General features: G+C 31.9%; 61 protein-coding genes and 3 tRNA genes (2 of these 64 only partly in view). 26 read left to right on the top strand and 38 right to left on the bottom strand.

From position 1 onward, the window contains the following. The 15 genes from CPIN17260_RS01775 to rpsU form a co-directional block, all read right to left on the bottom strand. A protein-coding gene (locus CPIN17260_RS01775) for a nitrate reductase cytochrome c-type subunit (protein ID WP_069636897.1) crosses the window boundary here: on the bottom strand, window positions 1-104 show its beginning. Its footprint begins 418 nt before the window's first position; only the first 104 of its 522 coding nucleotides appear in the window; it begins with the start codon at window positions 102-104; the stop codon falls past the left edge of the window. Beyond that, window positions 94-894: a quinol dehydrogenase ferredoxin subunit NapH gene (gene napH / locus CPIN17260_RS01770; RefSeq protein ID WP_078415154.1), complete on the bottom strand. Its 801-nt coding sequence runs from the start codon at window positions 892-894 to the stop codon at window positions 94-96. Before napH ends, CPIN17260_RS01775 begins: the two co-directional genes overlap by 11 nt. Beyond that, entirely contained in the window at window positions 894-1,646 is a 753-nt protein-coding gene (gene napG, locus CPIN17260_RS01765; RefSeq protein ID WP_078440466.1) for a ferredoxin-type protein NapG, read from the bottom strand. Before napG ends, napH begins: the two co-directional genes overlap by 1 nt. A gap of 2 nt (window positions 1,647-1,648) precedes the next feature. Continuing rightward, a complete protein-coding gene (napA, locus tag CPIN17260_RS01760) occupies window positions 1,649-4,426 on the bottom strand; it encodes a nitrate reductase catalytic subunit NapA (protein ID WP_069636894.1) in 2,778 nt (925 codons plus the stop codon). 176 nt (window positions 4,427-4,602) lie between these two features. Further along, window positions 4,603-5,046: a DUF411 domain-containing protein gene (locus CPIN17260_RS01755; RefSeq protein WP_078387416.1), complete on the bottom strand. Its 444-nt coding sequence runs from the start codon at window positions 5,044-5,046 to the stop codon at window positions 4,603-4,605. 111 nt (window positions 5,047-5,157) lie between these two features. Continuing rightward, window positions 5,158-5,245, bottom strand: a tRNA-Ser gene (locus tag CPIN17260_RS01750). A gap of 49 nt (window positions 5,246-5,294) precedes the next feature. After that, complete coding sequence (locus tag CPIN17260_RS09280; protein ID WP_167562270.1) at window positions 5,295-5,450, bottom strand: hypothetical protein; 156 nt, start codon at window positions 5,448-5,450, stop codon at window positions 5,295-5,297. A gap of 22 nt (window positions 5,451-5,472) precedes the next feature. Beyond that, a tRNA-Cys gene (locus tag CPIN17260_RS01745) sits at window positions 5,473-5,546 on the bottom strand. A gap of 98 nt (window positions 5,547-5,644) precedes the next feature. Continuing rightward, complete coding sequence (locus CPIN17260_RS01740) at window positions 5,645-6,982, bottom strand: coproporphyrinogen III oxidase family protein (RefSeq protein ID WP_078387415.1); 1,338 nt, start codon at window positions 6,980-6,982, stop codon at window positions 5,645-5,647. Window positions 6,983-7,085: 103 nt separating this feature from the next. After that, a complete protein-coding gene (locus tag CPIN17260_RS01735) occupies window positions 7,086-7,583 on the bottom strand; it encodes a YajQ family cyclic di-GMP-binding protein (RefSeq protein WP_078440465.1) in 498 nt (165 codons plus the stop codon). Then, window positions 7,573-8,502, bottom strand: a complete 930-nt coding sequence (locus CPIN17260_RS01730) for a D-2-hydroxyacid dehydrogenase (RefSeq protein ID WP_078440464.1) — start codon at window positions 8,500-8,502, stop codon at window positions 7,573-7,575. The genes CPIN17260_RS01735 and CPIN17260_RS01730 overlap by 11 nt, the downstream gene beginning before the upstream one ends. A 2-nt stretch (window positions 8,503-8,504) precedes the next feature. Next, complete coding sequence (locus tag CPIN17260_RS01725; RefSeq protein WP_069636889.1) at window positions 8,505-9,686, bottom strand: glutathionylspermidine synthase family protein; 1,182 nt, start codon at window positions 9,684-9,686, stop codon at window positions 8,505-8,507. 5 nt (window positions 9,687-9,691) lie between these two features. Continuing rightward, window positions 9,692-10,294: a UPF0323 family lipoprotein gene (locus CPIN17260_RS01720; protein ID WP_078440463.1), complete on the bottom strand. Its 603-nt coding sequence runs from the start codon at window positions 10,292-10,294 to the stop codon at window positions 9,692-9,694. Next, the gene (locus CPIN17260_RS01715) at window positions 10,291-10,962 is read right to left on the bottom strand and encodes a transcriptional regulator (protein ID WP_069636887.1); all 672 of its coding nucleotides are present in this window, start codon (window positions 10,960-10,962) and stop codon (window positions 10,291-10,293) included. Before CPIN17260_RS01715 ends, CPIN17260_RS01720 begins: the two co-directional genes overlap by 4 nt. 68 nt (window positions 10,963-11,030) lie before the next feature. After that, on the bottom strand, window positions 11,031-11,243 hold the full coding sequence (gene rpsU, locus CPIN17260_RS01710; RefSeq protein ID WP_069633181.1) for a 30S ribosomal protein S21: 213 nt from the start codon (window positions 11,241-11,243) through the stop codon (window positions 11,031-11,033). A gap of 157 nt (window positions 11,244-11,400) precedes the next feature. Here rpsU and ccoG point away from each other — a divergent pair, with 157 nt between their 5' ends. The 9 genes from ccoG to CPIN17260_RS01665 all read left to right on the top strand — a co-directional run bounded on the left by ccoG (window position 11,401) and on the right by CPIN17260_RS01665 (window position 19,926). Next, window positions 11,401-12,717, top strand: coding sequence for a cytochrome c oxidase accessory protein CcoG (gene ccoG, locus CPIN17260_RS01705; RefSeq protein ID WP_069633182.1), 1,317 nt, complete (start codon window positions 11,401-11,403; stop codon window positions 12,715-12,717). A gap of 40 nt (window positions 12,718-12,757) precedes the next feature. Next, entirely contained in the window at window positions 12,758-13,420 is a 663-nt protein-coding gene (locus tag CPIN17260_RS01700; RefSeq protein WP_069633183.1) for a TetR/AcrR family transcriptional regulator, read from the top strand. Between the two features lie 335 nt (window positions 13,421-13,755). Next, entirely contained in the window at window positions 13,756-14,139 is a 384-nt protein-coding gene (gene rpsL / locus CPIN17260_RS01695) for a 30S ribosomal protein S12 (RefSeq protein ID WP_069633184.1), read from the top strand. Between the two features lie 72 nt (window positions 14,140-14,211). After that, window positions 14,212-14,682 carry a 30S ribosomal protein S7 gene (gene rpsG, locus CPIN17260_RS01690; protein ID WP_069633185.1) on the top strand — a complete coding sequence of 157 codons (471 nt, stop codon included), beginning with the start codon at window positions 14,212-14,214 and terminating at the stop codon, window positions 14,680-14,682. 18 nt (window positions 14,683-14,700) lie between these two features. Beyond that, a complete protein-coding gene (fusA, locus tag CPIN17260_RS01685) occupies window positions 14,701-16,779 on the top strand; it encodes an elongation factor G (RefSeq protein WP_078387411.1) in 2,079 nt (692 codons plus the stop codon). A gap of 50 nt (window positions 16,780-16,829) precedes the next feature. Continuing rightward, entirely contained in the window at window positions 16,830-17,261 is a 432-nt protein-coding gene (locus CPIN17260_RS01680) for a GyrI-like domain-containing protein (protein ID WP_078440462.1), read from the top strand. Window position 17,262: 1 nt separating this feature from the next. Further along, window positions 17,263-17,339, top strand: a tRNA-Arg gene (locus tag CPIN17260_RS01675). A gap of 1,107 nt (window positions 17,340-18,446) precedes the next feature. Then, on the top strand, window positions 18,447-19,364 hold the full coding sequence (locus CPIN17260_RS01670) for an aminodeoxychorismate synthase component I (protein ID WP_078415157.1): 918 nt from the start codon (window positions 18,447-18,449) through the stop codon (window positions 19,362-19,364). Continuing rightward, window positions 19,330-19,926 carry an aminotransferase class IV gene (locus tag CPIN17260_RS01665; RefSeq protein WP_078405851.1) on the top strand — a complete coding sequence of 199 codons (597 nt, stop codon included), beginning with the start codon at window positions 19,330-19,332 and terminating at the stop codon, window positions 19,924-19,926. Before CPIN17260_RS01670 ends, CPIN17260_RS01665 begins: the two co-directional genes overlap by 35 nt. Window positions 19,927-19,982: 56 nt before the next feature. Here the strand turns inward: CPIN17260_RS01665 and CPIN17260_RS01660 are convergent, their stop codons facing one another. The 12 genes from CPIN17260_RS01660 to CPIN17260_RS01605 form a co-directional block, all read right to left on the bottom strand. Then, window positions 19,983-21,911, bottom strand: a complete 1,929-nt coding sequence (locus CPIN17260_RS01660; RefSeq protein WP_069633189.1) for a transglycosylase domain-containing protein — start codon at window positions 21,909-21,911, stop codon at window positions 19,983-19,985. After that, window positions 21,908-22,453 (bottom strand): septum formation inhibitor Maf, encoded by a 546-nt coding sequence (gene maf / locus CPIN17260_RS01655; protein ID WP_069633190.1) that lies wholly within the window; start codon window positions 22,451-22,453, stop codon window positions 21,908-21,910. The genes CPIN17260_RS01660 and maf overlap by 4 nt, the downstream gene beginning before the upstream one ends. Next, a complete protein-coding gene (locus CPIN17260_RS01650) occupies window positions 22,453-22,944 on the bottom strand; it encodes a hypothetical protein (RefSeq protein WP_078387409.1) in 492 nt (163 codons plus the stop codon). Before CPIN17260_RS01650 ends, maf begins: the two co-directional genes overlap by 1 nt. Continuing rightward, entirely contained in the window at window positions 22,944-25,487 is a 2,544-nt protein-coding gene (alaS, locus tag CPIN17260_RS01645) for an alanine--tRNA ligase (RefSeq protein ID WP_193431674.1), read from the bottom strand. The genes CPIN17260_RS01650 and alaS overlap by 1 nt, the downstream gene beginning before the upstream one ends. A gap of 343 nt (window positions 25,488-25,830) precedes the next feature. Beyond that, window positions 25,831-26,763, bottom strand: a complete 933-nt coding sequence (gene hemH, locus CPIN17260_RS01640) for a ferrochelatase (protein ID WP_078440460.1) — start codon at window positions 26,761-26,763, stop codon at window positions 25,831-25,833. Next, window positions 26,760-27,632 (bottom strand): Gfo/Idh/MocA family oxidoreductase, encoded by an 873-nt coding sequence (locus CPIN17260_RS01635; protein WP_078398105.1) that lies wholly within the window; start codon window positions 27,630-27,632, stop codon window positions 26,760-26,762. Before CPIN17260_RS01635 ends, hemH begins: the two co-directional genes overlap by 4 nt. A gap of 132 nt (window positions 27,633-27,764) precedes the next feature. Beyond that, entirely contained in the window at window positions 27,765-28,772 is a 1,008-nt protein-coding gene (locus tag CPIN17260_RS01630; RefSeq protein WP_078440459.1) for a beta-ketoacyl-ACP synthase III, read from the bottom strand. Beyond that, complete coding sequence (gene plsX, locus CPIN17260_RS01625; protein WP_069633195.1) at window positions 28,765-29,766, bottom strand: phosphate acyltransferase PlsX; 1,002 nt, start codon at window positions 29,764-29,766, stop codon at window positions 28,765-28,767. Before plsX ends, CPIN17260_RS01630 begins: the two co-directional genes overlap by 8 nt. Before the next feature lies 1 nt (window position 29,767). After that, window positions 29,768-29,914, bottom strand: coding sequence for a 50S ribosomal protein L32 (gene rpmF / locus CPIN17260_RS01620; RefSeq protein WP_069633196.1), 147 nt, complete (start codon window positions 29,912-29,914; stop codon window positions 29,768-29,770). 12 nt (window positions 29,915-29,926) lie between these two features. Beyond that, window positions 29,927-30,283, bottom strand: coding sequence for a DUF177 domain-containing protein (locus CPIN17260_RS01615; protein ID WP_069633197.1), 357 nt, complete (start codon window positions 30,281-30,283; stop codon window positions 29,927-29,929). A 12-nt stretch (window positions 30,284-30,295) separates the two neighbouring features. Beyond that, entirely contained in the window at window positions 30,296-30,709 is a 414-nt protein-coding gene (gene ndk, locus CPIN17260_RS01610) for a nucleoside-diphosphate kinase (RefSeq protein ID WP_069633198.1), read from the bottom strand. A 104-nt stretch (window positions 30,710-30,813) separates the two neighbouring features. Then, on the bottom strand, window positions 30,814-31,098 hold the full coding sequence (locus CPIN17260_RS01605) for a DUF362 domain-containing protein (RefSeq protein WP_069633199.1): 285 nt from the start codon (window positions 31,096-31,098) through the stop codon (window positions 30,814-30,816). A 193-nt stretch (window positions 31,099-31,291) separates the two neighbouring features. Between CPIN17260_RS01605 and dba the strand changes: the two genes are divergently transcribed. The 4 genes from dba to CPIN17260_RS01585 all read left to right on the top strand — a co-directional run bounded on the left by dba (window position 31,292) and on the right by CPIN17260_RS01585 (window position 36,362). Continuing rightward, a complete protein-coding gene (gene dba, locus CPIN17260_RS01600) occupies window positions 31,292-31,459 on the top strand; it encodes a disulfide bond formation protein Dba (protein WP_069633200.1) in 168 nt (55 codons plus the stop codon). Window positions 31,460-31,471: 12 nt separating this feature from the next. Beyond that, window positions 31,472-32,986, top strand: coding sequence for a disulfide bond formation protein DsbI (gene dsbI, locus CPIN17260_RS01595; protein ID WP_078440458.1), 1,515 nt, complete (start codon window positions 31,472-31,474; stop codon window positions 32,984-32,986). Between the two features lie 98 nt (window positions 32,987-33,084). Further along, on the top strand, window positions 33,085-35,916 hold the full coding sequence (uvrA, locus tag CPIN17260_RS01590) for an excinuclease ABC subunit UvrA (RefSeq protein ID WP_078440457.1): 2,832 nt from the start codon (window positions 33,085-33,087) through the stop codon (window positions 35,914-35,916). A gap of 200 nt (window positions 35,917-36,116) precedes the next feature. Beyond that, on the top strand, window positions 36,117-36,362 hold the full coding sequence (locus CPIN17260_RS01585) for a hypothetical protein (RefSeq protein ID WP_069633203.1): 246 nt from the start codon (window positions 36,117-36,119) through the stop codon (window positions 36,360-36,362). 153 nt (window positions 36,363-36,515) lie between these two features. Here CPIN17260_RS01585 and CPIN17260_RS01580 read toward each other — a convergent pair whose 3' ends face one another. The 11 genes from CPIN17260_RS01580 to CPIN17260_RS01535 form a co-directional block, all read right to left on the bottom strand. After that, window positions 36,516-37,961: an autotransporter domain-containing protein gene (locus tag CPIN17260_RS01580; protein ID WP_078440456.1), complete on the bottom strand. Its 1,446-nt coding sequence runs from the start codon at window positions 37,959-37,961 to the stop codon at window positions 36,516-36,518. Further along, window positions 37,906-38,166, bottom strand: a complete 261-nt coding sequence (locus CPIN17260_RS09090; RefSeq protein WP_157887320.1) for a hypothetical protein — start codon at window positions 38,164-38,166, stop codon at window positions 37,906-37,908. The genes CPIN17260_RS01580 and CPIN17260_RS09090 overlap by 56 nt, the downstream gene beginning before the upstream one ends. A 51-nt stretch (window positions 38,167-38,217) precedes the next feature. Further along, entirely contained in the window at window positions 38,218-38,460 is a 243-nt protein-coding gene (locus tag CPIN17260_RS01575) for a hypothetical protein (protein ID WP_069637030.1), read from the bottom strand. Window positions 38,461-38,499: 39 nt separating this feature from the next. Then, window positions 38,500-38,787, bottom strand: a complete 288-nt coding sequence (locus tag CPIN17260_RS01570; protein ID WP_141071372.1) for a hypothetical protein — start codon at window positions 38,785-38,787, stop codon at window positions 38,500-38,502. 534 nt (window positions 38,788-39,321) lie between these two features. Next, the gene (locus CPIN17260_RS01565; RefSeq protein WP_157887319.1) at window positions 39,322-39,471 is read right to left on the bottom strand and encodes a hypothetical protein; all 150 of its coding nucleotides are present in this window, start codon (window positions 39,469-39,471) and stop codon (window positions 39,322-39,324) included. Between the two features lie 517 nt (window positions 39,472-39,988). Continuing rightward, window positions 39,989-40,345, bottom strand: coding sequence for a hypothetical protein (locus CPIN17260_RS01560; RefSeq protein ID WP_069637032.1), 357 nt, complete (start codon window positions 40,343-40,345; stop codon window positions 39,989-39,991). 42 nt (window positions 40,346-40,387) lie between these two features. Beyond that, a complete protein-coding gene (locus tag CPIN17260_RS01555; protein ID WP_078440455.1) occupies window positions 40,388-41,065 on the bottom strand; it encodes a response regulator transcription factor in 678 nt (225 codons plus the stop codon). Next, window positions 41,058-42,275: a PAS domain-containing sensor histidine kinase gene (locus CPIN17260_RS01550; protein WP_078440454.1), complete on the bottom strand. Its 1,218-nt coding sequence runs from the start codon at window positions 42,273-42,275 to the stop codon at window positions 41,058-41,060. The genes CPIN17260_RS01555 and CPIN17260_RS01550 overlap by 8 nt, the downstream gene beginning before the upstream one ends. Then, on the bottom strand, window positions 42,268-42,930 hold the full coding sequence (locus CPIN17260_RS01545) for a sulfite exporter TauE/SafE family protein (protein WP_078440453.1): 663 nt from the start codon (window positions 42,928-42,930) through the stop codon (window positions 42,268-42,270). Before CPIN17260_RS01545 ends, CPIN17260_RS01550 begins: the two co-directional genes overlap by 8 nt. A gap of 1 nt (window position 42,931) precedes the next feature. Beyond that, on the bottom strand, window positions 42,932-44,050 hold the full coding sequence (gene carA, locus CPIN17260_RS01540) for a glutamine-hydrolyzing carbamoyl-phosphate synthase small subunit (RefSeq protein WP_069633326.1): 1,119 nt from the start codon (window positions 44,048-44,050) through the stop codon (window positions 42,932-42,934). Then, window positions 44,050-44,601 carry a DUF507 family protein gene (locus CPIN17260_RS01535; RefSeq protein WP_069633325.1) on the bottom strand — a complete coding sequence of 184 codons (552 nt, stop codon included), beginning with the start codon at window positions 44,599-44,601 and terminating at the stop codon, window positions 44,050-44,052. Before CPIN17260_RS01535 ends, carA begins: the two co-directional genes overlap by 1 nt. A 252-nt stretch (window positions 44,602-44,853) precedes the next feature. Between CPIN17260_RS01535 and ccoN the strand changes: the two genes are divergently transcribed. The 13 genes from ccoN to CPIN17260_RS01470 all read left to right on the top strand — a co-directional run. Next, the gene (gene ccoN, locus CPIN17260_RS01530) at window positions 44,854-46,341 is read left to right on the top strand and encodes a cytochrome-c oxidase, cbb3-type subunit I (RefSeq protein ID WP_069633324.1); all 1,488 of its coding nucleotides are present in this window, start codon (window positions 44,854-44,856) and stop codon (window positions 46,339-46,341) included. Then, window positions 46,334-46,999 carry a cytochrome-c oxidase, cbb3-type subunit II gene (ccoO, locus tag CPIN17260_RS01525; RefSeq protein WP_069633323.1) on the top strand — a complete coding sequence of 222 codons (666 nt, stop codon included), beginning with the start codon at window positions 46,334-46,336 and terminating at the stop codon, window positions 46,997-46,999. Before ccoN ends, ccoO begins: the two co-directional genes overlap by 8 nt. Window positions 47,000-47,008: 9 nt before the next feature. Next, window positions 47,009-47,218 (top strand): cytochrome c oxidase, cbb3-type, CcoQ subunit, encoded by a 210-nt coding sequence (locus CPIN17260_RS01520; protein ID WP_069633322.1) that lies wholly within the window; start codon window positions 47,009-47,011, stop codon window positions 47,216-47,218. Window position 47,219: 1 nt separating this feature from the next. Then, complete coding sequence (locus CPIN17260_RS01515) at window positions 47,220-48,095, top strand: c-type cytochrome (RefSeq protein WP_069637036.1); 876 nt, start codon at window positions 47,220-47,222, stop codon at window positions 48,093-48,095. Further along, entirely contained in the window at window positions 48,095-48,307 is a 213-nt protein-coding gene (locus CPIN17260_RS01510) for a DUF4006 family protein (protein WP_069637037.1), read from the top strand. Before CPIN17260_RS01515 ends, CPIN17260_RS01510 begins: the two co-directional genes overlap by 1 nt. Window positions 48,308-48,408: 101 nt before the next feature. Continuing rightward, entirely contained in the window at window positions 48,409-49,002 is a 594-nt protein-coding gene (locus tag CPIN17260_RS01505; RefSeq protein WP_078405838.1) for a hypothetical protein, read from the top strand. Next, entirely contained in the window at window positions 48,995-49,480 is a 486-nt protein-coding gene (locus CPIN17260_RS01500) for a FixH family protein (protein ID WP_069633318.1), read from the top strand. Before CPIN17260_RS01505 ends, CPIN17260_RS01500 begins: the two co-directional genes overlap by 8 nt. After that, window positions 49,461-51,800 (top strand): PD-(D/E)XK nuclease family protein, encoded by a 2,340-nt coding sequence (locus CPIN17260_RS01495; protein WP_078440452.1) that lies wholly within the window; start codon window positions 49,461-49,463, stop codon window positions 51,798-51,800. Before CPIN17260_RS01500 ends, CPIN17260_RS01495 begins: the two co-directional genes overlap by 20 nt. Continuing rightward, window positions 51,797-54,559, top strand: coding sequence for a RecB-like helicase (locus tag CPIN17260_RS01490; protein ID WP_157887318.1), 2,763 nt, complete (start codon window positions 51,797-51,799; stop codon window positions 54,557-54,559). Before CPIN17260_RS01495 ends, CPIN17260_RS01490 begins: the two co-directional genes overlap by 4 nt. 80 nt (window positions 54,560-54,639) lie before the next feature. Then, complete coding sequence (gene rplM / locus CPIN17260_RS01485; protein ID WP_069633316.1) at window positions 54,640-55,065, top strand: 50S ribosomal protein L13; 426 nt, start codon at window positions 54,640-54,642, stop codon at window positions 55,063-55,065. A gap of 2 nt (window positions 55,066-55,067) precedes the next feature. After that, window positions 55,068-55,457, top strand: coding sequence for a 30S ribosomal protein S9 (gene rpsI / locus CPIN17260_RS01480; protein WP_069633315.1), 390 nt, complete (start codon window positions 55,068-55,070; stop codon window positions 55,455-55,457). A 130-nt stretch (window positions 55,458-55,587) separates the two neighbouring features. Then, window positions 55,588-57,261, top strand: coding sequence for a 4Fe-4S dicluster domain-containing protein (locus CPIN17260_RS01475; RefSeq protein WP_078440927.1), 1,674 nt, complete (start codon window positions 55,588-55,590; stop codon window positions 57,259-57,261). 188 nt (window positions 57,262-57,449) lie between these two features. After that, window positions 57,450-57,671 carry the 5' portion of a molybdopterin oxidoreductase family protein gene (locus CPIN17260_RS01470; protein WP_078405835.1) on the top strand. It continues 2,046 nt past the right edge of the window, so the window shows 222 of its 2,268 coding nt (coding positions 1-222); its start codon is at window positions 57,450-57,452; its stop codon lies beyond the right edge, outside the window.

The following is a 57,671-nucleotide window of genomic DNA, read 5'->3' as shown; positions in this document are numbered from 1 at the left end:
ACCTTTCTAATGCCTATTTCTGTATCGCTAACAGTTTTTGAAGGCATATCACAAGCAGCCATCAAAAAAACTAAAATAGCTGATGATATTATTTTAATTTTCATTTTTTCTCCTTAAATTTCTAATACTAAATTTCAAAGCGTTGTCATCACAAACATCTATACAACGCCCACAGCTTATACACTCTGTGTTTTTAACAAAATCGCTACGTCTACCTATCATATCTAAAACCTGAACTTCAGGACATACTATCTTGCATTTATTGCATTTTGTGCAATGGTCTAAGTCATGAGCAACACGAATAAAAGAAAATCTAGAGATAATTGCATAAAATGCTCCAAGAGGGCATAAGTGCGAACAAATTCCTCTTTGCATTATAAACATCTCAAAAACAATAATGCATAAAATAATGCCAAAAACAGAAGAGTTTAAAAATATAATAGCTCTAGCTAATAAACCTATATAACTCACACTTTCAAAAGCAGCAAAAGATAGCATAAAAGAAAAGATAAGAGTAAATAAAAGCAGAAAATATCTAGTTTTTTTGCTTAAATTTAATAACTTTTTTTCTTTTTCAAAGCCAAGTTTTTGCCTAAGTTTAAAAGCTATATCAACAAATAAATTTACAGGACAAACCCACGAGCAAAAAGCCCTTGGTGCTATCAAAGCATAAAATATAAATACAATAAAAGCCCCAAAAATAGCACTAAGTCCTACACTAAAACCAGCCAAACTTAGCTGCAAAACAGCAAAAGGATCGCTTAAAGGTATTGTGTTTAAAATCAAAGATGAACTAAAATCGCCTTTTAAAAGACTTAGCCCATAGTAGTTGCTAGATATAAACAAGACAAGTAAGGAAATTTGAATAAATCTTCTAAAAAATAAAACTTTCATCAAAATTCCTCATCATTTAAATAATCAATTGCTTTTTTACTGTCAAGTTTTATATCTGTGTTTGTATCATTAAGTCTATTTTCATCTTTGCTATCCCAACCTTTTATATAATTATCGCCTACTTTACCAACGACTTTATCTCGTGGCATTACTACGATAGCTGGGTCTTGTGTGATACAAACCCTTTCACAAAGCCCACATCCAGTGCAAATATCGCTATCAACAACAGGAAGTAAAAATGCATGTTTTTGAGTTCTATCATTTCTTTTGTATTCAAGATATAAGGCCTTATCTATATACGGACAGGCTCTATAACAGGCATCACACTGAATACCCCAGTAAGCAACACAATGCTTCATATCAACAACAGCTACGCCTATCCTTGACTTACTTGCATCTAATTTATCATTAGTGCTAACTAAGCTTGTATCTAAGGCACTTGTAGGACAGGCTGCAACACAAGGCAAAGAAGGACACATATAACAAGGTGTCTTTCTTGGTTCAAAAAATGGAGTGCCTACCGCAATGCCATCTTTTACATCTGCTAGTTTTAATGTATCAAATGGGCATTCAACAACACAAAGCCCACAACGAATACAGCTTTTTAAAAACTCGCTTTCTTGCTTTGCTCCTGGTGGGCGAAGAAGAGTAGTGCTTTTGGCACTAGCTACTTGCTTAAATATAAATCCACCAGCAACACCAAGCGCTATGCCTTTTGCTGTAAATTTTAAAACTTCTCGTCTATCTAGCAAGATTAAGCCTTGTAAATTTTAACTGCACATTTTTTATAATCAGTTTCTTTTGAAAGTGGACAAGTTGAATCTAATGTAACTTTATTTATAAATACATTTTCATCAAACCAAGGCACATAAACAAGCCCCATAGGTGGCTTATTTCTACCATTTAGCTCAACCTTAGCTTTTACCTTACCTCTTCTTGATTCTACCCAAACTATATCATTTTTCTCTACACCAAGCTTGCTAGCATCTTCTTCGCTCATATAGCAAAGCGCCTCAGGAACAGCACGGTAAAGCTCAGGAACACGCATAGTCATAGTACCTGAATGCCAATGCTCTAGCACACGGCCGGTACATAGCCAGAACGGATACTCTTCGCTTGGCATTTCGCAAGGCTCCATATAAGGTCTAAAGAAAATTTTAGCCTTGTTTGCAAGTGATTTTTTCTCTTTGTCTGTTACACCTGTTAAATTTCCGCTAGGAAGTGCGGCTGCTTTATTTCCATAAAATGCAAATTTTTCATCTGGGGCTGCTTTTTTAGCATAAGGGTCAAATTTAGTATTAAATCTCCATTGGGTCTCTTTACCATCAACAACAGGCCATCTAAGACCTCTAACCCTATGATAAGTATCAAAATCAGCCAAGTCGTGTCCGTGGCCTAAGCCGAATTTTCTATACTCTTCCCAAAGGTATTTTTGAATGAAAAATCCATAGCCTTTGAATTCTTTACCATCTGAACCGATAACTTTTCTACTATCTCCAAATACTTCTGTATTATCAAAGCCTTGCATAATATCATCATCAGCACTAAAGCTTTTTGCCTCTTCGTTTGCAAACAATACATCAAACAATGTATCATCTTCGCTATAACCCATACTTTTTGCTTCATTTAAAACATCAGGTAAAGTTACTTTATCATTTAGTTTTGTCTCTTTCCAGAAATCTTTTATCTTAAATCTCTTTGAAAACTCAAGTATTTGCCAAATATCAGGCATAGCCTCACCCACAGGCAACACTTGCTGTCTCCAATGCTGTGTTCTACGTTCAGCATTGCCGTAAGCACCCCATTTTTCATATATCATCGCAGTAGGTAAGATAAGGTCAGCAACCTTAGCAGATATACCAGGATAAGGGTCAGAAACAACGATAAAGTTATCCATCTCTCTAGCTGCTTTTATCCAGTGGTTAGCATTTGCTGTATTTTGCCAAGGGTTGTTTACCTGAACCCACACAAACTTAACCTTGTTATCTTCTAAATCTCTCATTAATTTAACATAGTGAGAACCAACAACACCGTTTATAGTGCCTTTTGGAAGTTTCCATATCTTCTCAGCGATCTCTCTATGCTTAGGATTTCCTACGACCATATCGGCAGGAAGTCTATGAACAAAGGTTCCAACCTCACGAGCTGTTCCACAAGCACTTGGTTGGCCTGTAAGAGAGAATGCTCCAGAGCCAGGAAGAGCTTGTTTACCAAGTAAGAAATGCACCATATATGCTTGTTCATTTACCCAAGTTCCTCTTTGGTGTTGGTTAAATCCCATAGTCCAAAAGCTTACAACTTTGCGATTTTGTTCTATATACAAATCGGCTAAAGTTTTTAGTTTTTCTTTAAATTCTTCAATGCTTTCATTTGGATTTCCTTTTGCAAGCTTAGCTACAAAATCAAGTGTATAAGGCTCGAGCGCCTTTTTAAACTCATCAAATGTTATATGCCAGTGGCTACCAGCTTTTTTAGTATTTTTGTTTTCAAGTGTATCTCCGGCTTTTAAACCAAGATAAGATAGGGTAACACCCTCTGCTTCACTTACGATTTTTGATTTTTCTTTTGAAGCTGTATCTAGTTCACTTTCAGAGTATTTTTTGTGTTTTATATCATCTCTTAAACCATAACCTATATCAGCAGGACCTGTTGTAAATACACAGTGTTTTTTTACAAAGTCCATATCTATCATCTCAGGGTGGTTATAAACTATCTCTCTTGCTATATAGTTCCAAATAGCTAGGTCGGTAGATGGAGAGAAAACTATCTCAATATCTGCTAAATTTGATGTTCTTGTAGAGTAAGTTGTTAAGTTTACAACCTTTACTTTTTCAGGATCGCTAAGCTTTCTATCACTAACCCTAGACCAAAGTATAGGGTGCATTTCTGCCATATTTGCTCCCCAAGTAACTATAGTATCTGTAAGTTCTATATCATCAAAACAGCCAGATGGCTCATCAACACCAAAAACTTGCATAAAAGCCACAACAGCGGAAGCCATACAGTGACGTGCATTTGGATCTATGTTATTGCTTCTAAAACCAGCTTTCATAAGCTTAGCCGCAGCATATCCTTCTTGGATAGTGTATTGACCTGAGCCAAATATACCTATGCCGTGAGGTCCAAGCTCATCGTATGCTTTTTTAAACTGAGTTTGCATAACATCAAAAGCTTGTTGCCAACTAATTTGTTTAAACTTCCCTTTTTTATCAAACTCACCTTTTTCATTCACTCTTAAAAGCGGATGAGTTATACGATCTTCGCCATACATAATTTTTGCATTAAAATAACCTTTAATACAATTTAAACCACGATTAACAGGTGCTTCTGGATCACCTTTAACAGCAACTATCTTACCACCTTTTGTAGCAACCATAATGCCACAGCCGGTTCCACAAAAACGACAAGCAGCCTTGTCCCATCGCCAACCTTTTTCACCCTCGTTTGCCGATAAACCACTAGGCACAGCTATGCCTGCACTAGCACAGGCAGCAGAAGCAGCAGCTGATTTTATAAAATCTCTTCTGTTCATATTTTCTCCTTTAAGACTAAAATCCATTTTAATATAATATTTAATTTTTATTTAAAATACCTTGATATTAATCAATTAATTTAAACTATGGAATTAAAAAGCATTAAAATATATAAGTATATTTACGCTAGAGGTCAGAATTCAGGGTATAAATCACTCACACCCTGAATAAAAATTTATTTGATTTTTTTACTTCCTATATATGTAGCTATGACTTCTTGTGAGCCATCTGTTTTAAAAGCAACAACATCATACAACTCAGGTGTGCTTCCTTGCTCCATTCCAGGACTTTCAAGAGGCATACCAGGAACACTAATTCCTATAACATCTTTTGGTTTTTTCGCTAAAAGAGATTTTATCTCATCAGCAGGAACATGTCCTTCAACAACATAACCATCAACAATAGCAGTATGGCAAGATGATAATTCTAATGGAACTTTGTATTTAGATTTTATAGATATCATTTCATCTGTTTTTATATCTTTTGTTTCAAAACCATTTTGATTCATATTTTTTCCCCAATTACCGCAGCAACCACAACTAGGAGATTTATAAATTTCAATCATTTGAGCTTGCAATAAGCCAACAAGAAATAAACTAGACAAAACAATCTTTTTCATTTAAATCCTTTATTAGTAAAAAATTATATAAATTTTAAACATTTTACCAAAAAAATAATTTAATTACAAAGATAAGAATTGAGAGATAACAAATAAAAAAGTAAATTAAAATGGCCGGGAGATAGGGATTCGAACCCCAGGAGGTGTTACCCTCAACGGTTTTCAAGACCGCCGCTTTCGACCGCTCAGCCATCTCCCGACTAATAAAGAAATTGAATTATATCAGAAAAATCTTAAATTTTCCTAATTTATTCAGTTTTTTCTTTAATATATGTTGCGCCTTTATTTACCTTCTCTTTTGTCCACTCTTTAGCACCTTTGGCATCATCTTTAACACCATTCCATGTACTAGAACATGCAACAAAAAACAAAGAAACAAAGAATACAAATAAAGCATTTTTCATATAAAAACCTTTTAAAATTTTATGGAGGCGACACCCGGATTCGAACCGGGGATCAAAGCTTTGCAGGCTCATGCCTTACCGCTTGGCCATGTCGCCAAAATTTTAAAGACAACATCTTACAATAAAATAAGAAATAAGTCAATAGAAAAATAAATTTTATACAAATAAAACAATAAATAAATTAAATAAAACTTTTAATTATCTTGATTTACAACATCATGCTCTTTACTCATAATTCTAAGCATTTTTGAGCTTTTAATCTTTGCATCATCTTTAAAGATAGCACGAACTCTATCCATTCCAGCATAAAAATCACGCATAAGAGTAAGACATATATATCTTCCAAAATCACTAGGATAAATAACTCCGTTTTCTTCTCGTATAGCACCTATAAGCTTTAGCATATTAACCTCAAATGCCAAATCTTTATGTAAATTTGCATTATTTTGAGTGTTGTAAGATTTTATATCCAGCATGCCATCAAAAAGTTTTATCAAAAATCTATATTTTAATGTCTCTTTTTTATCAAATCCGCACTTTGCTATAACAGCACTATCCCCGTTTTTAACTTTTCTTCCATAATCAAGCAAATTAAACGCATTAATCACTAGCTCGCCATTTAAAAAGCTAAAAGCACCACTTCCTATGCCGACATATTCATCGTTTGAACCAACATATTCATCTCTTAAATTCATCTTTTCTTTAGAAAATGCCCAAGCATTACTTTGGTGATAGTCTTTGAAATTTTCACATATAATATCATAAAACTCACGTTCATTATCAATATCTGAAACACCAAGAGATTTAGCTATAGCATCTCTTGTTAAGTTTGACTTCATAAGAGGGTAAAGAGTGATCTGCTCTGGAGCTATCTGCTTTGCTATATTTATGTCATTTAATAATTGCTCGGTTGTTTGATTTGGAAGATTAAAAATCAGATCCAGACTTAAAGCTGGGAAAATTCCCAAAGCTTTTTTTAATTTTTCCTGAACATCTTTTGAGCTTCCAAATTTTTCATATCTTCCAACTTTTTTTAAAATATCATCATCAAAGCTTTGAACACCAACACTTAATCTATCAATCAATCCTTTAAACCTTGTCAAGCTTTCAGGAGATATGTGATTTGGGTCGCTTTCAGCTGAAATATCTTCTATATCAAAAAGGTCTTTGGCTAAAATAAGTGTTTTTTCTAGCTCTTCTTCGTTTATTAAAGTAGTTCCGCCACCAACATACAAAGAGTTAAAATTAAATCCAACATCTTTCATTTGTCTCATCTCAAGACGTAAATTTTCAAAATATATTTTTGCTAAGTCTTTTTCATATTGATACTTATGAAAAGAACAGTATGGACAGAATGTATGGCAAAATGGCACATGAGCATATAGCATATAGCTCTTGCCTTCTTGTGGTTTTTTGCTGTATTGGTTATCCTGATTCAATATTTTTATATTAAATTCGCTATAAAGAGACTTTTGTATAGAATTATGAGCATAACGAACGGCCAAGCTTTCAACTACTTTTTTAAGACCCATTTATAAAACCTTTTTTAAATTTTGATAAAAATAATTTGATAGGATAACCAAAAACAACTAATATAAAACTTACAATGGAATAAAAAAAATAAAATAAAGTAAATTATTTTAAATTTTTAAAGCTAATAGGTAATTCTAAATTTAATGCCTTTATAGCCTTTATACACTCTTGTAAATCATCTATACTTTTTCCGACTATCCTTACCTCTTCTCCTCTAATTGTTGCATTAACTTTAAGCTTTAATTCCTTGATAGCTTTTGTGATTTTTTTTGCATTATCACCATCTAAGGTATCGTTTAATTTAAGCAAAGCTCTCATATTTGCACCACTTGCCGGCTCTCTTTTTTGTTCACTAAGAGCTACCGGTGGTATGTTTCGCTTTATAAGTTTTGAAACAACTATATCTTTTAAAGCATCTAGCTTGTTATCGCTTGTAGAAGTTAATGTTATGATTTTATCTTTTTCATTTAGATCTATTTCTGCTGTAATACCTTTAAAATCATATCTGCTTGCAAGCTCTTTTTTAGCTATCTCAATAGCATTTTTTACTTCCATTAAATTTACTTCTGCACTCACATCAAAACTATGTTCACTTGCCATCTAAAAAATCCTCTATATTTTTAACCATCAAGCTTATTAGTTTTTTTCTAGCTTCAAAACTAGCCCAAGCCACATGAGGTGTTATTATTAAATTTGATTTATTTTTTACTTCTAAAAGCTTATTTCCTGATTCCATAGGTTCATTTACTAAAACATCAATGCAAGCTTTTATGTTTTTACTATCTATAACTTTTGCCAAAGCACTCTCATCAACGATACCACCTCTACCAAAATTTGCTATGATAGCACCATCTTTCATAAGTTCAAGCTCTTTTTCACCTATCAAACCCTTTGTTTTTTCATTCAAAGGAGCATGAATACTTACAATATCGCAAGTTTTTAGAAGCTCTTCTAGGCTAAGCTTGGTATATTCTTGATTTGAGTTTTTACCACTTGTTGAATAATAACTCACATTGGCACAAAAAGCCGAAGCAACCTTTGCAACATTTCTACCGATTTCTCCAAGACCTATAATTCCAAAATTTTTACCGGCTAATTCAAATATGCTTTTGTCTAAATGTGTAAAAATATCACTTTTTACCCACTTGCCATCTTTAACATAATCATCATAATATCTTACTTCGTTTAATACGTATAAAATTGAAGCAAATGTTTGTTGAACAACGCTATTTGTAGAATATCCAGCAACATTTTTAACAGGAATTTGCTTTTGCTTTGCATACTCCATATCTACGTTATTTGTGCCTGTAGCACTAACACAAATAAGTTTTAAATCGCAAGCATCAATAACCTCTTTTGTTATTAAAACCTTATTAGTTATAACAACATCTGCTCCTTGCAATCTCTGTATTGTTTCAGAAGCATCGGTTTTTTCATAAGTTACAAACTCACCAAAACGATTAAATACACTTAAATCAACATCACCCAAAGTAAGTGTATCAAGACAAACTATTTTCATGATTAATCCTTTATGAAATGTCCTACAAACTTAGAGGTATTATTTAAAATATCTCCACCTTTTCTATATCCCAAAGCACAACCCTCATAGGCAAAAAATACTCCAGCTTGATAGTTGTTACCTTTTTCATCTTTATTAAACTCATAAAATTCTTGGTATATGGCTTTGCTTTCATCATATTCGCCACCATTTTTACTGCTTATCTCGCCATTTGCTTCTATGATAGAAACATTAGCGCCTTCTCTACCAAAGATAGGTTTTTTTACACATTTTTTACCTTCCAATGGCTTATCGCTTGTCTGAAGCAACAAAGGATGATTTGGATATAAATCCCATAAAATTTTAAGTATTCCCTTGCTTTGAAATAATAAAGTATAAGCCGGATTTAAAACAATAGCTTTTTGATTTTGTAAAATATTTTTTAGTATCAAAGCAAGCTCACCCTCTTGTATGGCTATATCTTCCCAAGGAATTAATTTAAACCAATACTCATAACTTTCATCATCTTTAAAAATACCATCTTCATCACTAAACTCAACCTCATCTACATAGGCAAATTCTGTCTGAAAGCCAGCCTCTGTTGCTGCATTTTTAAGAAGCTTAGTCGTATTTTCATCTTCAATACTTCCAGCTATACTACTAAAAAGTATCTTCCAGCCCTCATAAAATTTATCAAACTCGCTCGTATCTTCGCTCAAAGTAACCAATCTTTTGAAGTTTTCAACCAACCCGGCATACAAATCATTAAATTGTAAATCCTCATCCATTTTATTAAACTTAAGCATAGCCCATTGGATAATGGCTGTCTCAAAAACAGCAGTTGGAGTATCTGCATTAAACTCAATAAGCTTAATCGGCTTACCATCAAGCCCACCAGCTAAATCAAATCTACCGTATAAATGCCAATGAACATCATTTTCCCAACTTTGTTTTACAAGCTCAACAAGATTAAACGGGATACCAACCTCATGAAATAAATTATTTTCAATTATATACTCAGCCGCACTCACAAACATATCATAAAGCTCATTAGATGCTTGATAATAAGCTTCTGCTTCATATTTTTCAACCTGAATAATTTCATCACTTACATAAGATGTATTATCCTCATCTGTATGCCACGTGAAGCCTATCTGTTCTAAAAATTCATTATTTAGCGGTTGTATTTTTTTTAATTTTATCATTTATATCAGCCCCCAAAACTCTGTCTAGAGCTACTTGATTTGCTTCCACCACCAAAAAATCCACTCTTTGAACTACCAGCTTTTGAAGATGTAGTTTTTGCATTTTTAAAGCTATCAGCACTTCTTGAATAAGCACTAGGAGTTTTATATGCTGTTTGTCTTTGGTTTTGAAAATTTTGATTTCCAAAAAGCTTATTTCCTATCCAACTACCAATAATAGCACCAGCTGCCGAACTAAGCAATATCTCACCAAGACCTGCACCGCCGTTTGAAATCTGCGCATTTGGGTTTGTCAAATTTGAAGTTCCATTATCAATTTTTGCATTTTCTTTTGCTATAAGTTCATCCATCTCTTCTTTTGTAAGGACTCTTTCACTACCATCAAGAGATTTTAAAACAACCCTTGTTTCGCTACTAGGATACTCTTCTCTTACTTTATATTTTCCAGGAGCAGTCTCTTCTATAACCACAAAAGCACCATTTTGAACTTGGGACTTTGCTGATTGTTCAAAGCTGTTGTCGTTTCCACAACCACTAAGTCCAGCCATAACCAAAGCTCCAAAACCACCAATCGCCGCATAAGTTGCTATCTTTTTTATGTGTTTCATATTTCTCCTAATATCTGTTTGATTGTTTTATTTTTTTTAACAAGAACAAGTCCATTTTTAAACTTTACAAATTTACTCTTATTTATTTGTTTTATAATCTTTTTTTCTATTTTTTTAATTTTTACGGAACTTAAATTTAATTGATCTAAATAATCATCCAAGCTTATATATTTTTGATCATTTATCTCATCTACTTGCGCATCTATTACAGTTTCTTTATCTACACTTATATCATCATTAGTTTGTTTATGCTCTAAAAGTGGTTTTTGCATAGCATTTAAAAACTGCATAAGTTTTTCATCTCTATCTTTATATATAGAGATAAGCTCTTTTTTACCATCTATAAGCATTTGCTCTTTTTGTCTAAATAGCTCTTCTTTATCTTGTTGTAATAAGTTATTTTTCTCTTTTAATTCTGCCAGCTCATTTAATAAAAACTCTACGAAATTACTATCTTTTGCATTTTGTTTTTTTGTATTTTTGGTGGTCTTGGTAGTCTTTTTATCTTCTTTTTTATTTAAATCCAAATCATTGTCTATGTCAAATAAAACAAATTTATGCCCATTTTCCTCAATTGATTGTAAAGAGCCTCTTCGTATTCTATTATAAACTGCTTCTTTTGTGATGTTTAAAAAATCTGCAGCCTCGCTTACTAGCATTTTTTGCATTATATCTCCAAAAAAGAAAGCATAAAAAATGATAGCTGATTATCAAAAAACAATCAGCTATATTTTGGTTAGAGTTTTGACTCGTAACGTCTAAGCATATAAAGACGCTTAAGCATCTTTTTGCGAGCAGCAATTTTTTGCTTTTTACGAATTTCTGTCATAGGTTCAAAAAAACGTCTAGCTCTTACTTCTGTTACTACAAGGTTACGGTCAACTTGTTTTTTAAATTTCCTGTAAGCCTCGTCAAAAGACTCATTAGGATGTACCTTAATTCCTGGCACTCTCCTCACCACCTTTCAAAATAAGATTAGTCAATGATTATATCTTAAAAAGCTAAATTTTCCAAATTTAAAGATTAATTTAGTAGCACAGGGTTATAATCTACACAATATATTTATTTAACTTAAATAGTAATATTTTTAACATTAGGGGGCTAAAATGTATGCAAAAAAAAGGTATTTGAGTTTTTTTATCATTACCTGTATAGCCATGTTTTTACCATTTTTAAAGGTAAACGACAACCACTTATTTTTATTAAATTTTGATAAAAAAGAGCTTAATCTATTTTTTATCAAGTTTGATATGCAAGAACTATATTTAATGCCTTTTATTTTTATAATACTATTTTTATTTATATTTTTTATGACAACACTTGGTGGTAGAGTATGGTGTGGTTGGAGTTGCCCACAAACAATTTTTAGAACATTTTATAGAGATTTATTACAGACCAAACTTCTAAAAATCAGAAAAAATGTAAAAAACAAGCAACAGAATACGCAAAACGGAATCAAGAGCATTGTAGCTATTGTTATTTGGACTTGTGTTTCATTTATCATAGCCTGTAATTTTATGTTGTATTTTATACCTAGTGACTATTTTCTTGATTACTTATCAAATCCATCTGAACATAAAGTTTTAATTGGAATTTTAGCAATCATAACATCATGGCTTGTATTTGACATCGCTTTCTTGGCTGAAAAATTTTGTATTTACATATGTCCTTATGCAAGGATACAATCTGTCATGTTTGACAACGATACAATGCAAGTTATATATAATGAAAAACGTGGCGGAAAGATATTTGACGGAGCAGTAAAACTATGGAAAAAACCTCCGAACGAGCTTGATGAATGCACTGGTTGTGAATCTTGCGTAAAGATATGTCCTACACACATAGACATAAGAAGAGGTATGCAACTTGATTGTATAAACTGTTTAGAATGTGTAGATGCCTGTTCTTTGGTTATGCAAAAACTAGGAAAAACATCTTTAATAACATGGACAAGTCAAAATGCGACTCAAAATAATACAAAAGTAAAATTTGCTCGCTTTAGAACCATCGCTTACTGCGTTGTTTTAACAATAGCTTGTGTTGTTTTATTTTTAATGAGCGGAAAAAAAGAAAACATGCTTTTAAATATAAACAGGACAAGCGAACTTTATAAAATTGTAGACAATAATATCGTAGAAAATTACTATATATTTTTATTTCAAAATACAGACAAAAAAGATCATTCATATTTTTTTGACACAAACAACACAAATATCAAAATTCTATCTCCAAAAAAACCATTTGACATAAAGGCTGGTTACAAGAAAAAGATTATTGTTACGTTAGCGTCAGAGAATTTAAATCAAAATTCAACAAAAGACATTCCTACAAAGATAAAAATAAAGGCATTTGCAAATGATAGCAAAGAATTAATAAGTGTAGAGAGAGATACAATATTTGTTTATCCTAAAAAAATACGGTAAAATTATAATTTTACATTTTTAAGGAAGGTGCAATAAAAATATGGGCATTTCAAACAAGGGTCAGAAGAGGTATGATAATTTCATACAAGTAGGGCTTGAACTATTTTTACAAAACGGATATGAAAGAACTAGTTTAAACGACTTGGTTCGTAAAAGTGGTGGTTCACTTGCTAGTATATATAAATTTTTTACAAACAAAGAAGGTCTTTTTGAGGCTATACTGGAAAAAAAATTTAGTGACTTCCAAGAAAATCTTGAAAAAAGTGTAAAACTGAAAGACACTAATAATTTAGATGAATATTTATATACATTCGCTATTAGTTACATAGAAATTTTCTATAGACTAGAAGTTATAGAACTTTCTAGAATTGTCATTAGCGAAACATATAAAAATCCTGGACTTGGGAGAATTTTATATGAAAGTATTGTATCAAAGAGTGTAAATCTTTTAATTCAATACTTTGAAAGAGAAGAGATAAAATCACAATTAAAAGACCTAGAGCTTCCGGTATCAGAAGAAAAAGAACCTTATACAGAGAGCGAAACACTTGCTTATAAGTTTTGTGCATTAATAAGAGATCCTTTTTACACACACACACTTTGGCTTGGAAACAAAGAGATAAAAAGCCCTACAAAAAAAAGAAAAGAGATGATGGCTAAAAACATAGTTGAAATTTTTTTATATGGAGCATATAAAAAATAAAATAATATACACCTATTTTTATTAGGTGTATATTTTATATAATCTACAAATTAATCAAAAAAATTAAAATTATTATAAATCAAATTTCAATCAAAATGCAAGATTATTAATGTGTATTTTCTGTTTTTAAGAAATAAATAAAAACAGAAATTTATAGACATAAAAATATATTTATAGATTATAGTTTTATAATAAGAATTTTAATACAAATCCACAATATGAAAATTATCAAAAATAATTTGAAAAATTTTATTTTATATAGTGTTTTACTTATATTTAAGGAAATTTTAAATAAAATTAGGTCTTTTTTATAAATTTAGTTGAAAGGAATTACTGTGCCAACCATAAATCAATTGGTCAGAAATGAACGTAAGAAGGTGACTTACAAGTCAAAATCACCTGCACTTAAAGAGTGCCCTCAAAGAAGAGGAGTTTGCACGAGAGTTTATACAACTACTCCTAAAAAGCCAAACTCAGCTCTTAGAAAAGTTGCCAAAGTTAGATTAACTAGTGGCTTTGAAGTTATTAGCTATATAGGCGGAGAAGGCCACAACCTACAAGAACACTCAATAGTTCTAGTTCGTGGTGGTAGGGTTAAAGACTTACCGGGTGTTAAGTATCACATCGTTCGTGGTGCATTAGACACAGCTGGTGTAGCAAAAAGAACAGTTTCTCGCTCTAAATATGGTGCTAAACGCCCTAAAGAAGCTAAGAAGTAAAATAATAATATATGCAGACTAGCTCAAGTTTTAGCCTAGTTTGAGTAAAATTTTTAAATTTGAAGGAATAAAATGAGAAGAAGAAAAGCCCCTGTAAGGGAAGTTTTACCTGATCCGATTTATGCAAATAAAGTAATTACTAAATTTATCAACTCGCTTATGTATGATGGAAAAAAAAGTGTAGCTACTGAAATAATGTATGGTGCTATAAAAGCTATAGAAAAAAAAGGTGCTGATTTAAAAGGTATAGATGTATTTAATGACGCTATCGAAAATGTTAAACCTATAATGGAAGTTAAATCTCGTCGTGTTGGTGGTGCTACATACCAAGTGCCAATCGAAGTTCGTCCAGCAAGACAACAAGCACTGGCTATTCGCTGGATAATAACTTTTGCTAGAAAAAGAAGCGAAAGAACTATGATAGAAAAACTTGCTAATGAGCTATTTGATGCCGCAAATTCAAAAGGTGCTTCATTTAAGAAAAAAGAAGATACATACAAAATGGCAGAAGCTAACAAAGCATTTGCTCATTATCGTTGGTAAGATTAAGAGAGGAATTTTATGTCAAATAGAAAAACGCCATTACATATGGTTAGAAACATTGGTATTGCCGCACACATAGATGCTGGTAAAACAACAACTAGTGAGAGAATTTTATACTTTACAGGTATGAGTCATAAAATAGGTGAAGTTCATGATGGTGCTGCGACAATGGATTGGATGGAGCAAGAAAAAGAAAGAGGTATAACAATTACTTCAGCTGCTACAACTTGTTTCTGGAAAGAGCATCAAATTAACCTAATTGACACTCCGGGACACGTTGACTTCACTATTGAAGTTGAACGTTCTATGCGTGTTCTAGATGGTGCTGTTGCTGTTTTTTGTGCTGTTGGTGGGGTTCAACCTCAGTCTGAAACAGTTTGGAGACAAGCAAACAAATACCGTGTTCCAAGAATGGTTTTTGTAAACAAAATGGATAGAACTGGCGCTAACTTTTTTAATGTTGAGCAACAAATAAAAGATAGATTAAAAGCTAATCCTGTGCCTATACAAATTCCTATAGGTTCTGAAGATAACTTCAAAGGTGTAGTTGATTTAGTTACTATGAAAGCTCTTGTTTGGGAAGATGAAAATAAACCAACTACATTTGTAGAAAAAGAAATTCCAGCGGAACTAAAAGAAAAAGCAGAAGAGTATAGAGCAAAAATGGTAGAATCTATCGCTGAAACAGATGATGCTTTAATGGAAAAATTCTTTGGTGGTGAAGAGCTAACAACAGATGAAATCAAAAAAGGTTTAAAAGCTGGTTGTCTTTCTATGGCAATCATACCTATGCTTTGTGGAACAGCATTTAAAAACAAAGGTGTTCAACCACTACTTGATGCTGTTGTTGAATATCTACCTGCCCCTGATGAAGTTGCTGCAATAAAAGGCGAGTATGAAGATGGCACAGAGGTTGTAGTCGATTCTACAGATGATGGCGAGTTTGCAGGTCTTGCATTCAAAATCATGACAGATCCATTTGTTGGACAACTTACATTCGTTCGTGTATATCGTGGTAGTTTGGAGAGCGGAAGCTATGCTTACAACCCAGTAAAAGGTAAAAAAGAAAGAATTGGCCGTTTACTTAAAATGCACTCAAACAAAAGAGAAGAAATCAGTGTTTTACATGCAGGTGAAATAGGCGCTGTAGTTGGACTAAAAGATACACTAACAGGTGATACACTATCAAGCGATAAAGATCATGTTATCCTTGAAAGAATGGATTTCCCAGATCCAGTTATTAGTGTTGCTGTTGAACCTAAAACGAAAGCTGACCAAGAAAAAATGGCCATTGCTTTACAGAAACTTGCACAAGAAGATCCAAGCTTTAGAGTTGGAACAGATGAAGAAAGCGGACAGACTATTATTTCAGGTATGGGCGAGCTTCACCTTGAAATTATTGTTGATCGTATGCTTAGAGAATTTAAAGTTGATGCTGAAGTAGGACAACCACAAGTTGCTTACAGAGAGACCATAAGAAAAACAGTTGAGCAAGAATACAAATATGCAAAACAATCTGGTGGTCGTGGTCAGTATGGACACGTATTTTTACGTCTTGAGCCTTTAGAGCCAGGAAGTGGATATGAATTTGTTAATGATATCAAGGGTGGTGTTGTTCCTAAAGAATACATACCTGCAGTAGACAAAGGTTGTCAAGAAGCTTTACAAAACGGTGTTTTAGCTGGTTACCCTGTCGAAGATGTAAAAGTTACATTATTTGATGGAAGCTACCATGAAGTTGATAGTTCTGAGATGGCATTTAAACTAGCTGCATCTATGGGATTTAAAGAAGGTGCCAGAAAAGCTGGTGCTGTAATACTTGAACCTATGATGAAAGTTGAAGTTGAGACTCCGGAAGAGTACATGGGTGATGTCATAGGCGACCTTAATAAGCGCCGTGGACAAATCAACTCTATGGACGACAGAAGTGGAAACAAAATAGTAACTGCATTTTGCCCGCTAGCTGCTATGTTTGGATACTCAACAGACTTAAGAAGCCAAACTCAAGGTCGTGCAACATACTCTATGGAATTTGATCACTATGAAGAAGTTCCTAAAAATGTTAGCGATGAGATTATCAAAAAGAGAAATGGTTAATTAACTTATAGTGCAGGGTAAAAATAACCCTGCACTTTGAAGATTTAAGAATGAATGAAATTATTATAAAAGAATCTTTTAAAATAACTGGCTTTAAAGCTACCACGACCAATAAAGATGAATCTGATTTAAAAACTTCTAAAATAGATAAATTATGGGATAATTTTTTTAAAAATGATTTATGTAGTAAAAGTGCTGTTAAATATGGAGTTTATTTCAATTACGAGAATAAACATTTTGGAAAATATGATATCTTGGTTGGAACAAAACATTTTGAAAAAGAAACCTTGGATACTATTGAGATACAAAAAGGAAAATATCTAGTTTTTAAAAAAGAGGGTAGAATTCCAGAAATTGTTATAGAACTATGGCAAGAAATTTGGCATTTTTTTGAAAATAGCACTATAAAAAGAACTTATACTACTGATTTTGAAAAATACATTGATAATAATAAAGTAGAGATTTATATATCAATTTTATAACGTCCTCATAGCTCAGCTGGATAGAGCGCAAAATTCCTAATTTTGAGGCCACAGGTTCGAATCCTGTTGGGGACACCACCTTATTTAAAACCTTTTAGAAGCCACCAAAAATATAATTTTATATAATTTATTGTAAGTATTTTTTCATAACCAAACAAAGCCTTTTATAATTATATTTCATACATAATTAAAAAAAATAATAAGTTATATATAAGTTTTAATATAACTAAATCTACTTCGAGGAGTGGAAACGACACTCAAAAAAAGTCAGGGTAGATAGATAATCTATTCTGACAATAATCCTTTTATTAAAAACACTCGGGCATTATTACAATCTTTATATCATGTAATTTATAAGTTATTCGGGGATATTTATTTCTAGGTTTCAATATGTTTTCTCAGTGATAAAATCTATTTCTTATTGTTGCCATAAAAATAAAAAATTTATTACTGTCACTAAAGTTTTTAATATTTAAATTATCTAGACTTGCGAAACTAAAATCTGATCGGCATTGGTTATGTACAATATTATTATGAAATCTCTTATTTATCCTGCTTTTCTTCAATAATTTTTTGTATCTTCGAAATCAACAATCCAGCCATAGCCCTTTAATCTAATTAGATAAAAATCAAAAATATTCCTTGCCATGATACTTTTATCATAGCAATAATTCTAGTGAGTTTTGATATAAGATTAAAATTTTAGTATGTTCGTATATATTATTATAAGATTCTAATCTTTTAACTGATATCAAATTTTCTAAATTCTCTAAAAAACATTCATTTAAAATAATTCCTTAAATTATTCTATATTATCTATATTATTTCTCATATCATCCTATTTTCCATTAAAAAAATATAGTAAAATTTTGGCTTTTTCTTTTTAGAATTATTTTTATGGTTTTTTAATCTCAACGGTACTTTTAAGTTCAATCTAACACGACCATAAAATAGGCTTACCATCACAACTCTCGTGTTCTTCATAAACTTGTTATTAAAGTTCCTTTTTGAATATCTCCAATAATTTAACATTTAAAAATTAAATGTTACCACTAATTAGTTTTGGCATTGTTTAATAAAAATAGTCAAATTCTGCATTGATCCATTAAATAATATCAATATTTAAATATTAGTAACCAAATATATACTATAATTTCGCTTTTAAAATTTCAAAGGATTAAAACAATGGTAAAAAACCTAATAGACTCTTATGACAACAAGCCTTTTATAGCTATTTTAAGCTACGATGAGCCGGAAAACAATATAATCTGTGCCCCGGAAGATGCTGAAAAATTTGGAATAAAATTCAAAATAAATGCTAAAAATTATAATAAAATTAACTACACTCTTGAAAAAGAGCCAATAGAGTTTGAAAAATATCTAGAACGTTTTAATATTTTATCAAAATACCAAAAAAGCAAGCAAAATGAACTTTTAAATTTATGTTTTCCAACTAAAATCAAAACAAATTTAAGCCTAGAAGAAATATATCAATACTCAACAGCAAAGGCATTGGTATATAAAGAAAATGATTTTGTATGCTTTTCTCCAGAACCATTTATCACTATAAAAAATGGCTGTATTCACACCTTTCCAATGAAAGGAACAATAGACGCAACATTACCAAATGCCAAAGAAACACTTTTAAATAACAAAAAAGAGATAGATGAACAATATAAAATGGTAGGATTTATGAAAGATGACTTATCTTTGGTAGCAGAAGATATCAAGGTTGAAAAATTTCGATACATACAACGTGTAAAAAATTTATATCAAACAAGTTCATACCTAAAAGGTAAAATCAAAGCTAATTTAAGCCTAGGAGATATTTTTTCAGCTCTTGTCCCAGCAGCTTCAATAGCAGGTAGTCCAAGAGATAAAGCGATAGAAATAATAAAAGAGTGTGAGATTTCAAAACGAGGATTTTATACAGGTGCTTTTGTCTATTTTGATGGAAACATATGTAAAAGTTTTGTCCTGATAAGATTTGTAAAACAAAGCAAAGATGGGTTATATTTCTTTAGTGGCGGAGGTGTAACACAACAAAGCGATCCCAAAAAGGAATATGATGAACTCATCAAAAAAGTCTATTTTCCTTTTTGAAACTATAAAGTTAGTTGACCATAAGCCACAAAATTTAAAATACCATATATCAAGAGCCAAAAACTCTATAGATAAAACATTGGAATTTGATTTTGAAGATATATTAGAAAAAACTTCAAGCGAGGCTCCTCTTGGTATTGCTAGAGCTAAGATTATATATAATTTAGAAGGTGAGTTTATAAGATCTGAATTTTATCCATATAAGGCTAGAAATTTTAAGAGTTTTTATATAGTTAGTGCCAATGTTGACTACAGTAGGAAATTCCTAAATAGAAGTCTTATAGATAAAGCAAAATGCAATTATGAAGAAATTATAATTGTAAAAGATGGCTTTGTTACTGATACCAGTATAGCAAATATTGCTATATTTGATAATGGCTGGATAACTCCAAAAACACCTCTTTTAAAAGGAACATGCAGAGCTAGACTTATAGAAAATGGATTTTTAAAGCAAGAAGATATATCTATAAATAGACTTATGAATACCAAAAGATTTGCTATTATGAATGCTTTGATTGATTTTTATGAGATTGAAGATTTTGAGATTATCAAAACAATATAAAGGCGATTATATACATTAAACCGCCTTTATATTTATTAATTTGTGAGATTAAATACTTAAAATATCAATCCGCTTTCATCAACTTCTTGCATAATATTTTGCTGAGCTGAGTTATCGGGCAATGGAGATTGATTTGTATAATACTCATCATGCCCTTCATATTTACCTCTATAAACACCATCTGGTCTTACAAAGCTTCTTTGGGTATTTGGATACTGCTTAAGATATGCTTGTATAAATTTCTTAAATACAGGAGCTGCCGTGATACCACCTGTTTCAAATTTTTTCATAGGGGTATTGTCATCATTTCCATACCAAACTAAAGCCTCTATATCTGGCGTAAAGCCGCAAAACCAAGCATCTATATTGTTATTTGTTGTACCTGTTTTTCCAGCTATTTGTATGCCTTTTACTCTTGCGTTTCTTCCAGTTCCATTTTCAATAACATTTGTAAGTATTGTTGTCATCAAAAAGCTCTGTTCTGGAGAATTAACTCTTATTCTTTCTGATTCAAATTTGATAAGATTTTTGTATCTATTTTTTATGCTTTTAATAAGAGTAGTTTTTACAACCTCTCCATCATTTGGAAACATAGAATAAAGACTAGCAAAATTTATAGGAGATATACCAAAGCTACCAAGTGCTATAGATAGATTTTCGGGTATATCTCCAAAACCCATCCTTATAAGCTCTTTTTTAACAAAATTAAGTCCCAAATCATTCAATAAATTTATAGTAGCTAGGTTTCTTGATTTTGTTAAAGCTTGTTTTAAGCTAATATAGCCACTAAAGTCTCCACCATAATTTTTAGGTGTCCACTCTTTTCCATTTCCCATATCAAAACTACGAGATATGTCAGCAACTGGCGACATAGTAGAATAACCGCTATTTAAAGCTATTTGATATATAAAAGGCTTGAAGCTAGAACCAGGCTGTCTTCTACTTTGTGTAGCTCTATTGTAGCTACTTTTTGAGTAATCAACTCCACCAACAAGTGCAAGCACATCTCCAGTTTGAGGTTTTGTAACAACCATCGCACCATTTAAGATATTAGGGTCTGCTTTTTTATTTCTTCTTAGTATTTCATTGTATCCAAATTTTAAAGCCTCTTTTGCCATATTTTGAACCTCAAGATCAATCGTGCTTTGAATCTCATAACCACCAGTTTTTATATCATCATATTTTTTATTTAGCTCTTTTAGTATCTCATCAACAACATAAGGTGCTTTATTTTTACTAAGTGTATCGTTAAACACAACAGGTTCTTCAACCAAACCTTTTCTATACTCATCTTCATTTATCCACCCTATATTATACATACGCTCAAGAACCCTATTTGCACGGCTAAGAGATAGGTCAAGATGTCTTGTGGGATCATAGGAGCTAGGTGCTTTTGGAAGCCCTACAAGCATTGAGATTTCTTTTAGACTAAGTTCATTTAGCTCTTTTCTAAAGTATCCAAGAGAGGCTGTTTTTATACCATAATACCCATGTCCAAAATAAACATGATTTAGATATCTTTCTATTATTTGTTCTTTCGTAAGCTCATTTTCAAGCTTCATTGCAAGAACCATCTCTTTTATTTTTCTCTCTATCTTTTTTTCGCTTGTTAAAGCTAAGTTTTTTACAAGCTGTTGAGTAAGAGTTGATGCACCTTCTGCAAGTCTGCCTACTTTTATATCTTTTATTATAGCTCTTACTATAGCTTCAAAATTCACTCCGCCATGTTCAAAATAGCTAGTGTCTTCTATCGCAACCAAAGCCTCTATAACTCTAGCTGGTATCTCTTCATAAGACACATAAAGTCTATTTTCTTCAAATACATTTGCTATGAGTTCATTGTTTGCATCAAAAATTTGTGTTGTAAGTTTTGGCTTATAGTCAATAATATTATAAGCATTAAATCTAACCTCAGAATAAACATAAAAAAATCCAGCACAAAACACAACTATCATCAAAAACAAAAAAGTCAAAATATATTTCATAAAAAAGCCTTTAAAATACTTACATTCAAACCACGAGCATTATCAGTCGTTCCATTTTGAGTTAATATATATTTTTTATTAAACCCATCCACCATCATGGCTCCAGCTTTGTCGATATACTCTTTGCTTTTTATATATTCAAGCATATCTTGTTGATCAAATTGTTTGAATTTATATATAGTTTCGCTAGTAGATATAAGTTCAAATTTCTCACTCACATAAGCCATAGCAGTAACAACACTAACACTATTTCCACTTTGCATTTCAAGCATTTGTATAGCATTGTGCTCATCTGTAGCCTTGCCTAAAATTCTACCATTACATACAACACAACTATCGGCAAAAAGTAAATTTTTAAGCCCCTTATGTGCTGACAAAAATTGCTCTTTTTTGGTTTTTACAACATTTAAAACATAGGTATGTGGCTCTAAATCTCTACTAATCATACTTTCATCAAAATCAAATGAAATTTGTTTAAATTTGATATTGTATTCTTGTAAAATTTTAGCCCTTGTTTGCGAACTTGAAGCAAGTATAATCATCAAAAACCTCTATATGCAACGCCAAGATATGTTGCAACAAGTGATATAATAATATTTAAAGGTATAAAATATTTTATTATAACAATTATATTTTCATAACACTCTATCATCTCATCAACTAAAAATGCATTTTTTGACTTTTGATAACAATAAAACATATAAAAAACATTTAATGTCAAAAAGCCAAAAAGTGTATATTTTGTTCCAAGTATCGCATTTGCCATTGGATCTGCTGACTTCATCGCATCAGTAACTTGAACACAAGAGCCAGTTACCACTATAAGAAACAAGCCAATCAAAATCATATACCAAAATATTTTTAAAGCGTTTAATGTATTACTATAGGTTTCTTTTGACGACTCTTCTTTTAGAAAAAATTTCAAAACATACCAAAATCCTATTTGCATACCAATAAATAATATAACAGATGCGATATGAAAAAATGGTAAAAATTGACCTAGTCTTGCAAATGCGATATTTTCTGGTTGCATTATTTCAATTTCTCTTTTGCAAACTCAACTGCAACATTTTTAGCATCTGGTATTTTTGAGATATCTTTACCGCCAGCAGTAGCAAAATCATCTCTACCACCACCATTACCACCAAGTGTTTGGGCTACTTGTTTTACCCACTCTCCAGCTTTTATATTTGCATTTTTAACACCTGCTGCTATTAAAATTTTATCATCTTTTGGTTGAATAAACATAACAGCAACACTAGAATTTGCATTTTTTATATCATCTATCAAGCTTTTGATATCGCCATTTTCTACAACCTCAACACCAAATTTAACACCATTTACATCATCAAGCTTTATTGATTTTGATTTACCTGAGTTTTTAAGCTCGTCTTTTAGACTTCTTATCTCATCTTTTAATTTTTTAATATTAACGATAGGTTGATTTGTTTTTAACTCAGCTCTTATCTCTTCTAACTCAGCTCTTATCTCTTTTGCAAAATTTGTAGCAGCATTTGAACAAACAGCTTCTATCCTTCTAACACCAGCACTTACGCCACTCTCTTTTGTTATAAAAAAGCTACCTATTTCATTTATATTTTTTACGTGAGTTCCACCGCAAAGCTCTTTACTAACATCACCAAAGCTTAAAACCCTTACATCATCTTCATATTTTTCACCAAAAAGAGCTATGGCGCCACTATCTTTTGCACTTTGCAAATCCATAATCTCAACATTTGCATCAGCACCTTTTATAATAGCTTGATTTATATAATTTTCTATTTGTGTAAGTTCATCGGATGTAAGCGCCTTTGGATGAGAAAAATCAAAACGTAATTTTGTAGCCTCTACACTAGAACCAGCTTGCGTAACATGAGCACCTAAAATCTTACGCAATGCGGCATGTAAAAGGTGTGTAGCGCTATGATGTCTTGCTATTTCGTATCTATCTTCACTAACCTCCAAAACAACACTTTCATTTTGAACAAGAGTGTCATTAGTCTTAACAAGTGATAAGTTTATTCCGTGGAATTTTTGTGTATCAAGAACAATGGCTTTATCTTTTATAATACCACTATCCCCGCACTGCCCACCACTTTGTGCATAAAATGGAGTTTTGTCAAACATAACCCAGCCCTCTTGATTTGGCTGTAATTTATCTGTTATTTTAAAGTTATCATCTAAAATAGCTAAAATTTTGCTTTCAGAACTTAAAGTACTATAACCTATGAATTTATTCTGATTGTATTTTTCCAATAGCTCTTTAAAATCACCTTTTTGACTCTTATCTCCACTACCTTTCCAAGCAGCTTTTGCACGAGTTTTTTGCTCATTCATAAGCTCATCAAATCTAGCCTCATCAACAACCATTCCCTTATCTCTTAGCATATCAGCAGTTAGATCTAAAGGAAATCCGTAAGTATCATAAAGCTTAAAAGCTACATCGCCACTAAATATATCTTTTGTATTTTTAAGCTCTTCATTAAATAGTTCAAGCCCTGATGATATTGTTGAGAAAAATCTCTCTTCTTCAAGTAAAATTTGCTCTTTTACACTATCTTTTTTATCATTTAGATATGTATAGTGAGATCCCATCATCTCGCATACTTTATCAACAAGCTTATGCATAAAAGGTTGTTTGATACCAAGCAAATAACCATGTCTAACAGCACGACGCAAAATACGTCTTAAAACATAGCCCCTACCCTCTTTGTCAAATGTAGTTCCTTGTGCTAACAAAAATGTAACCGAACGGATATGATCGCTAATAACCCTATAACTAGCACCACTTTCATACTCATAAGGCTTACCGCAAAGCTTAGCAACTTCCTCAATATAGGGCATAAAAAGATCACTATCATAGTTGCTAAATTTACCTTCCATAATAGCACTTACTCTTTCAAGTCCCATTCCGGTATCTATACTAGGTTTTGGTAAAGGTGTCATTTTTCCATCACTTGATCTTTCAAACTGCATAAATACCAAGTTCCAAATTTCCAAGAAACGATCTCCGTCTCCACCCATATAGTCCTCATCTGTATTAAAATGCTCTTCACCCTGATCATAAAATATCTCAGAACAAGGTCCACAAGGTCCAGTATCACCCATAGCCCAAAAGTTATCTTTATCTCCAAATTTATAGATTCTGCTTTCTTCTATATGTTGTTTCCAGATTTCAAAAGCTTCATCATCTTTTTCATGAACTGTAACATAAAGCTTGTCTTTTGGTAATTTTAATATCTCTGTCACAAACTCCCAAGCATAGGATATAGCATTTTGTTTAAAATACTCACCAAAACTAAAGTTGCCAAGCATTTCAAAAAAAGTATGATGACGTGCAGTATACCCGACATTGTCAAGGTCATTATGCTTTCCGCCAGCCCTTATACATGTTTGACAGCTTGTTCTTATAGGTGGATTTGGTCTAGGAATTTCTCCAGTAAAAATACTCTTAAAAGGTACCATACCAGCATTTGTAAAAAGCAATGTTGCATCATTTGGAACAAGTGGTGCTGACTCTATAACCTCATGTCCTTTTGATTTGAAAAAATTAAGATAAGCACTTCTAACATCTATTTTTTGCATTATTTTTTCCTATTTAAATTTTAAATTTATCTATGATTTTATCTAAAAATGGTTTTGAATTTGATAAATTTTTATATTTTATTAGGCAAATAAATATCTTTACTTAATACTATTTTAAAATTGTTTAAAGCAAATATATTTATTCAAATTTTATCTGATATATTTTATTTTTTGTAATTTCAATAAAAAAATCTAATGTTGTATCATGTGATTTTGTTCGCTCATTATCATTAATAGTATTTCATAAAAATTCAGTTGTCTTATACTTGGCGACATCTTTAAATTTATAAACATTTAATGAAAATATGATTTAAAAACAAAACAATAATAAATTTCATATATCAGCTAATTTAAATAAAAACTTAGCAAAATTCTCACTATCATTTGGACATTTTACTACATCATAATACTCAAATTCTAAGCTTTTAGCTATATGCTTATACTCTATGCAAAGCTCAAACACAGTCTCTGAGTTGTCTACACAAAAGGACATAGGATATATTAATGCTTGTTTGCTATCAAGCAAAGACAAGACATCATTTAGTGATGGCTCAAGCCATTTTACGGGACCAAGTTTTGACTGATAGGCTAGTTTTATATCTTTAAATTTCATACCATTTTGTAAAAGTTTTTCTTTTAATAATTCAAAATGTTTAAGGATATGTTGCTCGTATTTATCGCCTTTTTGAATTATCTTTTCAGGCAAAGAGTGAGCTGAAAACATCATGACCATATCGCTTATATCTTTATCTTTTACATGCTCTTTTATATCATTTATGATTATATCATTATAGCTATCATTATTATAAAAAGGCTCAGCAATCTTTACTTTTGATCTCAATCCAAGTTCATTAAATGCCTTATAAAACTCATCAAGGCTTGAGATTATAGTAGTAACTGAATGATGTGGATATAAAGGCAAAACTATTATTTCATCCAAATCACTATATTTTTTAAGGACATCTTTTGTAAAAGGTGGAGTATAATTCATAGCAAAATCAACAATATAGCTATCATCAATCTTTATCATTTTATCGCAAAGACTTTTTGTGATATCACAAATTGGAGATTTTGAGCCTATCTGTTTATAGTTATTTATGGCTGTTTTAGCTCTTAAGCTTGTTATCAACCAAGCTAAAGTTTTTCGTAATAAATTTGATTTGATACCTAGTATACAGGGGTCATTAAACATATTTTTTAAAAAAACTTTTACCTCATCAAGATTCCTAGGGCCACCCATATTTAAAAGTAAAATCATTTTTTTCATTTAAAAAGTTCCTTAATTTTTATAATCTCATCTATACTTATAACCTCTTTATTTTCCATATCTTCATAACAGATACAAAATTCATTATAAAACTTTTTAAGCTCATTTTCTTCTTTATCTACCTTAAGATTTATCTGCCCATTGATATTTGTTTGATAAAGTTTAAAGTTTAACAAATCAGCAAAATATATACCGTTATTTGTAGAAATTCTTATATTAAATTGATCAAGTGGATTTGTAGTAGAGTTTAATATATTAACTAAAATTTGTGTTTTAGTCTTAAATGTGATTTGAGTATTGCTAGGATATTTTTCATCTTTCACTACTCTTGACATGCTAATAAAGTCAGTTAAATCAGTTTTTATTATATGTTTTATCAAATCAATATCCAAAACACTTAAAAAATCTATCATATCAGCACTACAAATAGATTTTGAATGAAAAATATCAATACTATAAATTTCATCTTCTTTACAAAGTGCTTTTCGCAAAGAACAAATTACTGGATTGAATCTATCTCTAAGACAAAAAGTTAAATTTATTTTATTTACACTCGCACTATATCTAATCTGTCTTAAATCATCAGTTTTTCTACAAATCGGCGAAGCTATAATGATTGTTTTTACATGTTTTAAACATTCCAAAAAAGCATCTAAAACATCGGATTGGTCTACACATATAAGCAATATTTCAGGCGTAGAATCTTGAATAAATTTTTTAAAATCATTATAAAACTCAACTCTGCTATACTCATTATGTTCTTTTTTATCAAAAATTCCACAAACTTCAATTTTATTAAAACGCCTAAGCTCACTATAGTGTGCTTTACCTATATCTGTAAAACCAACAATACCAACTTTTAGCTTCATAAAAGACCTTTTGAAATTTGTGAAAATATTTTAATATATTATATGCTGAGTTGACTCAAAATAAGATAAATTTAAAAGCTATTATCATTTTTAATGATCAAAGAAGTGTATTTAATAATATATTTATATTATTTACAGTGTAGCTTTGTAATCCTTGCCACCGAATTTAAGCAAGGCTGAACCCCATGTAAAACCACCACCAAAAGCATCGAGCAATAACAAAGAACCATTTTTAATGCGTCCATCTTCATAAGCATCATTCATAGCCATAGGTATAGAAGCTGAACTCGTGTTTCCATATTTGTGAACAGTTAAAACACATTGTTCATCTTTAAACTCAAGCTTGTTTTTTACAGCATCTATTATACGAAAATTAGCTTGATGAGGTATGAAAAAATCAACTTCTTCACTTTTTATATTGTTTTTAGCCAATATATTTATAACATCACTTGTAAGTGTCTGAACTGCAACTTTAAAAACTTCTTTGCCATCCATATGTATGTAGTTAAGTTTTTTTTCTAGTGTTAGTTGATTTGCCGGATATACGCTTCCACATCCTGGAGTTGAAAGCAAATTCCCATATCTTCCATCGCTTGCTGTATGTGTGTCTATTATCTCATTATCGTTACTTACACCAACCACAGCTGCACCAGCACCATCGCCAAATAATATACAAGTCCCTCTGTCGGCATAATCAACAATAGAGCTTAGCTTTTCGGCACCAACTATTAAAACATTTTTTTTAATGCCGCTTTGAACAAAAGACTTTGCAAGCTCTAATAAATAAATAAATCCAGTACAAGCAGCACTGATATCAAATGCTGTTACTCCAACATTCAATCCCAAATTTAAGGCAATCTTGCAAGCCGTTGATGGCATGCAAAAATGATCAGGTGAGATAGTAGCACAGATAACTGCATCTATATCAGCCTTGCTTATGCCAGAACGCGCAATAGCTACCTCTGCCGCCTTAGTTCCAAGATCGCTTGTTACCTCTTCTTTGGCAATTCTACGCTCTTTTATGCCTGTTCTTTTTGTGATCCACTCATCACTTGTATCTACCATTTTTTCTAGATCTAGGTTTGTTAAAACTTTTTCTGGAACATAAGAGGCTATTGATAGTAAAGAGGCTTTATTCATCTGATAATGTCTTAAAATTATTTAATTCTTCTTCTATAAGCTTATTTATATGAGAGTGAGAAAAATTTACTGCTTGGAAAATAGCATTTTTTATAGCTTTTGGATTGCTTTTTCCATGACTTACTATAACACATCCATTTACACCAAGAAGCGGTGCCCCACCATACTCATCATAGCTTACCTGTTTTTTGAGTATTCTAAATACTTTCTTCATTAAAACAGATCCTGCTATAGCCAAAGGTGATTTTTTGGCATGTTTTTTTATGATTTTTCCGATGGCATCTGCCACACCTTCACTTGTTTTTAACAAGATATTTCCTATAAAACCATCACAAACAACAACATCCACACTTCCATCAAAGACTTGATTTCCCTCTGCATTTCCAACAAAACTTTTCATACGAGAAAGCATGCCGAAAGCCTCTTTTGTGACTTCATTTCCTTTTGATTTTTCTTCTCCATTTGAAAGCAAACCAACTCTAGGATTTTTTCTATTTAATATCTCTTTTGCATAAGCTTCGCCCATGATAGCAAATTGAAATAAATTCTCAGCCTTACAATCAACATTAGCACCAACATCTAAAACAAGTGTAGTACTATCTCCTGTATTTGGCATTAATGTAGCAATGGCTGGACGAGCTATGCCTTTTATCCTCCCAACTCTAAGAGTTGCAAGGCTCATAGTAGCACCGCTATGCCCTGCTGACACAACAGCATCAACTTCTTTGTTTCTAAGCATTTCTACAGCTATATATATACTACTATCTTTACGTTTTAAAGCATCGGTAGCAGAATCAGACATAGAAATAACTTCGCTAGCTTCTACAAAATGGACAAATTTTTGAAATTTAGATGGTATGAGATGTTTTAGTGCATTGCTATCTCCTACAAGTATTGCCGAAAAACTGACTTCTTTTAAAGCCTCAACAACACCAGCAACTATGGGTTCAGGACCAAAATCTCCGCCCATAGCATCAATAGCAATGCGTATCATATTAGTATTCGCCTGTTGTCTTATTTATACGGTGAGGCATCTTCCAAGACCCGTCTTTATCTTTTACAGGTATAGGAAGTGTCACTTTATAATGAGTTCTACGCTTTGCTGCACGTGTGTGACTAACTCTTCTCTTAGGTACTGCCATTGTTATTCTCCTTTATAAATTTTCACATTCATTACAATAAAAATAATCGCTTTTGTAAGCTTGTAATTCGCTTTCAAAAACCTCATCTAAGTCTATTTCGTTATTAAAAAATTCAATAACATCCACCAAATCATCGCCCTCATCGCTATAAACTCCATCACTGATGAAAATTTTTATATCTTCATCTAGGTCCAAAGTCATTTCCTTGCCACATCTATCGCACAAAACATCTGTTTTGCCGGTCATTTTGGCATCGCATAAGACTAGATTTTTATCTGCTTTTCTTAGATTTCCAAAAAATTTTAAACCATTACTATCCAAAGCAAAAGGAAAGTCATTGTTTGAAATTTTTAGGAAATTTATTTTCATACTAAAAAATCCTTAGAAAATTTCTCTATCTGAAAAGAAAAAGCTTATTTCATTTTTAGCATTTTCTAAGCTATCGCTTCCATGAACAGCATTTGCATCTATACTATCCGCAAAATCAGCCCTTATAGTACCAGGCTTTGCCTCTTTTGGATTTGTTGCACCCATAAGCTCTCTATTTTGAGACACAGCATTATCGCCTTCAAGAACCATAACAACAACTGGGCCACTTGTCATAAACTCAACAAGTTCACCAAAAAAAGGTCTTTCTTTATGTATAGCATAAAAGGTCTTTGCATCATAATCACTAAGCAACAATCTCTTTATAGCCACAACTCTTAAGCCATTTGTCTCAAATCTATCAATAATCTTACCAATAACACCCTTTTTTACGGCATCTGGTTTTATTATAGAAAGTGTTCTTTGCATGTATTTCCTTCATTAGCTTAATTTGGGTTATTTTAGAAATCGCAAATTATATCAAAAAAAACTTAAAAAACAAAATAGGCTCACAAAAGAGCCTATTTTTAGGGTTAGCCTACAACCGGAGTAGTTCCATCTCTAAGCTCAGCACCTATCTCATCGCGTGATGGTTGTCCAGCATATGGAGCATCCCATACTATACAACCATCGGTTGGACAGGCATTAGCACAAGCTGGCTCATCATTGTGTCCAACACACTCAACACATTTATCTGCATATACATAGTATGCATCTAATCCATCTGGGTTTGAACTATCATCTACTATAGCCTCAACTGGGCATTCATCTATACAAGAACCACAGCTTATACAAATATCTGTAATTTTTACTGCCATTTTTTCTCCTTTGAATAAATTGAAATATCAGAATATCAAAAAAGAGTTAAAATTGATATTAAATTTTTAAAAAATTAAAATAATAAATTTTTACACTTAATGTTTAATTTACAATATGCCGATAATTTAAGCTTTATTAATTATAATATGTATCTTAAATTACCTATAAAAATTTAATAAAGAAGGAGAAACAATGGAGTTTTTAGAACTTTTAATGGTTTTAATAGCGATGATAATAATAATCGCAAAACCAGAAAAAGAAAAACTTGCGTTTACATTAGTTGTAGCATCTTGGCTACTTATGATCTTTTTATACATGGGTGACAAATCAACAAATCTTCTTACCCATATAAACCTATAAGGAAGTAAAAATATGAACGATTTAAACAAAACAAAGTTTTTTTATTCATTAATGTGCTTAGCAGGATTTTTGATAATAGCCCTGCCTGTAGGTATAGCAAATTTTTACTTCGGATATGTATTAGGTGATAGTCCTTGCATACTTTGCTGGGGACAAAGAGAGGCTATGATTTTCATAGGCGTAATGGCTCTATTTATAGTTAGATATGGCTTAAAAGGCAAATACTTAGCAACTCTATTAGTGATGACAGCATTTGCTATATGGCAGTCATTTGCACACTTTGGAAATCACGCAGAAAGAGACTTGGATCAAGGTTTTGGATTGCCTATTTTTGGGATACATACTTATTTTTGGGCTGAGATAGTCTTTTGGGTTGTTGTTTTGATGCTTGGTGTTATCTTTTTCTTTGCACCTAGATTTGACTCTTTTGAAAAAGAATTAAATGGCGAAAAAACTAGAAAATTCACAAAAGCTACAAGCGCGATGTTTATAATTGTTTCAGTTATCATAGCTTCAAACGTATTTCAAGCTTTTGTCAGCACAGGTATACCGCCATATCATGGTCAAGGAGATCCTGTTAGATTTACTTTTGACAAAAAATACATAGTATGGGATAAAAGTGGCTGGGGTAGTTTTTGGAAAAACATATCTTTCTTAGGAAAACGTGATGTAAGAAACCCTGATTATGCTTTTGCACCAGCAAGTGAAAAATTAGGTATAAAATTTGATAATAACCCAGAAAATGCACCGACTAAAATAGATGAAACTTTAAGTATAGTTAGCCAAAAAGATTTGAGCATCAAAGCACCTTTAAACTCACTAAATTATATAAATAATGAGTATGTTGGTAGTTCAAAATTTAATGTATTTTTTATGAATGATGAGTTTGAGATAAATGATGAGTTTGAGTTAGATCCATATTTCTCAGCTACAGTAGATCCTATCATAGGCATTGTTCCATATATGCAAGATAAATTTATACTAATGGGTTCAAACAAATCATTCTTAAGATTTGCAAAAAATCCAAACGCTGATAAATTTTTGCAATATGCTGATTTTATCAAAGGAAATGATAAATTTGAAGGTCAAGGCGATGGCTTAGGAAGAGGTAGGATAAATACTGTAAGAGCTAAGTTTCATCATATAGCAAGTATGGCAACAGATGGTGATTATCTATACACCGCAACTGTTCCTAACAACAAAGACAAAAATAAATTTGTTATATCTAAAATCTCAACAAAAGATAGAGTACTGTCTGCTGAATTTACTCCTAATGCTAATTTAAAACAAGACAAAACATTAGGTGATTTATATATAACATCTATGGTATATAAAGATGGTTTACTTTATGCTCTAAGTAAGCAACACAACATTATTTTATTGATTGACTTAAAAAATCAAGAAGTTGTAAAAACTATATCTTTCCCAAGTGAGATAGCTAATGCTAGAGCCTTGATTTTAAATAACGATAAATTTGATATCTTGTCTTATCAAGACGACAAAAACATTCTTTTTACACTAGAATAATTTAAAGGTGGTTAATTCCACCTTTAAATTTATCATATATTTATAGCTTTATAATACAATAACGAATTTATTACATAAAAAGTTAGGTTGATTAAAGCATGAATGACATTATAAAAATAACAGGCGCAAAAGAACATAATTTAAAAAATATAAACTTAGAAATTCCAAAAAATAAATTAGTCGTTTTTACAGGTCTTAGCGGAAGTGGAAAAAGCACATTAGCCTTTGATACACTATATGCAGAGGGGCAAAGAAGATATATAGAGAGCTTAAGCTCGTATGCAAGGCAGTTTTTAGATAGGGTCGGTAAGCCTGATGTGGATAAAATAGAAGGTTTAACTCCAGCTATAGCCATAGATCAAAAGACCACATCAAAAAATCCACGCTCAACAGTAGGAACGATAACTGAGATATATGACTATCTAAGACTTTTGTATGCAAGAGTAGGAACTCAGCACTGTCATAAATGCAAACAACCGATATCAAAGATGTCAGCAAGTGATATCATAAATGAAATTTCAAAACTACCGCAAGGGTCTAAAATAGTAATGTATGCACCTTTAGTTAGAGAAAAAAAGGGAAGCTGGGCTGATCTAATAGAGGGGCTAAGAAGCAAGGGCTTCGTAAGGGCTTTGATAGATGGTGTCATGGTAAGACTTGATGAAGATATAGAGCTTTCAAAGACAAAAAAACACACGATAAAAGTAGTCATAGATAGGCTTGTAGTAAATGATGAAAACCAAACAAGGCTAGGACAAGATATAGAAAAAGCCCTAAAAGAGAGCTTTGGGGAGGTCGAAGTTGAGATAATAAATGCCGAAGAGGTTGGACTTAGTCAAAAACATATACATTATAGCGAGCATCTGGCTTGTTTTGATTGTAAGATATCTTTTCAGCCACTTGAACCACTTAGCTTTAGTTTCAACTCTCCAAAAGGTGCTTGTGAGCATTGCGATGGTCTTGGTATAAAATATAGCCTTGATATGAGTAAGATAGTAGATGATCAAAAGAGCATAGAAGCCGGTGCTATAAGAACCTTGCACGGATACAATATGAGCTATTATTATAAATTTCTTATAGCATTTTGTGAACAAAACGGCATAGATACGAAAAAGGCATTTGCAGAGCTTACAGATGATGAAAGAAGGCTTGTGCTTTATGGTAATGCAAATGAAGTAAGCTTCACTTGGAAAAGACACAAACTATCAAGGACTTTTGAAGGTGCTGTAAAGGTATCTTATGATCTATTAAATAGCGAAAAATACCTAGATGATTATATGAGTGAAAAGGTGTGTTCAAACTGTAACGGTTACAGACTAAAACCACAAAGCCTAGCTGTAATGGTAGCACAAAAAGGTATAGGCGATATACTTGATATGAGTATAGAAGAGTGTGTGAAGTTTTTTTCAGATACTAAAAATTTTGAGTATCTAAGCGAACAAGAAAAGATGATAGCAACACCTATCCTAAAAGAGATAAACGAAAGGCTTTATTTTCTTTATGATGTAGGACTTGGATACCTAAGTCTTGGACGTGATGCAAGGACTATAAGCGGCGGGGAAGCTCAACGTATAAGGATAGCAAGTCAGATAGGAAGCGGACTAAGTGGTGTTATGTATGTGCTTGATGAGCCAAGTATAGGACTTCACGAAAGAGATACACTAAAGCTTATAAAAACACTTAGAAACCTACAAACCAAAGGTAACTCTGTAATAGTGGTAGAACACGATAAAAAGACCATAGAAGAGGCTGACTTTATCGTGGATATAGGAGAAGGTGCCGGTAAGTTTGGTGGAAATATAATATTTGCCGGTTCATACGATGAGCTGATGAAGTCAAACACAACAACAGCAAAATACCTAAACGGAACTAAAAATATAGAGTATCAAAAAAATAGAAAACAAAGCACTTGGATAGAGATAAAAAATGTAACGATAAACAACATAAAAGACCTATCGGCTAAGTTTCCACTTAGAAACCTAGTAGGCATAACAGGGGTAAGCGGTAGCGGAAAAAGCTCACTGATACTTCAAACCCTACTCCCGGTAGCACAAGAACAGCTAAACAACGCAAGAAAGATAAAAAAAGTAGCCGGTGCAAAGATAGAAGGACTTGAAAATCTAGACAAGGTCATATATCTTGACCAAAGTCCAATAGGAAGAACACCAAGAAGCAACCCAGCCACATATACAGGTGTGATGGATGAGATAAGGACTTTGTTCGCACAGACCAAAGAATCAAAGCTTCGTGGATATAAGATAGGTCGCTTTAGCTTCAATGTAAAAGGTGGAAGATGTGAAAAGTGTAGTGGAGAGGGCGAGATAAAGATAGAGATGCACTTCTTGCCTGATGTGATGGTGGTATGTGATGCATGTAACGGCACGAGATACAATGCCCAGACATTGCAGATACACTACAAAGGTAAAAATATCGCAGATGTGCTAAATATGAGTATAGATGAGGCTTTGGAGTTTTTCAAATCCATACCAAAAATTTATGCAAAGCTAAAAACCCTATCTGATGTGGGGCTTGGATACGTCACACTTGGACAAAACGCAACGACCCTAAGCGGCGGCGAGGCTCAGCGTGTAAAACTAGCCAAAGAACTAAGCAGAAGCGATACCGGAAATACACTTTATATACTTGATGAGCCTACTACGGGACTACATTTTGCCGATGTAGATAGGCTAGCTAAAGTGCTTCATCATCTAGTAGAGCTTGGAAACTCTGTCTTTGTTATAGAGCATAATATGGACATCATAAAAAACTGCGACTATATAGTAGATATGGGTCCTGAGGGTGGAGCTAAAGGCGGTAAAATCATAGCAGAGGGTAGTGTAAAAGAGATAGCAAAAAACTACAAAAAGACAAAAAGCTATACAGGGGAGTTTTTGGCAGCTGAGCTAAAAGCTAGCAAAACATCAAAATAAAATCTAACTTTTTATGCCTAGTATGATCATAAGGCTACTAGGCATGATTTTTTATACAAACGACTTTCAATCCAACATCAAGAAAAAACAAAATATTTAATTTTTTATACATAAATTATAAAAATCTCAAAAAAATATAAAAAAATCAAACACAAAACATATATTTAGCTTAAAGATTAAAATCTCTAAAAGGATAATATATGAATTTTATACATAATAAAGATAAAAAATCAAAAGATAAAATTTTAAATAAGCACAAAACACTTAAGACAAAAGGTATTGTATCTTTTATGATTGATATAAAATATGAATTTAGCATAAGTGCAAAATTCAAAAAATATAATCATACAAAGCTAGCAGCATTAAAAACAATAAAGAAGTTTAAAAAGATAATGCATAAGTATCTCAAGTATATATATGCTATCTTTATGTTTATATGTATTTGATAGATAAAATTTTACATATATATAGATATATTTATCATAAAAAAATATTGCTTATTTATTTTAGTATTGAGATTTGTATTTTAGTTGATTTAAAAAAATATAGTATATAACAGCAGGGGTTACCCTGCTGTTATTGTATAAGACTAATAAATCTTAGTCAAATTTATAGCTTACGCCTACGGTTCCGTTGTAGAACTTGTTCTTACCAAGTTTAGTACCGAAGTTGATGTTTGTGCTTAGGCTCTCTGTTAGGTTGAAATTAGCACCTGTTTTTACAGTGAAATAAGCATTTTTCTTATCATCAGAGTTAAGTTTGAAGTTTTTATTTGTTCCAACAAATTTTAAATTCATATCGCTAGAATCTTTATAAACTTCACCTTCAACACCTGGAGTTATATAGAAGTAGTTGTTATTGTCTACATATTTTCTTAACTCAACACCAGCTTTCAATGCAGCAACTTTAGATTTAACTGAACCAAATGACAATGCACCTACAGCACCGTTTTCAGTAAAGCCTTTTGTTTTTAAGTAAGAGTACTCAAATCCAGCAAGTGGCTTAACAAATAGGTCGTTTTCTAGGTTGTATACATAACCATAATTTATATCAAAAGATGTAGCAAATGAATCAAACTTAGCATCTGTTTTACCAAATGAAGTAGTTCTTTCTAGTTTGTTTTTACCAAAGTTGAAGTTGATCTTTGCATCTACTTCGTTTTGATCAAAGTATGCTCTTGTATATACACCAAACTGATAATTTTTACCTTTTAGATTTACATTACTGCTATCTGCTTTTGTTTGAGTATAAGTTGTAGTTGCACCAACTATCATATTATCAAATCTCTTATCATAACCAAGAGTTACACCAAAGATTTTTGGATTTACACCATTTTTAGCACTTGTCTTGCCACCTAATACACTTCCCCATAGGTTATTGTCATAGTTAAATCTATCTGTGTATTCTCTTACTGTGCTAATTAATGCACTGTCGTCACTACTTGCAAAGCTATCATCTTTTAAATGTTTAATAGCACTTGCTAATGCTAAATCAGCATTGAATGGGTTGCTTAGACTTGCAAGTCTTGTAGCGGTTGAAAGATCTGTATTAAACTTAATGATATCTACATTAGATATTTTAGCCATTGAATCAACTGATGTTGTTACAGAGCTTGTTACGTTTTTAACTACTTTAACAATATCTTCTTTTTTAACACCTTCTGAAAATAGTTTACTTAACACTTTATTATCTGCTGATATATCACCTAAAGACTCTGCTACATTTTTGCTTATACTATCTAGCTTTCTAACCGCATGCATAGCACGCTCAGCATTAGCATCACCTACTTCTTTTTTAGCTTCTGCTACTTCTTTTTTAGCTTTATTAAGCGCTTCTAGTTTAGCAACTTTTTCTGCTTCGGTAGCTGATTCATAAGCTTCTTGTGCTTTTTTTAATGCTTCTTGTTTTTCTTTTAGTTCTTTATTAGCTTTAGCTGTGTTAACATTAGTTTCTGCTAAAGCATCTTGCAATGCATTTACTTCTTTAGATTTAGCTTCTACTTCTTTTGCTATTGTAGTTGCTACTTCTCCTGCATTTATAGCCACCAATGTTGCTTCTGCTATTTTTTGCCAATAGATGCAATATAGAATCAGGAGTATCTACCTTGTCTGTTGTTACAAAAACAAGTTTGCCATCTTTTAGGCTGAATGTATCTTTTTCAGTTAGAGATTTTTCGGCTTCTATAGTAAATATATTGTCAGCTCCTTTTACTAATTTTAATGTTACTCCTTCTACGGGGATTAAGTGCAAAAGCTATATCAGATTTATCGCAAACTGCTTTTGCTTTTTCTAGTATATTTTTTATGCGGTTTTAGTGGCATCGCTTAAACCTTCTACATTTCCATTTTTTAATGCTTCTAAATCATTTGCTTTGTTTTCACCAAAAAGCGTATCTAAAACATTTATTTTTCCTTGTAGATAGAAAACATCATAAAAATCTTTTAATTTATCTAAAGTATACTTGTTTAAAGTCTTAGCTTTATCTTTAGTTTTATTTACTTTAGTATTAAAACTATCTGATTGTAAGTTAGTTAAATCTAACATACTAAGTCTAGATTTAGCCCAAAATACATGATTATTTGCTTAAAAAGTTAAAGTTTCACTACCTTTAGATCCGCCAAGTTTTATAGTGCTAGTTTTGTCTCCAGAAGTTATTTCTATTTTTGAAGCATTATTATAATCTTTTCCAGGAGTTAATTTTATATCAACACTTTTTCCATTAACATCAACAAATTTTAATGTTATGGTATTATCTCCTGCTATTACACTATTATCATTTACTGTGGCAAATTCTGTTGCAGCTTTTAAAATTTCTTTTACAGCATTATTATTTTTCGTATCTTGTGCTGTCAAAGTACGATCATCTGTCACTTTCAAGGTTAGCTTTGTTGTTAAATCAATATAGATTTTATTCTACCCTCTATAGCATTTAAAAGGTTACTCTTCTTAGTATATGCATTTGCTTTTTTATTGTTGGCGCAAATGTTTCTTCTATTTTTCCTTTTAGTTTATTCTCTGATATTTTATAGTCAGTACCTAGACTATCATCTTTAAGTTTAGAGATAGTAGAAGTTGAATTGGCTGGTTTATACTTGATATGATGCAAGATTTTGTTAGTTGATACTTGCCCATCTTAACCTGCTGGTTCTGATAAGCTAAATCTGTCTACAGTAGTATCGAAAGCAACTTTTAATTTAACCTCATCTACATCTTTAACTAATGCAAATGCTATTTTTTTAGCATTAGTGCTGTCTGCATTTTCAAATTCTATTTTAAGACCCTAAGTAGTAGGTATTAAATCTTTTATTTTTGTTGCTTCATCCAATATATTTTTTACTGGTGTATCTACAACTTCAAGTCTTGTTGCGCTACGAGTGTTAGTATAAGTATATAAATTGCGTGTTGCTAAAACAGTAAGATTATTTTTAATACTTGATCTAATACTTTTAGTTTTTCAGCCTTATCTTTTTCTTTTGTTGTTGTTTCTTTTATTTTACTAAAATCTGTATTATTGTCTTTTTTTGCTACCAAGGTGTCAATATTAGTATTATTCAATTTAGCATCTTCGGCAAACAAGCCAATGATAGATTTTTGGTTATTGTCTGAATTTGGAGTATAGACCAATGTATTATTATCTGCACTTTTTAGTTTTATTTTATCTTTTTTCTGTCTTTTGTTATTTCTATAATTGTTAATATTGGTTCTTCATTTGCTGTTAATGATAGCGTGATTTCATTAGGGGGTGGTACATTTGCAAGATCTACATTATTACCTAATTTCTTTGCAGCACTAGCTTGTTTATTATATTGGCAATCTTAGCTGTATTATCATCTGCTTCTATATCTCCTTTTTTAAAACCTTTAATTTTCGACTCATTTGCCACTACAAATATTGTTTTAAATATATTATCAGCATCACTTATTAATACAGCATCAACATACTCTTTTAAAGCTAATTTTTTGTTATTTTCAGTTTTTTTTATTTATTATATCAACATTAAAATCTAAAGTCTGTTTTGTTACTAATGCTTTAAGAGTTGGGTCATTTTTCTCAATTTGCCTAGGTTCAAATTTCATTTTTTTAAATCTAAGTTCAAAGTATCTAGTTCATCTTCACAGAGCATAATTTTTATTTTAGATTCACTTCCCTCTTTTATAAGTTGTAAACTAACTTGTTTGCCATCAATTTCCTTAAAATTAGGAAAAGTAAAACCAGTATCTGAAATAACCAAAAGATTTTCTTTTACCATTGTTAAAATCTTTTTCAATGCACCTTTTATTGCAGCAGCATTATTAAGATTATTTGTTGTTTCTGATAGTTCTTTTTGATTTTCAACTATCTTACTTAATTCTGCTTTTATATCTTGATAAAATTTAAGTTCTTTGGCTTTATTAAAATAATTTGTTAGTAAATCAAAGAGTAATATCACTCCAAACCGCTAAAGTATATCTTGGAGTGATAATGTAAGTAGTTATTCTATATCTATCTTATATCCTAGACCTGGAGCATTTTTGATAAAGCGTTCATCGGTCTTGTCGCGTATCCTTTTGACAAAAGTCCTTATGGCAGCTTCTGTCACACTCTCGCCTATCCATACCACATCTTTTATCTCTTCGTGCAGCACAACAGTACCTAGTCTTTTTACCAGTAATGATACAAAGGCTAGCTCTTTTTTTGTCAAAGTTATCTCTTTGTCTTTTTTTATAAGTATTCGTTTGGTTTTATCAAATTTATACTCTTTTGATATATCCACTATACAGGTGGAGCTTATTTTAGAACTTGCTATGTGAGCTAGAGATAGCAAAAACTCATCCATATCTATAGGCTTTAAGATATATTTGTCCACACCTAGCTCTATAGCTTTTAGGAGTTTTTCTTTTTCGCTATATGCTGAAAGAAGCACTATAGGTGTAGATGGTGATATTTCTTTGATAGCTTTTGACATATCAAGCCCATCTAGTATAGGCATAGCTATATCACTGACTACTATATCTGAGGTATATTTTTTAAATTTTTTAAGACCCTCATCGCCGTTTTGTGCTACTATGACTTTAGCGAATTCATATTTTAAGACATCTTCCATGAGTTTTCTTGTCTCGTTTTCATCTTCTACGAAAAGTATTGTTAAATTTTGTAAAATTTCACTCACTAAGTTCTCCTTTTATTGGTATTTTTATACTAAAACAAGCTCCATTGTCTTTGTTTTTGATAATTATAACACCTTTTAGTTTATCTATGATAAGCTTTGACATACAAAGCCCTATGCCTGTTCCTTGAGATGAGTGCTTTGTAGTAAAATAAGGCTCAAATATCTTATCTATGATCTCATCACTTATACCACCTGCATTATCACATATACTTATGACAGCTAGATCTTGCTCTTGTGATGTGGTTATCTTTATCTGCTTGTTTTTTATATCTCGCTCTATGCAAGCATCTTTGGCATTGTTTAGGATATTTAGTATGACTTGCGTTAGTTTAGACTTATAGCCAAAGACCTCAGTATCAAAGTCGGTGTTTATAGAGACATTTATATGCTTTTTTTCAAATGTCCCTTGAAGCATCATAATAGAATCATGCAAGGCATCAGATATCAAAAATGCTTCTGGTGCTTTGCTTGTGGAGAAGAAATTTCTAAAGTCCTCTATCGTGTTTGACATATTTTTTATGATGTTTTTGCATTTTTCATAGGATTCGTTGAATTTATTTTTATCCTTACTCATTTTAAAAAGTGTAATACTAAGCTCGTTTAGAGGCTGTCTCCACTGATGAGCGATATTTGCTATCATCTCACCCATAGATGCTAGGCGAGACTGAGTTAGTATGATCTTTGTTTGCTCTTCGTTTTTAGCAACTTCGGATTTTATGATATCTTGCAAATTTTCATTTAAGCCCCTTAACTCCATGGTCTTTTCTTGGACTATCGTTTCCAAGCTTTCATTTAGCTTTTTTAGCTCTTGTTCTTGTGATATAAGCTGTTCATTTAGCTCTATGAGCTTAGTAGTATCATACCTTATAGCTACAAATTCCTCTATATCGCCTTTTGAATTTAGGATGGGTGATATAGTAGTGTGTAGGTAGATAGTTCTTTTGTCTTTTGTGAGGTTTTTGATTATACCTTTGTAGACTTTTTTTGACAGTATTGTATCCCATAGGTTTTTAAACACATCTTGACTTACATCCGGATGCCTTACTGTATTGTGATTTTTACCTATAAGCTCTTGTTTGGTGTATCCACTCATCTCGCAAAACTCATCGTTTACAAATGTGATGATGCCATTTATATCTGTTTTTGATACGATGTTGCTTGCCTCTATAGCATACTGATACTGTTCAAATTTATCTTTTATATCATCCATGTGCCATATATCCTAAAAATGCTAGATAAACTCCGTTTATCATTATGATCGCAAGTGATACCTTAAACATAGTCTGTTTAAATTTCACGGAGATAAAGCCAAAAAGTGTAACAGCACCTAGCATACTTGGTAGTGTACTTATTCCAAATACAAACATTATAAGCATACCTTGCAGAGCTGAGTCGCTTATGATAGACATAGTTAAGAAATAATAAACCAAGCCACAAGGTAAAAGACCGTTTAAAAATCCAGCAAGAGCAAAGCCTAAAAAGCCTTTTTTGCTTAGTGACAATATACTCTTAGTTACGAGTCTTGAAATTTTGTCGTTTTCTATAAGGTGTAAAAATCCTCCACGAATCCAAAGTGCTGTGGCTAGAAGTACGAGTAAGATACCTACAATAAAAAAGAGTAAAGCCCTAGAGTTTGAAGAGATAGCAAAGACACCGCCAAAAGCTCCAAAGATAGCTCCAAGCAATGAGTATGAGACAATTCTAGCTATATGATATGATGAGTTTAGTAAAAATGATGAAAGTCTATCTTTTTTTTGCACGGCAATAGACTGCAAACTCAAAAAACCGCCACACATACCTATGCAGTGGCTAAAACTACTCAAAAATCCAACAGCTATTATAGTCGCAAAGCTGAGTTCTTGCATATCAGAGTATGTCTAAAAACTGCCTAAAGATATACCTGCTTTCATTTGGCCCACCACTTGCTTCTGGGTGGTGCTGAACTGAAAATATAGGATAGTCTTTATACTTTACACCTTCTATAGTGTTATCAAACAAATTTCTATGGGTAATGACAGCTACTTCGGCTATCTCTTCTGGGACATTATAGTTGTGGTTTTGGGTGGTTATCTCTATGACTTTTGTTTGTAAATTTTGTACCGGATGATTTGCTCCGTGTTGTCCAAATTTTAGCTTGTAAGTAGGATATCCAAAGGCATTTGATAAGAGCTGATGACCTAGACAGATGCCAAAGATAGGCACTCTGGCTTGGATGAGTTTTTTTATCTCGGCTATTTGTGATGTTAGTTTTTTAGGTTCGCCTGGCCCATTTGATAAAAATATACCGTTTATTTGCTTGTTTTTAAATTTATCTATCAAAATATCGGCATTTGTATCGTGAGGATATACCTCTACCTCTATGCCTACTTCGCAAATTTCATTCAAGATAGAACTCTTTACTCCAAAGTCAAGCACAGCTACTTTTTTGCCAACACTTTTTAGACTTTTGTAACTTTGAGATATATTATCCCAAGATGCCGTGTTGTGGGTGTAGCTTTGTTTTGAGCTTACTTTGCTTACATAGTTTGTATCTTGTATATGTCCTGCCTGTTGTAGCTTTTGTTTTAAGGCTTCTTTATCGCTTGTAGTAGTTGAGATGTATGCCATCAAGGCACCCTCATCTCTTAACATCTTTGTAAGATATCTTGTATCTATATCATAAACACCAAATTTTCCTTGTTCTTTGAAAAATTCGCCAAGAGTTTTTTTAGATCTAAAATTTGAGTCAAATTCGTTGTAGCTTCTTACAATGATGGTATTGGCTTGTATCTTTGGGCTTTGCATATCATCATCGTTTATGCCTACAATTCCTATCTCTGGCATAGTAAATACCACACACTGACCTGCATAACTAGGATCTGTAAGTATTTCTTCATAGCCTGTTAGAGATGTATTAAAAACAAGCTCGGCAGCACACTCGCCACCTACTCCAAATGCTTTTGCTTTTAAAAAAACTCCATTTTCTATGTAGATATAAGCATCCATTAAAGCATACCTCTTTTTTGAAGCTCATCTTGGTATAGCTTTTCAAATACTAAGTCATACTCTTCGCTTCCCGGTATAAGCTTTCTTTTGTAGTTTTCTATCTTATCAAGAACATCATCTTCTATCTTTTCATATATTTTTAGATATTCATCTATTGAGTTATAGATGATATTTTTTACTCTATTTTCTGATACGTTATACTCTATCAAAACATCATCCAAAAGAGCATCTAAGATAATATGTGCTACATTACTATATCTATCTTCAAAAGACAAAATCACATCAAACTCAGAGGCTAGTTTTTTCTTAACAAGCCAAAACATATTTTTTCTATCGATCTGCATTAGATCCATTTCATCTTCGTTACTCTCTAAAAGCTCGTTTACTTTTTCTTCAAGTGCTTTTTCTTTTTTTACATCTTGTGTTAGTATGTCTTGAGCTATTTCAGCTATAGGCTCTATGCCTGCATTTAGTGTTACAAATTTTGAGTTTAATAAATCTATGGCTATTTTTCGTGCTATATATGGTGTGTGCGGAAGTTTGATACGCATATTTACCCTTTTAAATTTTTTGGTTATTTTAGCTAAATAAAAGTAAAAAAGTGTTAAAAGTAAGACAATTTAAAAACATTTATAATAAATATATTTTTTATTGGATTGATTTAAAAAATAAATATGCTTTTTGTGTATTTTTAACTAAAATAAATATAAAAATATATTTTTTAAGTTTTTTTATATAGTTTTTATCTTAAAATAATAAAACTTATATTATTGTTTAATGTAAAATTAACAAGGAGGGTTTTGATGCGACCTAGTCAGACATTAAGTTACGACTATAGTGTAGCTAAACTGTTTATGTTTTCTACCTTAGTTTTTGGTGTGGTTGGTATGCTTCTTGGCGTTATTATCGCTTTTCAGATGGCATATCCTGACCTAAATTATATAGCAGGAGAGTACTCAACCTTTGGTCGTTTAAGACCATTGCATACAAACGGGATTATATTTGGTTTTATGCTTTCTGGTATCTTTTCTACCTGGTATTATATAGGACAACGTGTTTTAAAAGTATCAATGAGCGAATCGCCATTTTTGATGGCTGTTGGTAAATTGCACTTTTGGTTATATATCATACTTATAGCTTTAGCCGTTGTTAGCCTATTTATGGGGATTAGTACTTCTAAAGAGTATTCTGAGCTAGAGTGGCCACTTGACTTGCTTGTGGTTGTAGTATGGGTTCTTTGGGGTGTTAGTATATTTGGGCTTATAGGAATTCGCAGAGAAAAGACGCTTTATATATCTGTATGGTATTTTATAGCTACATTTCTTGGTGTTGCTATGCTTTATCTTTTCAACAATATGGAAATTCCAACAAGATTAGTATCTGGATATGGCTCTTGGGTGCACTCTGTATCTATGTATGCCGGAACCAATGATGCATTAGTTCAATGGTGGTTTGGTCACAATGCGGTTGCATTTATCTTCACTGTTGCGATAATTGCACAAATTTATTATTTCTTACCAAAAGAGAGTGGGCAACCTATATTTTCATATAAATTATCATTATTTTCATTTTGGGGTCTTATGTTTATATACCTTTGGGCTGGTGGTCATCACTTGATATACTCAACAGTGCCTGACTGGATGCAAACAATGGGCTCGATATTTTCTATAGTATTAATACTTCCATCTTGGGGTTCTGCTATAAACATACTCTTAACAATGAAAGGCGAATGGGTTCAACTTCGCGAAAATCCTCTAATAAAATTTATGATATTGGCTTCTACATTTTATATGTTCTCAACACTAGAAGGTCCTATACTTTCCATAAAATCAGTAAATGCCTTGGCTCACTTTACAGACTGGATTCCTGGACACGTTCATGATGGCGCATTGGGCTGGATAGGCTTTATGATAATGGCAGCTCTTTATCATATGACACCTCGTATGTTTAAACGCCAACTGTATTCAAAATCTTTGATGGAAGTTCAGTTCTGGGTTCAAACAACTGGTATTGTGCTATACTTCTCATCAATGTGGATAGCTGGTATCACGCAAGGTATGATGTGGAGAGCCACCGATCAATACGGAAGCTTATTATACTCTTTTATAGATACAGTTGTTGTTCTTGTTCCATACTATTGGATTAGAGCTATAGGTGGTGCTTTATACTTACTAGGATTTTTTATATTTGTATTTAATATCTGTAAATCTCTATCGGCACCAAAAATAAATTTTGAACCAAAAAATACAACTCCTATGGGTGGTTTAAATTCGGAGGTTTCACATGTTTAGTTGGTTAGAAAAAAATCCATTTTTCTTTGCTGTGGCAGTTTTTATACTGATAGCCTATGCTGGCGTAGTTGAAATTTTGCCTGATTTTTCAAACAGAGCAAGGCCTTTGGAGACAACAAAACCTTATAGTGTTTTACAATTAGCAGGAAGACAGGTTTATATAAAAGAAAGCTGTAATGCTTGTCATACACAATTAATCCGTCCATTTAAAAGTGAGACAAATAGATATGGCATGTATTCTATGAGTGGCGAATATGCTTATGATAGACCTCATCTTTGGGGTTCAAAAAGAACAGGCCCTGACTTATGGCGTGTAGGAAACTATAGAACTAGCGATTGGCACGAAAATCACATGAAAGATCCTACATCTGTAGTTCCAGGCTCTATAATGCCTTCATACAACCATATGTTTGTTAAAAATGCAGATATAGAAACAGCTTATGCAGAAGCTTTTACGGTTAAAAAAGTTTTCAATGTGCCTTATGATCAACCTGATATGCCAAAACTTGGAAGTTTTGAAGACACACAAAAACAAGTAAATATGGAAGCTTCTGAGATTGTATCACAGATGAAAGATCAAAGCATAAAAGATGCATTTGAAAAAGGCGAAATTCGTGAGATAGTAGCACTTATAGCTTATCTAAACAGCCTTAAATAAGGAATAATAATGGATATGCAAACTATAAGAGAGCTTCAAGCTTACGGCTTTTTTTTCTTTACTCTTTCTCTTGTGCTTGTTTTGTATGGTTATTTTTACCATCTTTACAAGTCAGAAAGAACAGGAAGAAGGAATTATGAAAAATATTCTAATCTAGCACTTGATGATGACCTAAACAGTGCTATATTAGAGCAAAATATTAGCAAAAAGGGGCTTTGATATGCAGTGGTTAAATTTAGAAGACAATATTAATCTATTATCATTAATTGGTGCTTTTGCTATCGTTATACTGACTGTTGCAATAGTTGGAAGATATGTAAACAAAATGAAAGATAAAAGCGAAGCAACTGCGCCTTTAAGCGAACATGAATGGGATGGAATTCAAGAATATAAAAATGATCCTCCACTTGGCTGGGCTGTCTCTTTTGTATTGGCTTTGGTTTGGGCTATATGGTATTTTTTAGCTGGTTACCCACTAAATTCATACTCTCAAATAGGGGAGTATAATGAAGAAGTAAAAGAGTATAATGCAAAATTTGCAAAAGAACATGCAAAATTAGATCAAAGTACATTGGTTGATATGGGTAGTAGTATATTTTTAGTATCTTGTTCCCCTTGTCATGGAATAATAGGAGATGGTATGCAAAACAAAGCAGCCAATCTAAAAACATGGGGAAGCGAGGAAGGGATATATGAAGCTATCGTTAATGGTTCAAAAGGTTTAGGTTTTGATGGTGGAGAGATGCCTAAAGCTTCCGATCTTGGGCTTGATGAAGAGAGTGCAAAAGCTATAGCGGCATATGTTGCAAAAAATATATCCGGCATAAAAGCTACAAAAAATGAAGCCTTGGTTCAAAAAGGTGAAGAGCTATATAGTGGAACTTGCACGGCTTGTCACGGCGAAGATAGCAAAGGAATGGATGGAGTATTTCCTGATCTAACCACATACGGCACTAGTGATTTTGTAACCATGGTTTTAAATCGTGGTAAAAATGGAGATATAGGCGTAATGCCTAAATTTAATGAAAACATGCTAAATAAAATTCAAAAGCGTGCAGTTGGAGAATATATACTTTCTCTTTCAAGGAGTAAATAATGCAAAACGAAAATAGATCTGTATTCGCCCTTAATGGAGCAACTGGAATGATAATAGCAACTGTTTTGCTTTTAAGTATTTTGGGAGTTTTGACATATTTTGCAATCATTATCCAACAAGATGTTTCAACAAAACCTTACAAGATAGAAAATGCAAATGGCCTTAAAGCAAAAAGCGTTGAAAACAAAAAACATTTTATGGTTAAGGAGTAATATATGTCAGTTATATTAGAAAAAGTTATAATATTGCTACTAGCTGTGGCTGGGATAGTTTGCGCTTGGTCAGTACTTACTCCAAATCATCTTTTTATAGGATGAAGTGGTTTGATTTTAAGGGCGTTTTATTCGCCCTTTTATTTCTTGTAAGTGGTTGTTTCGGCAATAAGTTTGTATTTAATGATGATAATATTTTGAGCCAAAAAGTTGAAGAAAAACTACAAACAATAGCAGATGAGTTATACTCAAAAACAGGTATTTTTGTAGGTGCTAGTGTATTTGAAAATCTAAACAAACAAAGCTTAGATGATAAGTTTTTATCATTAAATATAAAAGAGCCTTTTGCATTTATAGCGCTAGCAAAAGATGAAAAAAAAGTTGAAATATATGCAGATAAGAAAACATTAAAATTATTTGACAAAGATCAAATCCTAAGTCCCTTTCCAGAATCAGGAACTATACTGCCTATATTGGCATCAAAAAATGGAAAAGATATATACAATGCTGCTATACTAAATGGATATGGCGACTTGTCTGAACAAATAGCAAAAAGCAAAAATATAAAGCTTGCAAATGCGATAGGAAACAGCAATAAAGACACACTTAATTTATTGAGATTTTTTATATATGGGTCAATAATCTTTGTGTTTTGCTTTATGTTTTATAAAAAAAGGATAGCAAAAAATGTCTGATAAAAGCAAAAAAACATTTTGGCCTTATGGGATTTTACTAAGCATTATAGCTGTGATAATAGCTTGTGTAGCAACGATAGTTATATCGCTTGATTATCCCGTAGAAATGGATAATTTTAACTTTGAAAAATACCAAAAGGTTGATACTGACATAAATGAGATAATGAAAAATCAAAAAGAATTTGATAAAAAATTTGATGTAAAAGCCTTAACAAAAACTATCACACTAAACAAAGAAAACAAAATAGATATAAAAATATCAAAAAAACTACCAAATTTACAAAATCCAAAATTTGAAATCTTACTGACAAGACCTGATACAAATAAACATAATGTAGACTTAAATGCAACATATAGCGATGGCATCCTAACAACTCAAAGCTTTACGCCAAATCTTATCGGAAGATGGCAAATTATGTTAAAATTAGCAGATCAAAACTCAACAGGATTTTATAAATTTGAACTTTTTGCCCGATGATAAATTATTTGTATTTGCAACGTTAAGGTGCGTTAGGGATTTTATAAAAAACTCTAAAAGCCCGTTAAGCCAAAAGGCTATTAGTATAGGGGATTTTTTACAAAAGACTATCTTTGTAAGAAACTTGCAAAAACCAACAGATGCACAGCTTTTGCTTATAATGCAACAAGCCTGTAAAAACACACAAAATGCACACGAAAAACTAGCAATACCGAAAGATTTTTTTGCATTTTTAAAGCACAATGACTATCTGTTTTCTTTTTTTAAGGAGATAGCTCATCAAAGAAAAGATATAGACGACCTTAAAATGAGCGACATATATGCCAACTATGAAGAGCATATACAAATACTATCAAATACACTGACAAATTACAAAGAGCTTATGTTGCAAAATGGCTTTTATGATGATATAAGCATATGCGATATATATGAGATAAATGAGGATTTTATAAGCCAATATAGCGAGATAAATATCCAAATAGATGGAATTTTAAGTGAGTTTGAATGGGAAATAATCCTAAAATGCAAAGAGCTAACAAAGATAAATATCATCTTTGATACTTCAAAACTAAACAAAAAACTTATAGAAAAAATAGCCACGATAAGCAAAAAAAGCATTGATGAGTTTTTGATGTATCATAAGCTAATGCTAAATCTAAACACATTAGAACTAAGCGACATAGGAAAAAATCAACAAAACAGAGTAGTATTAACAAAATCATTTCAATCAAGAAGCTTGCAAGCGGCTTTTGTGTTTGAAAAAATTTCAACCTTCATAAAAGATGGAATGAGTGCTGATAAGATAGCTGTGATACTACCTGATGAGGGCTTTGCACAAATCTTAAAAATGTATGATGATAAGAAATTTTTGAGCTTTGCGATGGGTAAGCCTTTTTCAACTACACTTTTTTATACTACTATAAAAACCATATTTGAATCCCTAAAAGAGCAAAAAAGCATAAACCTAAACGATAATGTTTTAAACGAAAAAGAGCTAAAAAAGAGTGAAACATTTTTAAATTTAATACATCTAGATAAGGGTTTGTTTGATTTTATAAGTATAAACTACTCTCAGATAATAAGCTTTGATGATATAAAAAATACACTAGAAAAGCTATGTGAATATTTTGGAGATAGGGATATTTACGATATCTTAAATGAAGAGCTATTTTTAATGCACCAGCTAATAAATCAAAATAAACTTAGGTTTTTTGAGGTGATTGAGCTTTTGCTTATAAGGCTAAATAATGCAAAAATAGATGAAGTTGGTGGTGGTGATGTTCGTGTGCTTGGGATACTAGAAAGCAGAGGACTTAAATTTGATGGAGTTATTATAGTTGATTTTAACGATAACTTGGTGCCAAAAAGAAGCATAAATGAGATGTTTTTAAGCTCAAATGTAAGAAAAAAAGCTGGGCTTGTAAGCTATAAAGATAGGGAAAATTTACAAAGGTCGTATTATGAAAGTCTTATTTGTAATGCAAAAAAAGTAGCTATATCGTATGTAACTACGGAAAGCAAAATTGCTTCAAGATTTTTAAATGAGTTTGCTTGCATACCAGATACAGACTTTGATGAAGATGAATATATAGCTTTGTTTAGAAGTGGCAAAAAGGCAAAATTTCAAGGCTGTGATACAGATATAAAACACGATTTTTTTGAAAAACCACTATCTTTTACAAGGCTAAATACATTTAGAAAGTGTCCTAGAAAATACTACTATCACTATGTATTAAAACTTGGTGAGCCTAGGTCTTTTGATCAGGGTGTAAGCTCGGATTATGGAAATAGCATACACAAAGCACTTTTTGAATACTATAAAAACTATAGTGATTTTAATTTGTCTGATTTTTTAAAGGTGCTTGAAAAAGAGAAGCTAAATCCGCTTGAGTTTGAGTTAGCGAGTATGAAATTTAAAGAGTTTGAAAAAAGTGAAAATGAGCATTTTTTACAAGGCTGGAAGGTAAACGAGCTAGAGTGTGAAAAAACAAACACAATAAACGGCATAAATATAAAAGGCACGATAGACAGGATAGATAAAAAAGGCTCTGATATATGTGTGATTGATTATAAAACGGGTTCTAGCAAAGATCCTTTACAACTTGAGTTTTACGAACTACTAATAGGCAAAAAATGCGAAACATACTTTTATAATCTAAAAGATGATATGAGGCTTGAAGCATGTGAGGGCAAAGATGAGATAGTAAAAATCCTAGATGAGATAAAAGAGTATTTTTCAAACGAACCAAAATACGAACCAACTCCATCAACGGATTGTAGCTACTGTCCTTTTTTTGATATATGCGAAAGGAAGATATGAAAAATTTCTTTGGACTAAAAGCAAGTGCTGGTAGTGGTAAGACATTTGCACTTAGTGTAAGATATGTGGCACTTTTGCTTAAAGGGGCAAAAACTCGCAACATCATAGCACTTACATTTACAAAAAAAGCAGCTAGTGAGATGAGCGAAAGGATAGTGTCTCTTTTTTTAAATTTAGATCAAAGAAAGGCAGAATTAGCAGAAATTTCAAAACTTCTAGGAATAAGCGAAGATGAAGTCATAAATAAAAGAGATGAGCTTAAGAGCGATTTTTTAAGCTCAAATTTAAAGATAATGACATTTGATGCATTTTTTAGCACTATACTAAGAAGTTTTAGCCTGAATTTGGGTTTAAATCCAGACTATGATATAAAAGATATAAGTAGCGATGTATTTAAAGAAAATTTCATAAATCAAATAGCAAAAGATGAAAAACTACTAAAATCACTTGCTTTTTACATACTTGAGTTTTCAAAGGGTCAAAATGATTTTTTCCAGACCATTGAAATGTTATATGAAAACTTTAGTGAAATCGAGATAAATGGGAGTGTAAGCTATCCAAGTGATGATAAGGTAATGAGTCTTTGTAACCAAATAAAAACATACATACAAAACAAAAACGGCTCTAACACAGCGATAAATGCCTTTAATGTAGCTAATGCCTTAGAACTTTGCGAAAAAAGCGTAATACAAAAAGAGAGTCTAAACTACCGAACATTTTCAAAGGTTTATGATGATGATCTTGATGCGTATTTTGATGAGCTAAAAGATGAGCTATACAAATATATAAACGACCTTGAAAGATACAAACTAAATGAATTAAATCAGTTTTTGAAAATATATAAAGATATCAAAACAGAGCTAAACAAAAAGCTAAATGAGCTTAGTTTTTCTGATATAACAAGGCTTACAAACGAGCTACTTTATAACAACCTAGATAAACAAATGCTTTATTTTAGACTAGATGGCACTATATCTCATCTTTTGATAGATGAGTTTCAAGATACAAATGTAACGCAATACAATATAATATTTCCTATAATAGAAGAGATAGTTGCTGGATACGGGCAAACTGGACTTGGAAGCTTTTTTTATGTTGGGGATATAAAGCAAAGTATTTATAGGTTTCGTGGTGGTAAAAAAGAGCTTTTTAATAAATTAAAAAATGATTTTAAGCAGATAGAAGTTGAGAGCTTAAAGAAAAACTATAGAAGTGCTAAGCTTCTTGTTGAGTTTGTAAATGAAAAGATGAAAGATAAATTCAACACAAAAAATAGTGATGAAGAAGATAATTTTACAGAGCAGATACCAAACAGCGATAAAGATGGATATATAAAAGTCGCTGGGTGCGATGATGTAGTGCAAAGCTGTGTTGATGAGACAAAAAGGCTTTTGGACTTAGGGGTTCAAAGCAAAGATATAACTGTGCTTTGTTGGAAAAATGATGATATAAAAACGATATGCGATAGCCTAAAAGCTCAAAACATACCATCAACCGATGAAGGTGCGATGCTACTTAAAAACTCAAAATCTGTCTTTGGACTTATCAACTATGCTAAGTATTGTATTTTTGGGGATAGAATATATCGTCAGAATTTCATATCGTATTTTGGATTTGAACCTAAAAAGGTTGCATTAGATCTTAATAAAACATCAAATGAGTGTCTTTATTATCTTGCAAAAATGGCAAACATATCAATGCAAGACCTTGATATACTAAGACTTTTTGAGATAAGTGCTGGCTCATCTGATATAGTTAGCTTTTTGTTTGAGTTTGAAAACTCAGATGAAAAAGCGATAAATAGCGATAGCTTTGGTGTAAGAGTAATGACAACACACAAATCAAAAGGGCTTGAGTTTGACACTGTGATACTTTGTGATAAATTATCAAAAGGAAGACAAGGCAAGGGTAAGTTTATATGCGAATACGATATAAACTCAGGGTGGCAGATAAAGCTTAATGTCACAAATAGAGAGTTTTTTGACAAAAAGTATGACAAACTCATAGAACAAAGCGAAAGCTTGGATAAAGAAGAAGAGATAAATAAGCTGTATGTGGCTTTAACAAGGGCTAAAAATAATCTTATCATACTAAAAACAAACAATCCAGATGCATCAAGGCCTAGTTATTTTAGTAGATATGAGCTAAAAAGTGGCAAGGTGTATGACTATCTTGATTTGGAAATTTGCGAAAAAGGCTCAATAAGCATAGAACAAAATAATAATGATAGGATAAGTAAAAAGAGAAAAAAAATAGAGCTTGTAAGTGTAGAAAAAGACACAACAGCAAATAAAGAAAAAGAGTATGAATTAAATCTAAATAGCATATATTTTGGCACAGCACTTCATTTCTTGCTAGAAATGACAAAAGGTTTTGATGAGAAAAGCTTAAGGTATCAAGAAGATGCTTTAAGAGATAAATTTTCTAAATTTTTATCAAAAGATGAGCTTGATGAGATCGTAACAAGATGTATAAATTTAGTAAATGATAGTGATTTTAAAGAGTTAGTAAAAGATTCTGTCATAAAAAAAGAACAAAGCATATACTACAAGGAACAAACAAAACAGCTTGATTTGATGAGTGTTAAAAACGATACCATAACGATAGTTGATTATAAAAGTTCTAAAAAAGATATAGAAAATAACAAAAAGCAAGTTTTAGAGTATACAAAGATAGTTAAAGAAATCTATCCAGATATGAAAGTTTGTGGCATTATATTTTATGTTTTAAAAGATGAGATAGAAAAAATTATTATTTAAATTTTACTTAAATTAAGCTATTTATAAGTTTATTTAAGTAAAATCACACTCTAAAATTAAATTTTGGCAAAGGTAACAAAATGACAAAAATAACAAAGCCAAACGAAGTCAAACGCGATTGGATTGTAATAGATGCAAGCGGTAAGCGTTTTGGTAGAATGCTTACAGAAGTAGCAACATTACTTCGTGGAAAACATAAACCAAATTATACACCAAATGTTGATTGTGGTGATTATGTTATTATTATAAATGCTTCAAAAGCTGAGTTTACTGGTGCAAACAAAGCTGAGCAAAAATTATATCACAGACACTCTGGATATTTCGGAAGTGTAAAGAGTGAAAAATTTGGTGATTTATTAGCTAATAATCCTGTAAAACTTTACAAACTTGCTGTTCGTGGAATGCTTCCAAAAACTAAGCTAGGTAAAGATATGATCAAAAAACTAAAAGTATATGCTGGAAGTGAACACCCTCACACAGCACAAATCGCTAAAGAAGGAAAATAATAATGGCAACAGTTTATGCAACAGGTAAAAGAAAAACAGCAGTTGCTAAGGTTTGGATCAAATCTGGTAGCGGAAAAATTTTAGTTAATGGCATGGATCTTAACACTTGGTTAGGTGGCCACGAAGCTATAAAATTAAAGGTAGTTCAACCTTTACTAGCAACTAAACAAGAAACTTTGGTAGATATCAAAGCTACTACACTTGGTGGTGGTTACTCAGCACAAGCTGAAGCTTTAAGACACGGTATATCTCGTGCTTTAGCGGCTATGGATGCTGACTTCAGAGCTGCTTTAAAACCTAAAGGATTACTTACTCGTGACTCTCGTGTTGTTGAGCGTAAGAAATTCGGTAGAAGAAAAGCTAGAAGAAGCCCTCAGTTCTCAAAACGTTAATATATTTTCCCTGCTTATGCGGGGAATTCTTATTCTTTTTTAAAATTAAAATCCACTTATAATTTTTTATCCAAAATTAACACTTTTAGTTGTAGTATGATAAAACTAATTTTAAAAGGCGTAGTCTATGATGAAAGAATTTGGTTTTTATAACGCATTTGATGAACCGGTGGTTTTAAACGAAGAGATAGAGATAACAGATGATACAAACTCACATTTTTTAATCTCAAACTCAGAAAAATTAAAAGCCGATATAGTAGCAAATGAGATAAATTTTTATCTAAAAAATACACAAGATGACACTTTAAATAAAGCAAAAAATACACTTTTATTATATGAAGCTAGAGCAAATACTTTTGATTTGGCAAAAGATATAGACTATGAAAAAAAAGTTGGAAAAAATGTAGTTATCGTTAGCAATAGTGAAAAAACAGAACTTGCAAATGTATTAAGAAAAAATGAATACAAGGTTATAGAACTAACTCATTTTGAAGTTAAGTTTGTATTTGGAGCTGTTGGGGAACTTAGCGTTATAGTTTTAAGGGATAATGATGAGTTTGAGATAGACTGCGATTTTTTCTTAGTAGAAAATGCACGTGATTATATGCTAAAACAAAGTGGCTGCATAGAGATATCTGGAAAAAAAGATGATGAAATTTTAGCATTTTTAAATGCCTGTAGTCCAAATTATTCATATAAAAGCTATATACATTATGACTCTAGCATATGCCAATACCACGAAAGAAGACAAGAAATTTGTGGAAAATGTGCAGAAATATGCCCTACAGTAGCTATACTAAAAGAAGATGAGACAAAACATCTTGTTTTTTCGCATATAGATTGTGTAAATTGTGCTGAGTGTATAGCGATTTGCCCTAGTGGTGCGCTTGATTATTCGCTTATGCCAAGAAATGCCTTTTTGGAAACTGCAAAATTATACAAAGATAAAATTCCTCTTGTTGTTGCAAATGATTCAAGCTTAGATGAACTAAATGTAAAGCTACCTGCCGGAGTGTTGCCTTTTGGTGGTTGGAGTGAAAAGTTTTTTAGCGAAACACATCTTTTGACCCTTTTGCAAGAGAGTGGCTGCAGTATCATTATCTACACAAAAACAAGAGCTAAAGCATTAAGCTCTTCAGCTGAAATAATAAATCAAGTTTATAAAATCAAATTTAACAAGCAAGCTGTTTACGTAGTAAAAAATGAAAAAGAGCTAAAAGATGCTTTATCACAAGCTGGGTTTATAGATGGTAGTTATTTTAGTATGAGTGAGTATGCTTTGACTAAAAGAGAGATTTTTGCAAAAAGACTTAGCTTTTTTGTAGGAGATGAAAATTTAGGTGAAGTTTATACAGATGAAAACATAAGATACGGAAAAGTACAGATAAATCAAGACAGCTGCACACTTTGTCTTAGCTGTGTTGGCGCCTGTAACGTAGGTGCTTTGGTAGCTGACAAAAACACAAACTCAATACAATTTAACCCAAGTGTTTGCACGGCCTGTGGATACTGCGAACTAAGCTGTGCCGAAAAAGATACAATAAAACTAACAAGGGGTAAAATAGAGTTGAAACCATCTACTTTTGTCTATACACAGCTAGCACAAGATGAGTTATTTAAGTGCATAGAGTGTGGCAAAGAATTTGCTACAAAAAAAGCTGTTGAAAAAATAGCTACGATAATGACTCCAAAATTTGCAAATTTTCCAGAAAAAATAAAAACTTTGTATTGTTGTTCTGACTGTAAAGCTAAAGTTATGATAAAAGCACAAATCGAAGCTAACAAGGAGCTAAATGCCTTTTAAAGGGGCATTTAGCTTAAGCCTGAGTATTACGAATTTTATATAATTATTACTCGTTTTTATATTTTATCCTTAAACAATAAAAATTAATAAATTTTTTATATTTTTTTAAACATTTATATGCAAAAATTGCATAATAAGTAAATATGCTGATTTGAAATATTTGAGCTATTTGCAAAAAAGGAGGAAAAATGAAAAGCGGAGGAAAAGTCATCTGTCCGTATTGTGGGACAGGATGTGAAGTAGAACTTTTTGTTGAAGGAAATCATATCAAATCTGCTGTTGGTGTTGAAGACAATCCTGTTAACGAGGGAAGTCTTTGTCTAAAAGGATGCTACGGCTGGGATTATGTAGGCGCTCCTGATAGACTAACTAAGCCACTTATTAGAAAAAAAGATGGTGTTTTAAGCAAA

This window comes from Campylobacter pinnipediorum subsp. pinnipediorum (assembly GCF_002021925.1).
Lineage (GTDB): Bacteria > Campylobacterota > Campylobacteria > Campylobacterales > Campylobacteraceae > Campylobacter_A > Campylobacter_A pinnipediorum.
The sequence above is the reverse complement of the archived record's forward strand: the minus strand, read 5'-3'. Positions and strand labels throughout refer to the sequence as shown.

Coding starts and splice junctions, on each gene's coding strand:
- ndk (WP_069633198.1), bottom strand. CDS start 30,709: ATGCAAAGAACACTTTCTATAATAAAACCAGATGCCGTAAAAAAGGGT.
- ccoG (WP_069633182.1), top strand. CDS start 11,401: ATGTATGCAAAAAAAAGGTATTTGAGTTTTTTTATCATTACCTGTATA.
- CPIN17260_RS01500 (WP_069633318.1), top strand. CDS start 48,995: ATGTCTGATAAAAGCAAAAAAACATTTTGGCCTTATGGGATTTTACTA.
- CPIN17260_RS01490 (WP_157887318.1), top strand. CDS start 51,797: ATGAAAAATTTCTTTGGACTAAAAGCAAGTGCTGGTAGTGGTAAGACA.
- CPIN17260_RS01550 (WP_078440454.1), bottom strand. CDS start 42,275: ATGGATGATATAAAAGATAAATTTGAACAGTATCAGTATGCTATAGAG.
- CPIN17260_RS01635 (WP_078398105.1), bottom strand. CDS start 27,632: ATGAAGCTAAAAGTTGGTATTGTTGGTTTTACAGATATAGGTAAAGCA.
- CPIN17260_RS01660 (WP_069633189.1), bottom strand. CDS start 21,911: ATGAAATATATTTTGACTTTTTTGTTTTTGATGATAGTTGTGTTTTGT.
- plsX (WP_069633195.1), bottom strand. CDS start 29,766: ATGATACGCATTGCTATTGATGCTATGGGCGGAGATTTTGGTCCTGAA.
- CPIN17260_RS01665 (WP_078405851.1), top strand. CDS start 19,330: ATGAACTCATCAAAAAAGTCTATTTTCCTTTTTGAAACTATAAAGTTA.
- CPIN17260_RS01735 (WP_078440465.1), bottom strand. CDS start 7,583: ATGGCAAGTGAACATAGTTTTGATGTGAGTGCAGAAGTAAATTTAATG.
- CPIN17260_RS09280 (WP_167562270.1), bottom strand. CDS start 5,450: ATGAAAAATGCTTTATTTGTATTCTTTGTTTCTTTGTTTTTTGTTGCA.
- rplM (WP_069633316.1), top strand. CDS start 54,640: ATGACAAAAATAACAAAGCCAAACGAAGTCAAACGCGATTGGATTGTA.
- hemH (WP_078440460.1), bottom strand. CDS start 26,763: ATGAAAAAAATGATTTTACTTTTAAATATGGGTGGCCCTAGGAATCTT.
- CPIN17260_RS01630 (WP_078440459.1), bottom strand. CDS start 28,772: ATGAATAAAGCCTCTTTACTATCAATAGCCTCTTATGTTCCAGAAAAA.
- CPIN17260_RS01720 (WP_078440463.1), bottom strand. CDS start 10,294: ATGAAACACATAAAAAAGATAGCAACTTATGCGGCGATTGGTGGTTTT.
- napH (WP_078415154.1), bottom strand. CDS start 894: ATGAAAGTTTTATTTTTTAGAAGATTTATTCAAATTTCCTTACTTGTC.
- CPIN17260_RS01585 (WP_069633203.1), top strand. CDS start 36,117: ATGAATTTTATACATAATAAAGATAAAAAATCAAAAGATAAAATTTTA.
- fusA (WP_078387411.1), top strand. CDS start 14,701: ATGTCAAATAGAAAAACGCCATTACATATGGTTAGAAACATTGGTATT.
- CPIN17260_RS01505 (WP_078405838.1), top strand. CDS start 48,409: ATGAAGTGGTTTGATTTTAAGGGCGTTTTATTCGCCCTTTTATTTCTT.
- ccoN (WP_069633324.1), top strand. CDS start 44,854: ATGCGACCTAGTCAGACATTAAGTTACGACTATAGTGTAGCTAAACTG.
- CPIN17260_RS01520 (WP_069633322.1), top strand. CDS start 47,009: ATGGATATGCAAACTATAAGAGAGCTTCAAGCTTACGGCTTTTTTTTC.
- CPIN17260_RS01680 (WP_078440462.1), top strand. CDS start 16,830: ATGAATGAAATTATTATAAAAGAATCTTTTAAAATAACTGGCTTTAAA.
- CPIN17260_RS01730 (WP_078440464.1), bottom strand. CDS start 8,502: ATGAAAATAGTTTGTCTTGATACACTTACTTTGGGTGATGTTGATTTA.
- CPIN17260_RS01740 (WP_078387415.1), bottom strand. CDS start 6,982: ATGGGTCTTAAAAAAGTAGTTGAAAGCTTGGCCGTTCGTTATGCTCAT.
- CPIN17260_RS01725 (WP_069636889.1), bottom strand. CDS start 9,686: ATGATAAAATTAAAAAAAATACAACCGCTAAATAATGAATTTTTAGAA.
- CPIN17260_RS01755 (WP_078387416.1), bottom strand. CDS start 5,046: ATGAAAAAGATTGTTTTGTCTAGTTTATTTCTTGTTGGCTTATTGCAA.
- rpmF (WP_069633196.1), bottom strand. CDS start 29,914: ATGGCAGTACCTAAGAGAAGAGTTAGTCACACACGTGCAGCAAAGCGT.
- CPIN17260_RS01510 (WP_069637037.1), top strand. CDS start 48,095: ATGCAAAACGAAAATAGATCTGTATTCGCCCTTAATGGAGCAACTGGA.
- CPIN17260_RS01615 (WP_069633197.1), bottom strand. CDS start 30,283: ATGAAAATAAATTTCCTAAAAATTTCAAACAATGACTTTCCTTTTGCT.
- CPIN17260_RS01670 (WP_078415157.1), top strand. CDS start 18,447: ATGGTAAAAAACCTAATAGACTCTTATGACAACAAGCCTTTTATAGCT.
- CPIN17260_RS01475 (WP_078440927.1), top strand. CDS start 55,588: ATGAAAGAATTTGGTTTTTATAACGCATTTGATGAACCGGTGGTTTTA.
- maf (WP_069633190.1), bottom strand. CDS start 22,453: ATGATTATACTTGCTTCAAGTTCGCAAACAAGGGCTAAAATTTTACAA.
- rpsG (WP_069633185.1), top strand. CDS start 14,212: ATGAGAAGAAGAAAAGCCCCTGTAAGGGAAGTTTTACCTGATCCGATT.
- CPIN17260_RS01575 (WP_069637030.1), bottom strand. CDS start 38,460: ATGTTAGATTTAACTAACTTACAATCAGATAGTTTTAATACTAAAGTA.
- carA (WP_069633326.1), bottom strand. CDS start 44,050: ATGGATGCTTATATCTACATAGAAAATGGAGTTTTTTTAAAAGCAAAA.
- CPIN17260_RS01650 (WP_078387409.1), bottom strand. CDS start 22,944: ATGCAACCAGAAAATATCGCATTTGCAAGACTAGGTCAATTTTTACCA.
- uvrA (WP_078440457.1), top strand. CDS start 33,085: ATGAATGACATTATAAAAATAACAGGCGCAAAAGAACATAATTTAAAA.
- dsbI (WP_078440458.1), top strand. CDS start 31,472: ATGAACGATTTAAACAAAACAAAGTTTTTTTATTCATTAATGTGCTTA.
- CPIN17260_RS01715 (WP_069636887.1), bottom strand. CDS start 10,962: ATGCAAAAAATGCTAGTAAGCGAGGCTGCAGATTTTTTAAACATCACA.
- CPIN17260_RS01700 (WP_069633183.1), top strand. CDS start 12,758: ATGGGCATTTCAAACAAGGGTCAGAAGAGGTATGATAATTTCATACAA.
- napA (WP_069636894.1), bottom strand. CDS start 4,426: ATGAACAGAAGAGATTTTATAAAATCAGCTGCTGCTTCTGCTGCCTGT.
- CPIN17260_RS01605 (WP_069633199.1), bottom strand. CDS start 31,098: ATGGCAGTAAAAATTACAGATATTTGTATAAGCTGTGGTTCTTGTATA.
- CPIN17260_RS01535 (WP_069633325.1), bottom strand. CDS start 44,601: ATGCGTATCAAACTTCCGCACACACCATATATAGCACGAAAAATAGCC.
- CPIN17260_RS01545 (WP_078440453.1), bottom strand. CDS start 42,930: ATGCAAGAACTCAGCTTTGCGACTATAATAGCTGTTGGATTTTTGAGT.
- rpsI (WP_069633315.1), top strand. CDS start 55,068: ATGGCAACAGTTTATGCAACAGGTAAAAGAAAAACAGCAGTTGCTAAG.
- ccoO (WP_069633323.1), top strand. CDS start 46,334: ATGTTTAGTTGGTTAGAAAAAAATCCATTTTTCTTTGCTGTGGCAGTT.
- dba (WP_069633200.1), top strand. CDS start 31,292: ATGGAGTTTTTAGAACTTTTAATGGTTTTAATAGCGATGATAATAATA.
- CPIN17260_RS01515 (WP_069637036.1), top strand. CDS start 47,220: ATGCAGTGGTTAAATTTAGAAGACAATATTAATCTATTATCATTAATT.